A 57,671-nucleotide genomic window follows, 5' to 3' on the forward strand; every position below is an offset into this window, starting at 1 on the left:
CTGTATCAACAATCTCAATTATTGCATGATCATTATTAACTGATATTTCTACTTTAATTTCTCCCTCATTAGTATAAATCAGTGTACTCTCTAATAAAGATACAATTGCAGTACTCATTAGAGCCTGATCTATATTTACGTTAGCTTCCGGGATATTAATTTTAAATGTTAAGTTTAAATTCTTCTTTTGACATTTGGAATGAATTGTATTTACCTGAGATTTAACAAACGGAATTAAATCAACATCATTACTACTTAGCTGGGATTCACCTTTAAGCTGAAGATTAGAGATCTGTAAGGCTGCATAAGAATACTTCTCCAAATTATTTACAGAGGTTTCCAATAAAGCTAATATTTCGCTAACCTGAGTATCATGATCAAAGGAGTTCAGCAAATTTATCGATCCTACAATTCCATTTAAAGGAGTTCTTAATTCATGACTAATCGTATTAAGAAAATCATTTTTAGCCTTATCTAACATTTTAAGTTCTTCATAGGCTTTAATAAGGTTCTTATTGGCAACTATTAACTCTTCAGTCTTTTTTTGTACCTCAGATTGAAGCCAGCCATTTAAATCTAAAAGTTTTTCTCTTGATTCTTTGAGTTCAATATGAGTTTTTAATCTTACTAATAACTCTTGCTGATTAAATGGTTTAGTAATATAATCGACACCTCCTTTTGAAAAACCATCTGTAATACTCTCAATATCATGGCGCGCCGTTAAAAATATTATTGGAATATTTACACAAGCATTATTCTTTTTAATTAACTCACATGTTGTAAAACCATCCATTTCAGGCATCATAACGTCCAACAATATAGCATCAAATGGAGTATTTTCTAACCACTTCAGCGCAGTTTTTCCATTTAACGCAACCTCTACAACATAATTATTCTCAGTAAGTAAAGCAGCTACAACCTGCAAGTTTTTAGGATTATCGTCAACGACAAGAACTTTGTTACTCATATTTCTAAATTTCTTCTAGCTTGGATTAATGTGTTATTTAAGATCAAGATTTTGAATAAAAGTATTGAAATTACGAATTAACTTTTGAATTGTCTCAAAATCAAATGATTTTATTGATGCATCTAATTTTTTATTAAATGCATTTAAATCAGTCCATGATACTTTTTCCTGTAATTCCTGTAACTCCTCTACAAACAAATTTAACTTTTCAGACGAAAGCATTTCATTCAAATCCTGCCATATAGGAATAATCTTTTCCTGAAACTGACTTTTAACGATGAATAAATCTCCTTCTTTAAAATCATTTGTATCATTATATTCTTCGTAGTTTTCAATACCAATGCTAACCGGAGTAAAATACTTTGAAAGTTCTTCAACCAGATCTTTTTCTATAATGGGCTTTGATACATAACCTGAAAATCCTGCTTTTAATGCTTTTTCTTTAAAAACTTCTTTATTACGGGCAGATATTGCAATAACAGGTAAGGATAAAACAGATTTTCTGTCTCTAATTTCTTTTATAGTCTGGAATTGGTACTTTTCATTGATCTCAAGATCCAGAATTACCAAATCAACTTCTTCTGATAAAACATCTAAAACTTTATTTCCATCCGAAGCACAAATACATCTAAAGCCTAAGTTCTTACAAATTGCTCTTAATACCTCTCTATTAAATTCTATAGGATCTGCTATAAGAATTAGCTCATTGTTAAATAAATAATTCTGACTTTCTGTATATTCTAATTCAATTTCATCTTCATGAATCGCTGAAGATTTTATATCTGGAATAGAAACAGCAAAGCTACTTCCTTTTCCTAACTCACTAATCAAGGAAATGCTTCCACCCATTTTATGAACAATATTTTGCACTATTGATAAACCTAATCCTGTTCCCTGATACTTATTTTCATTTTGATTTTTTTCTTGAATAAAAGGTTCAAAAATCTTCTTCTTTTTCTCACTTGGCACGCCTATTCCAGTATCTGTAACTGCAAAAGACAAAATTCCGCTTCCACTACCTTCATGAATTGAAAAGTCGTATTGAATAGTAACACTACCTTCATTAGTAAATTTAAGGGCATTATTTACCAGATTTAAAAGAATCTGTCGGAGTTTCAACCCATCAATAAATATTGACTTTGGAAAATAATCAGCACCTTTTATTATTAATTCTACATCTTTCTCTCTTGCTAATACTAAAAACGTTTGTTTTATTTCATTTACCAACAGCCTAAAGTCAACATTTTCATTATGCATCACCATTTTACCAGCTTCAATCTTTTCAAAGTCCAATAAATCGTTAATCAAATCCAACAGAACTTTTCCACTGGATTTAATAGATTTCAGATATCCATCAAACGGAGGCTCAATCACATGTTTTCCAAGCAACTCAGTAAATCCAATTATTGCATTCATTGGAGTCCGAATTTCGTGTGACATATTAGCCAGGAATGTTGATTTTGCAGCACTAGCTCTTAAACTTCGGTTTCTTTCAAGCATTAAATCATATAGAAGATCTTTTGTTGCAGTTATGTCTTTAATGACTCCCGAAACTCTTACAGGTCTATTATTTGTATCAAACTCTAAGATTTGTCCAGAAAAACTAATCCAGATATATTCATTTTTAGCATTCAAAATCCTACATTCAAAATCAAGATGTTCTGCAGCTCCTGGTTGTAAAACATCTAATATATTCTTTTGATCATCCGGATGAAATCTTGAAATAACCCATTCTAAGTCAACCTTATTTCCGCTGAGATCATATCCTGTTAATTCTCTAACAACATTATTCGAGTTGACCTTTTGATTGACAATATCATATTGAAAGAAACCTATATTTGCGGCAGCCATTGCAAACTCCAAAGTATCCTTAAGCGCTAATATCTCATTTTCCTGTGAAACCCTGTCTGTTATATCAATTCTTATTTCTGCAACGTGCCAGGTATCAATATTCACTTCAAATGGGAAAGATGTTATTTGATAAGTCCGATCATCTATAGTTTCGACATAAGTTCTCTTTTCTCTAACTGCACTATTAATGGGGCAATGTGGACATATACTACTTCTTCCAGCAAAATACTCATAACAAGATTTACTAATTAAAGAACTATCCTCATGACTATGAAAAACGATAATACAGTTTTCATCAATAATACTTAAAGCTGTATTGGTGGCATTTAGTATATACTTTAACTGATTATTCAGAGCAGATAAATTAAGTTCACTTTGTTTGGTATGTGTAATATTCATCATTACTCCAAACAACTCAACTGGTTTATCATTTTTATCCTTTATAACTTTTACAATATTTTTCACCCAAATATGATCACCACCTTTTTGCGGAATTCGATATTCCAAAGTATGATCAATGCCTTTCAGACTCATATTATAGCAGTACTGAAGTACCTTTTCTCTGTCTTCTTCATGAATCGATTTACTCCATTCTCTAACAGAGGGCCAATCTTTAATATCATAACCAATAACATTTTTGGCCTGTGCTCCAATATGGATAAATCTTCGGGTTTCAAAATCAATACGCCATGGTATACCGCTTATAGATTTAAGAAAGAAATTTAAAGAGGAATTAGCTTGGGAATCTAAATTATCTCCTGTACAATGTTCTATACCATATAACTTAATGCTATCACTTATAGCTTGTGCAAAAACAACTACATCCTGGATTATTTCATAGGTATATGCTTCATCTTGATCACTTAATAATACAATAGCTCCCCATATATTATCTTTACCACTCTTGATTGCAATTGTTAACGACGATTTTAGATTAAACTTTAAGTCTCCTTCAAAGTTAGCCAGCGATCCCTCCTCTGCTATTTTCTGTAGGCCAAAATCTGTAGTTTTTATTAATCTATTTACATCATATTCGTAACCACTATGATCTGTTGATGCAACAATACTTGCCTCTGTATCCATTAGCTCCACCATAAATACAACTGAACTGGATGTAAGCTTCTTTATTTGCTGCATTTGGCGGGTCCATACAACCTGCATTTTTTCTTTCATAGTTTAAAGATAAAGGTTGGTACTACAACTCTACAATCTTATTTTTAATTGCATACATTACTAAACTTGCGCTATTTCTACAATTTGTTTTACTCAATAAGTTGCTTCTATGACCTTTTACAGTTTGTGCGCTAATAAATAGTTTTTCGGCAATTTCATCGTTAGTTAATCCGTTGCATATTTCAATCAAAACCTCTTTCTCTCTTCCACTTAAAAGACTATCTGCTTCAGTCTTTTTATCCGAAGGTTTTGCCAGGTTTGAAATTATTCTTCGCAGTAGTTCATTGGAAAAATATGAATCTCCTTCAATTACAGTTAATATAGCACGTTCAATTTCTTTAATCCCACTATCTTTTAAAAGAAATCCTTTAACACCAGCCTCAATCATTTTATAATAATAATCCTCATCTCCATTCATAGATAATGCCATCACTTTAAGTTCGGGATTCTTCTCTATGGCAAGTTTTGTAGCCTCAATACCATTCATAACAGGCATCGAAATATCCATTAATACCAGATCTACATCTATATGCTCAATTTTATCTATAAAATCCTTTCCATTATTAGATTCTCCAACAACCTCTCCAATACCCTCTATTTCAATTAGGTTTCTTAATCCTTCTCTAAAAATTTGATGATCATCAACAAGGTATAACTTCGATTTAGCCATAACTATAAAATAATATGTGTGAGTATTTAATTTGCACTTAATTTAATATGAACCTTTGTTCCTTTTCCAGGATGAGAATCGATTTTATATAACCCTCCAAGTGACTGTATTCGGGTACTTAAATTAATCAAACCAGCACCTTTATTCTCATTTATCTTTTCTGCCACATTAAAGCCCTTTCCATCGTCACTATATGAAATATCAATTTCATCATTCTCTTCAATTTTAATGTTAACACTCTGAGCTTCTGAATGTTTGATTGAGTTATTAATCAATTCACAAACTAACCTATAAATGGTTATTTCCACTTGTTCATTTAATCTCTTATTTAGTTTATTTATATAAATAAAATCAATGTCAGACACATTCCTAATCCTATTAATAAATGTTTTTAGTGCCGCACCTAATCCAAAACTATTCAGGGTGTTCGGACTAAGGTTATTTGATATTTCTCTGATACTTGCCACTGTTTCTTCTAAGGTTTCTTCCATCTTAGATATAATTATTCCCTTATCCATCTTGGATTCTGGCTTATTAAACCATTGCAAATACAGTTTTGTTGTACTTAGTAAAGGACCAATACCATCATGTAACTCCTGGGCAAACCGTTTCCTTTCTTTTTCTTCAGTTTGAATAATGGTTTGAATAACTTTTTTTTCCATTTCCTTTTTAACTGAAATATCCCTTAATGTTATCCTAATACAATCTTCGCCCTTGTAATTTAATACATACCCTTTTAATTCATAGTAATTTGTCTTTTTTTTATCTGGAAATTCTATATAAACCTCAGTGGTTGATGAAGTATTTTTATTGATTCCTGCCAAATAATTTTTTAGTCCAACCGGATTATCAGAACGAATTAAATCGAATATGCTAAGCGAACGACATGTTGAATGATATGTACGACAGATTTGTTTAGCACTTAAGTTTGATAGCAATACACTTCCATCATTTCTAATAATAAAACTTGCATCTGGACTAGAATTAAATATATTTCTAAATTTCTCTTCCTCATTTTTTAGCTCAATGAGTAACTCTTTTAACTCTATGTTTTTTGATTTTAAATTTACCAGTAAATCTTCATTACTCTTAGCTAAATTATATTGTTCAAGACCATTTTTAATAACAACAATGAGCTTTTTAGGATCAATTGGTTTTTGCAGATAATTAAAAATACGTCCTCTGTTAATTGCATCAGACAACTTTTGATTATCTATATAATCTGTAAGCAACATTCTTTTTACATGAGGATATAAACTTTCTACATATTCAAAAAAGTCAATTATATCCCCACCAATATTAATCAAATCTGAAATAATCAATTTTATCTCAAATCGATCTATCAATTTTTGAGCATCAGTGATTTTTTGGGCGTATAACACATGAAAGTCCTGATTCTTAAAAATAAACGAGAATAGTTTGGTATTATCTGGATCCTTCTCAATTATTAGAATTATGTCTTTGGTTGTATCTAGCATATAAAAATATCAGCGTATTGTAACAATATTAGTAAAGATAGCAACCTTACGAGCAAAATAAACATTTGTTTCTATCTCTAAAGTTCTAAACTTTAAAAAGGAGCTTTTTCCAAAGACACCAACCCTAAAGTAGTACTAAAAACCAACCCTTTATTCAACTACTCATTTTTACTTATCATTTTAAAAACCCCATAATTATTGATATTTATCTTATACTTCAGACATTCCATACAGCATAGAGTTATTGTACTAATAAAATGCACTTTTGAAATTACAGTAATTTTGTATCATATGCAACCCATCTTTATATATAAATAAACGGTCCTTATACATCTGTGTAGAAAAATATACAACATGTACTTTTGATTTCATTCACAATGAATTATCAAATATCGAATTATGGATACTAAATCAAAAGAATCATACTTACTATTTCGTCTTCATGATGAATTGTTTGCAGTAAGTGTTCACAAAGTTTTAGAGATTATTGAAACTGGAGAAGAACACAGCATAACTAACCTTCCCAAAGCACCTGAATCAATATCTGGTGTTGTTAATTTTAGAGGAAATGTGATTCCTGTTGTTAATACTCGCTTAAAGTTTGATTTAGAAGATTATAATGAAGGAGAAAAATTTGTTGTTATAGTCTTGAGTTTAAACATCAATAATCAAGAACAAATTATAGGTGCTCAATCTGATAAAGTGGTTGATGTAATCGAAATAGTAGATGAAGAGATTAAACCTGTACCGGATGTGAGCCAAAGTTATAATTCGGACTACATACAAGGGGTTATTCACAGAAACGGCAAATTCATTATGTTACTTAATCTGGAAGATGTAATGGCTACTCAGGAAATCATTGAATTAAAAAAATTATCCTCTGAAGTCAAAGAAAATATAGAAACAGAAACACAACCCTCCTAAAACAATATATTATGAAATGGAATGATTTAAAACTTAGTAAAAAGTTTGGAATTGCTTTTGGTGCCATAATTATAGTTATGATACTAACTGCTACATGGGGACTTTTAGGTATTAGCGAAATATTAACTGATGCAGAAGAAGTTATTGATGGAAACAAATTAAGAGCAGAACTCGAAACCAAATATGTGGATCATTTACTATGGGTTAATGATGTAAACAGATTATTAACAGATGAAAAAGTAACTGAACTAAATGTACAAACCGATCACCATAAATGTGCATTTGGTAAATGGTATTATGGAGAGGGAAGAAAAGAAGCTGAAAATCTAGCTCCAGCTCTAAAACCTCTATTCGAAAAAATTGCTGATCCACATGAAAAACTACATCAGTCAGCTATTAAAATAAACGATGTCTTTACTCAGATTGATTATAAGATAGCAGTAAAACTTAAACAAGCAGAATACGATCACAGTAAATGGTTAAGTGAAGTAAAAGATGCGGTATATATTTCATCTAAAAACTCGATAAATGTTATTAAAGATCCATCCTTATGCAACTTTGGGAAATGGTTAAAATCTGATGAAGTACTCAAACTAAAAGCTGATCACCCTGAGACAAATTCCTATTTTTCTGAAATTGAAAAAGCTCACGACGAATTACATCTTAGTGTTCATGATATAGAAAACTACCTGCAAAATGATAGCAGAGCTGCAGCTAAACGGTATTTTTCAAATAACCTTAGTATCAAAGCCCAGGCTATTCAAACTAAATTGGGAGCACTAACTCAATGGGTTGAAAATGAATATCAAGGCATGGCAAAAGCCAACCAAATTTTTCAGGGAGAAACAATGGTTCACTTACATGATGTAGGTAATCTTTTTGACGAAATCATCAAAACATCTGGAGATCATATCTTAACAGACGAAGTTATGATTGAAGAAGCGCAAAAAACTCGAGCTGGTGTTATCACCTTCATCATCATTGCAGCACTTTTAGCTATAGGTTTATCTGTATTTATTACCAGAAGCCTTTTAACTCCAATCAACAAATCGGTAAATTTTGCCAACCAGGTTGCAAAAGGAGATTTAACAACCAATCTTGAAGTAAACCAAAAAGATGAGATTGGTAATCTGGCTTTATCTCTGAAGCAAATGGTCAACAGATTAAAAGATATTATTGGTGATATTAAGAGTGGTGCTGATAATATAGCAGGAGCCAGTCAACAACTTAGTTCAGGAGCACAACAGATTTCATCAGGTGTTAGCGAACAAGCGGCAGCGGCGGAGGAAGTTTCTTCATCAATGGAAGAAATGGCTGCCAATATTCAGCAAAACACTGAAAATGCAATCAAAACCATGGATATTTCAGGAAAGTCTTCAAACTCTGCTGAACAGGTAGCTGTAGCTTCAGAAGATAGCATGCGTGCTGTTAGAGATATTTTTGCAAAAATTAATGTGGTAGTTGAGATAGCAGAAAAAACCGACCTATTAGCCATAAATGCTGCTGTAGAAGCGGCAAGAGCTGGTGACCAGGGACGAGGTTTTGCTGTTGTAGCTGCTGAAGTTAGAAAACTAGCTGAAAGAAGTCAGATTGCAGCAAGTGAAATTGTTGCTCTTGCAGAAACAGGACTTAAAATGACTGAAGAATCTAATCAGATGCTAAAATCAATTGTTCCAGATATTCAAGAAACTTCGAGATTGGTTGAAGAAATTGCCTCTGCTAGCAGAGAACAGGAATCCGGTGTCAATCAAGTAAACATGGCCATTCAACAATTAAGCCAGGTCACACAACAAAATGCATCATCATCAGAAGAAATGGCAAGTAGTTCAGAAGAAATGGCAGCTCAGGCTGCAGACCTTGAAAACATTACAAGGTTCTTCAACATAGATAACTCAAACCATAATTCTTGGAGAAAAAAGACAACAACATTCAACAAATCAATGGTACCAACAAATGGTAACCATAATGGTAATGGATCAAGCAAAGACCAAAGCAGTGTTATCCCTAATATTAGCTTTGAAAACTTTGAATCTGACCTTACAGGTTACGAAGCAATGTAATGATTATATAACTATTTTTTCCACAAACACTATTACTTAGTTTTCCTTTCAGAGAGATGTTTAACGAAGCATCTCTCTGTTAATACAACAATAAAGCTTAAAGAATCCAGGTATGAGCGTAAATGATATATCAAAATTTAAAACTCTTTTTATAGAAGAAGCTACAACTTTGCTAAACTCTATGGAAAGTATTATTCTTCAACTTGAAGAAAATCCTAAAAACATGGATTTAATTCAGGAGGTTTTCAGAGTAATGCACACCATTAAAGGTGTAAGTGGAATGTATGGTTATACAGCAATGAGTGAATTAACTCATAATGCAGAAAACATTTACGATCTTATCAGAAATGACTCTATTGAACTTACTCAGGAAATTTTAGATCAAACCTTAATTATAGTGGATCAACTGTTTGCCCTTATTAAAGATGAGCATTTTGAGAAAAAAGAAAACCAACAAAAACAAACTGAACTACATAATTGGTGTAATCAAATAATCATAAACAATAAAAACAGGACAAAAAAAGTTCAGCTAAAAAAATTAGTTCGTGAAGATAGTCTGGTTACTTACAATGTAATTTTTCATACCCACCAAAGTATTATAGACAGACGAATAAATGTATTTTACACGATAAAAGACCTTGCCGAAATTGGTGAAATTAAATCGATAAATGCGCTCCCTGTTGATGGTGAGGATGAAGAACGTTGGAGCATTTTTGTGGTTGGTAATTTTACTCAGTTGGACATTGAGGATGCCTTAATGTTTGTATTTGAATATTGTATTATTCGAAAAGTAGCAGACTTTGATGTGTTTAATACAGAGGAGATGGCCAAAATACAAAAAGAACTACTTCTGGAAGAAGAAACACATTTATCCACAACAAATAATGAAAAGTCAGATAGTAATAATAAACCCAAAGTTAAAACAGAAACAAAACTAAATAATACAGAATCAATGATTGCCTCAATCAGGCAAAATATGAACCGCATATCTGTTGATTCTGAAAAATTAGATTATTTAATGTATCTGGTTAGCGAATTCATAACCACCTCCTCACAACTAAATTTATCCAGCAAAGAAAAGGGATTTGAATCAATCAGGCCACAAATAGAAAAACTCGACCGTCTTTCTAAGCAATTCAGAAACAATGCATTGGAGATACGATTAATCCCAATTAGAGATATGGTTCCTAAATTTAACAGGTTGGTTAGAGATATTTCTAATAGCCTTGGAAAAGAAATTGAATTTGCTACTGAAGGCATGGAAACAGAACTTGATAAGAGCTCTATAGACCTAGTTGCTGAGCCATTGGTACATATGCTAAGGAATGCATTAGATCATGGAATAGAACTACCTGAAGACAGAATTGCAGCAGGAAAAGATGCCAAAGGAACAATTAAACTAAAAGCATACAATTCAGGAAACAATATTTTTATTGAAATATCTGATGATGGAAAAGGTTTAAATCGCGAATCAATTATTAAAAAGGCAATTTCAAAAGGCCTGATTAATAAAGGTGATAATTTATCCGATAAAGACATTTATAAATTAATATGTGAACCGGGTTTTTCTACTGCTTCAGAAGTTACAGCTATCTCAGGAAGAGGTGTTGGAATGGATGTAGTTAAACAAAAAATAGCCGAAATGCGCGGTGAACTTGAAATAACAAGTATAATAGGTAAAGGAACTACATTTACAATTAAACTTCAGCAATCTATTGCAATTTTAGATACCCTTTTGGTTCGTTCTGGTAAAATGAAATTCTTATTACCTTTATCAGATGTTGAAATTTGTGCTCAAATGCATTATGAAAACGTTGAAAAAAGGCTAAAACATGCCACAGTTGACTTCGAAGAAGAACTCATTCCTTTTGTCTCGTTAAGAAATTTATTTGATATAAATGGGGACCAAAATAAAATGGCAAAAATGATTATGATTAAGAAAAACAATAACAAGTTTGCCATATTTGCTGATGAAATTCTTGGCCAGCATCAGGCGGTTTTAAAACCAATGGGTGAATTGGTTAAAAGCCATGAAGAAATTTCTGCAGCAAGTGTGTTAGGTAACGGTGAAGTAGCCTTTTTATTAGATACGAATTCTATTAATCAAAATTTATACTCAAAAGCAATATAAAATACATAACATTTAAGTAACTTTTTGCGTATTAAAAGTAAAAAACGTTTCTTATGCAAGGATCCTTTGATTTTAACATGATTAATGAATCAAAAGAAACAGGTAGTTCTGTAGACTTCTTTATTTATAGAATCCCGGATGATTCTATTCAGCTTTCATTAAATATGAAGCAATTGTTGGGTTTAAGTTGTACCGAAACCTGCTACCTATCTAATATTAAGTCATTAATAATTGGAATAGATGTTCCTGTATTTATTAATCATTTTGAAAAGTGGTTAAGTGGTGATACATCTCAAATAATTCAAATAAAGCTGGTTGATTCAAAAAATCAGGTAAGAACGCTTCAAATGAAGGGGCATATCCGATATGATGAAAATCAAAACATTCAAACCATTTATGGTGCATTTTTTGATATTAGCTACCTCGGCAATTAACACAAACACTGATGTGCGTTCCACATGGAACGCATCATTTTAATTGCAACCACTTATTCAGATATTCTTACCTCGCTAAATACTATTTCTACATTAACCCCCTACAAGAAAATAGAATAGCAGAATGTTCCTATTGTAAAATAAATCAACATCCCCAATATATCATTCAAGGTAGTTACAAAGGGACCTGTAGCTACTGCAGGATCGATATTTATTCGCTTTAAGGCCAATGGAATAAACGTTCCAAATAATGAAGCAATTAATATTACGGAGAACATTGCTATAGAAACTGTATATGTTAATGCCTGATCAGAGCCTTTTATGAGATTATACCCAAATATAACCGATGATAAAACAGCTGCGTTCACAACGCCTACTGCCAATTCCTTTAATAACTTTCCTGAGGTTGAATCCAATCCACTATTTCCTGAAGCCAAAGATTGTACGATAATCGCAGAAGATTGCATCCCAGTATTTCCACCCATCGCAGCAATTAAACCCATAAAAAATGAAATTTGTGGATTTAACCCAATCAATCCTTCATACTGACTTACTACCATTGATGATAAAATACCTCCCATCAAACCAATAAAAAGCCATGGCATACGTGCTTTGGTATGACTCCATACATTATCTGAAGATTCAACATCATCGGTAATACCGGAAGCTAACTGATAATCCTTTTCTGCCTCTTCACGAATAACATCTACAACATCATCAATTGTAATTCGTCCAAGTAGTCTGCCAATACTATCTACAACCGGCAATGCTACAAGGTCATATCTTTCCATAATAGCACTAACCTCTTCTGCAGGTACATTAGCATTAACAGCGATCACATTCTCATTGTAAATATCTTTAACTGTACGTGTTGTGGGACTAAGAAGTAATCTTTTTAGAGATAAGGTACCTTTTAATATTCCATCATTATCAACAACATATACATAATAAACCTCATCAAGTTCCTCTCCCTGACGACGCATACTGCGTAAACAAATGGTTACATTCCAGGATTCTTTTACCTTAATGAGCTCTTTACCCATTAAACCACCCGCAGTATCTTCGTCATAATTAAGCAAATCAGCAATATCACCCGCCGATTTCACATCCTCCATGTGAGAAAGTACCTCTTGCTGACGATCTTCTTCCATTTCACCAAGAACATCAGCCGCATCATCCGATTCCATTTTATCAATGTATCGTTTCGCAATCACTTCACTAGGTAAGGCACTTAACAAACGTCTTCGCTCATCCTCATCTAATTCCGTAATAACATCAGCCGCAGTCTCATCATCAGCAATCAAGTACAAATACTTGGCTTCTTCAAGATCAAGTTCCCGGTATAAATCAGCAATATCAGCAGGATGCAGATCCTGAATATCTTCAAGTATCCGGATTTCATCCTTAATTTCAATTTTTTGCTTTATGTGGTCAACAAATTCACGCGTTAGTTTGAATTCTGCCATAATTGCTAATATTTTTTTAAGAATATGGTATTCTTATATTTTTTCTAAATGCTACAAATTACTTTCAATAAACTTCGTCAGTTCAACAAATTCACTCACAGAAAGTTGTTCCGGACGTTTAGAGAATAATGAACATTCACTTAATGTATCTCGATTAAAAGGAATTGCTTTAAGAGAATTACTTAGTGTTTTTCTTCTTTGATTAAAACCAGCTTTTACAACACGAAAAAACAACTTCTCATCGCAATCTAACTTTTCTACATCATTACGAATTAGCCTAATAACACCAGATTTTACTTTAGGCGGTGGATTAAAAACATGTTCAGGAACTGTAAATAAATATTCAACAGTATAATATGCTTGCAAAAACACACTCAAAATTCCGTATACTTTACTTCCCGGAGGTGAAGCTAATCTTTCTGCAACTTCTTTTTGAAGCATCCCCACAACCTGTGGAATTTTTTCTTTATAATCCAATACTTTAAAAAATATCTGACTTGAGATATTATATGGAAAATTGCCAATGATATTAAAACTACTATCACTGATAGTATTCAGATCCATCTTTAAAAAATCTCCTGAGATAATCTTCCCTTTCAACATAGGAAAATGTTCATTAAGATAATCTACAGATTCTGTATCCAACTCAACAAGCTCAACATCTAAACCTTCTTTTTCAACAAGATATTTTGTTAGTACTCCCATTCCTGGTCCTATTTCAAGTACCTTTGTTTTTAAGTCTGTAAGACTATCCACAATATTTTGAGCTATTTTTTCATCTGTTAGAAAGTGTTGGCCCAGGTGTTTTTTTGCTTTTACGTTTTTCATTGGCATAATTTTAGCAGTAGCCGACAATCAATATTTTAAACTGATATATTAAAATATATTTTAATTATTTTTAACATATCATTGTCGTGTTTTTGCACAAACAAATAATCTTTTATAAAATTGCACTCGCTAATCCTGCGGCAAAGGTAAAATATTATTACTAAAAATTCTTAGATTAAATTTTTAGGCGAATACAAATCAAAGGCAGTCCATTGAAAAAAAATATTATTAATGTCATAAAGTTTCTAATCTATCTTTCCATTGGTGGATTTTTGATGTGGTATGTGTATCGTAATTACGACATGCATCAAATACAAGAAACTCTAAAAACCGGCGTAAATTATTGGTGGATTCTTTTATCAATGGTTGCAGGACTTGCAAGCCACTTTAGCAGAACCCTAAGATGGCAAATGTTAATTGAACCCATTGAAAAAAAAACCAGATTATCGAACACATTTTTTGCTGTAATGGTAGGTTACTTTGCCAACTTATTAATTCCTAGAATGGGTGAAATTTCAAGATGTGGTGTTTTAAGTCGATATGAAAAGATTTCTGTTACCAGGCTCATTGGAACAGTTGTAGTAGAAAGACTTATAGATGTAATTATGTTGTTTTTGTGCTTACTCTTAGTATTAGCTATTCAGTTTAATATTGTGAGTGATTTCTTAGTTAAGAATACTGATTTAACAAAGTTTTCAAATATTTTTACTTCTGTTTGGACGTATGCATTTATCGCTTCATTAATACTTTTATTCAGAATATTCAAAAAACGTTTTGCCAGAACATCCCCTTACATGAAACTTAAAGGATTATGGAGCAAATTTGCTGAAGGTTTCTTTGCGGTCAGAAACCTTAAAAATAAAACGTTATTTATTTTCCATACGCTGTTCATATGGTGCATGTACTTTTTAATGATATACGTTTGTTTTTTTGGTTTTGAATTTACATCTCAACTTTCGCCATTGGCTGGTTTTGCTGCTTTTGTATTAGGAAGTTTAGGTATGGTTGCACCTGTACAGGGCGGAATGGGCCCCTGGCATTTTATGGTTATTGCTACATTACAAATGTATGGTGTATCTCAAAACGAAGGAGCAGCATTTGCATTGGTAGTTTGGAGTGCTTTAAATGCAATGATCGTTATTACAGGCATTATTTCTTTAATTTTTCTACCTATTATTAATCGTAAAATGGCCTGATGCGCTATTTAAAAATTAAGCAAAAAATTATAGGGATATTAATTCTGGTATCTTCGTATGCATATATTGTATACAGACTGTCAAATATTAATATCAATCTATCTTTAGTAAATATCAACGCAACAAAAGGTTTCTATATATTGATATTTATAATTCTGGCGTTTTTAAATATTCTCACGGAATCAGTAAAATGGAAGATACTTCTTTCCGGAATCATAAATGTAAAATTGCCTGATTGTATCCGTATGGTTTTTGCTGGCTTTTCTTCTGGTATTTTTACTCCTGCCAAAATTGGAGAACCCTATGGAAGAATTATCCCACTTCCCAGAAAGTTATGGAGTAAGGGTACTGCCTTAAATTATTTTGGAGGCTTCCTTCAAAATATAGTTATATTTCTCACCGGATCTATATTCACTTATTTCGCAGTTAATAACAACAATTTCCAATATGCTATATTATTAAAATACACCATAGTTTTATTAGTAGTATCCGTTACAATATTCTATTTATTATTTGTATTCAGGGTTAGGATAAGTACTTATATTTCACAATATAGAATTTTAAATAGTGTAACAAAATCCTTTGGAGAATTAAGATATATCAAACCTAAAAAGTATATTAATCTATTTGTGTTAAGCTTGACCAGATATTTTACTTATTGTACGCAACTCATCTTATTACTATACATTTGTTCAGATTCCCAATTTACCATAAGTACATTAATTATTGTACCAATATATTTTATGTGCATTACAGTTATCCCATCCTTTTTATTGGCTGACTTAGGAGTAAGAAATTCTGTTGCATTATTCCTATTCTCTATTAATTTTCCTAACGAAACTTCTATTATACTAGCTGTAAGTATGTTATGGATTACAAACCAGGTAATCCCTGCAATAATTGGATCCTATTTTATTATAAAAAAGGATCAATAACCCCTTATCTTCACTATCTTATTATCAAACTTTTAAACAATATTATTTCAAATCATTAAAAACTCATTATCTTTAGTACGCCTTTTTCCATTTTATTAACCTAAAACAGAACTCAAAAACAATGGAAAAATATATATCAGAACTCATTAAAGAAAATAACAGAGTAATTATTCCCAACTTTGGAGCTTTCATTATATCCAAAGAAAATGGGTTAAGTATCCTCTTTAATAACTTTTTAAGTTTTAACGATGGACTATTAGTTAACTATATTGCTGAGCAAAAGGGAATAGACACCATTGTTGCGACAGACCAGGTATTTAACTATGTGGACAACTTAAAAAAAGAATTAGATGAGAAGGGTATTTACTCCATTGATAAACTGGGGGTATTCAAAAAAGATGAAAATGGCATTTTAAGATTTCAGCAGGCTAGTGATTTTGCTGAAGAGCTTAATAGCGAAGAGTTAACAAAAAAAGAACCTTCAGAATTTGTTAACGAAGATACCGTTGAAGTCAAAAAGGAAACTGTATTACTGGATATAGACGACGACTCTGAAATTACTGATGCTCCTGAAGAAGAAAAAATCAAAGAAGATACTTCTGTGGAAAAAGTTGAAGAAAAGGAGCCTGTATTTACAATTGATAAAGAGGAGGAAAAGCTAATAAAAGAGGAAAAAGTTCCTGTAAGTGTAACTACACCTCCAATTCCAAAAGAGCAACCAAAAGTTAAACCTGCTACTCCAAAAGAAAAAGTAGTAAATAAATATGCTCAAAAAACCATAAAAGAGAAGAAACGTAAAGACATCATTACATTTGTTGTAATAGCTTTACTTGTAATTTTATGTATCGCTGTATACTTTGTATTTTTCAATAATTCAAAAAAGGTAAAGGTAAAAACAACACCTATAAAAGTTGAAAAACCAATAAAACAAGAGCCTGTAGTAATTGATTCAGCTAAAGTAGTTAAGGAAGAACCTGTAGAACAAATAGAAACACCAGTACAACCAGAGATATCAAAAAGTAAGGATTTCTATATTATTGTAGGTAGTTTTAAAAAGCAGGAAAATGCTGAAAACTACGTTAATAAATTAAAAGATTTAGGGTTCACAAACGCTGAAATCATCCCCAAAGGAAATATGTTTTTAGTCAGTGCGGATTCTGATGCATCATATAGAGTTATTGAAGCTCGTCAGCAAGAAATTCTTGAGAAGGATCGATTAGAAAGCTGGCTTTATAAAATTCAATAAAGATTTCTATAAATAATATATCATTATTAATAAGGGGATTACGTGATGTTATCCCCTTTACTTTGTTTATGCTTTTATGCTTGAATTAGTTCTAGTCCCTTTTATTCTTGTGGTTTTTACAATCTACTTATTCATAATAAACCAATTCCACAAAGGGTTTAAACAAATAAAGACTTTTAAAATTCAGAAAAATAGTCAATATGAAAGTATAAGTTGCATTATTCCATTTAGAAATGAGCAAGAAAATATTGCTAAACTGGTTAAAGGCTTAATACATCAAACACTTCCTTGTAATTTTTTTGAAATTATTTTTATTGACGATTACAGTACAGATAACTCATATCACGAGTTACAAAAGCTTATAGAAGACATTAGCAATTTTCGTGTTATTAAAAACATTCAACCAGGAAAAAAGAATGCGATTAAACTTGGTGTTGAATCAGCCCTAAACCCATATATCATAACTACTGATGCAGATTGTACTCATAATAAAAACTGGCTTACTACAATTAGTCAATTTATCCATGAAAACAAACCTGATCTTGTAATTGCTCCTGTAACATTACAACCCATCAAAAATTTCTTCGAACAATTCCAGGATATTGATTTTTTGAGTCTCATTACATCAGGAGCTGGAGCTACAGGAATTAATAAACCAATTATGTGCAATGGCGCTAACCTTATATTCAGCAAACAATTATATAAAAATGCCTCAGCTCAAATAATAAATAATTATGCTTCTGGTGATGATATCTTCTTACTTCAATATGCAAAATCCATTCATGCCAAAATTCAATTTTTAAAAAACAGAGAAGCTATTGTATATACAGAGCCTGTTCATACTATGAAATCTTTTTTATTTCAAAGAGTAAGGTGGGCATCGAAAAGCAAAGGTTATTCAGATAAATTTACACTTATTGTTGCATGGATCGTATTTGTAACAAACACACTAAGTGCATTTTTACCCATCTTATTATTATTATCAAAGGAGGTCTTTTTTGTTGGCTTTCTTTTCTTCTTATTAAAATCTACAATTGACTATAGAATATTAAAATCAGGGGCTAATTTTATGCAAAAACCTCTAAGAACTATCACCTTTATTATGTCACAGCTTATTTATCCTTTTTACATTGTATTTACTGTCTTTTATGCCGCCTTTGGTAATGTAAAATGGAAAGACAGAAATATTATCATTAATAAAAATTAATCCAGTATTAAAGTAGTCTTAATAATTACATGATATTAAAAATTTCATGAGCTGACATCACTATTATATTTTCACAACAAAACAAAAAATATAAAAAGTGAAATTTAGTAGTAAGCTAATTGTATGGTTTTCTGTATTATCAATATATGTAGCCAGTTTATCAACCTGGATTAACTGGAGTTATTTTTCATCAAAAGGTGAAGCTCAGCAGCTATCTGTTGATATTAACTCAACATATCTAAACATACTTAAACTTAAAAATATATCTAATAACTTCTTCACTCTGGAAACCCGGAGTAATAATTATTTTAAGACAACCCATAGCCCTTTTTTAATTGAATCTAATAATCAAAACATTTTATTGAATAACGAAATTGATAACCTTCTTGATCAATACAAAAGATCAGAACACATTAATACTCCTTTATTACAAATAAAACAAAACCTTTATAAGCGAGATTCTATTTTTAAAACCCTTACAACATTAGCTACAGAAAGAGGTTTTAAGGATTTTGGGTTAATTGGACAAATGAGATTTCATGCTCATCAACTAGAAAAGAATAGGCACATTAACAAGGAAGCCTTACTATCGCTCAGAAGAAGAGAGAAGGATTATTTTTTAAGACATGAAAAACAATACATATCAACTTTTGATAGCATATATAATACGCTTGCCAAAAATTTAACCACCAAAACCAATCAACTAACAAAAGATCATCTAGAGGGATATCAACAATGCTTTAATAAAATAGTAACGATTGATGATAAATTGGGATTATACGATAATTCCGGACTAAAAGAAAACCTGGATCAACTGGATGAGCTTCTTGAAGAAAGAGTAACCAGCTTGATTGAATTTGTAAAGATTAACAATACTAAAAAAATTATCCAGCTTCGTAAAACGTTGTTTTTCATTATTGCCTTTGCCATTTTAATATGCTTCTTTATATCAAACATTTTATCAAGTCAAATAACAAAGCCTCTTACTAAATTAACCTACTTTATTGAAAGTATCATTCTTAATGATTTCAAGTCATTACCTAAAATAAATCTTATTAAAGGAACCAGAGAAACTAATATTCTGTATCGCGAATTCAGCCAGATGATAGAAGATCTAAAAAGTCACGAAAAAGAAAGAGAAAACCTTATTACACAGCTAACCTATAGCGAGAAAAAATACAGGAATATGGCTCAAAAATTACCATTAAGTATTTTTGAAACAGATAAACGAGGCACCTTGGTTTATGTAAATAAGATGTGGGAAAACAGTTTTGGTTACTCAAAATCCGAAGCGGAGTACCAACTTAATATTTTCAAAATTACTGCAAAAAACAAGAATAAGAAAAATGAGGTTATTGCGCATAAAAAAGATGCTTCTTGGTTTCCGGGACTTCTTTATATGGATAAAGTACTGATTAATGGAGAACACAAAGGCTGGAGAGGTGTAATTGTTGATATATCAGAAAGATATGAGTATAACAAACTATTAAAAGAAGAAAGACGTAAAGCCAAAGAATCTGATCGGCTTAAAACAGCTTTTTTAGCAAACATATCCCATGAAATACGAACACCTTTAAATGCTATAATGGGATTTAGTACATTACTCAAAAACAAGAATTTTACAGAAGATGAAAAACAGCGATATTACGATGTTATTGTTAAAAGTAGTAAGGATTTATTAAGTTCATTTGACGATATTATTTCTGTATCAAGAATAGAAACTGATAACAATCCACCTCAATTACAAATAACCAATCTGAAAGAACTTGAGGAAAATATACTTAATACAGCTAAAAAACAGACCCAAAACTTAAATAAGAACCATCTTAAAATATATTACCACAAAGGGAATGAGAATTACATATCTGATATAATAATTGATAAAAACAAGGTTACTGAGATATTAACACGTCTTAGTGAAAATGCTATAAAATTTACTGAAACCGGGACAATTGAAATAGGGCACACTTTACTAAAAACCCGAATCATCTTTTTTGTAAAAGATAGTGGTATTGGAATCCCGGAAGAAAAACACCAAATCATATTTGATCCATTCAGACAAGTGGATGAAACAAACACAAAAACTACAGGAGGCACAGGTTTAGGCCTTTCAATTTGTAAAGGTTTGGTTGATAAGATGAACGGAACAATCTGGGTGGAATCTATGTCACAGAAGGGATCGGGATTTTTCTTTAGTATAAACTTCACGATTCCTCAATCTCAAAGTTCAGGAATCATGAATTTTAATAGATCACATAAGATGTCGAAACAAATATTCTCATAATATTTAATGCTATCCAAATTAATTGTCAAGATATTTATCTGAAATAGCCTTACTTGATTTGGCACCTAACTCCTTAATTTTTTCAGCTCTTGATATTAAATTCCCCTTGCCTGTCTGAAGTTTAGTTAAGGCATTGTCATAATTATTTTGTAGCTGATTTAAGCTACCTCCTATCTTTTCCACATCAGTTAAAAATCCAACAAACTTATCATACAAAGCTCCACTTTGTCTTGCAATTTCCAGTGCATTTTTATTTTGATTCTCTTGTCTCCAGATAGAACTTACTGTTTTTAATGTTGCTAATAATGTGGATGGACTAACAGGAACTACTTTCTTTTCCCAGGCAAAAGCAAACAATTCATCATCATTTTCAACTGCTGCCGCAAAAGACGCTTCAACAGGAATAAACATCAATACAAAATCAGGTGTATTTAAATTTTTCGCCGAGATATAATTCTTTTCAAAAAGGTCCTTTACATGTTGCCTAAGTCTTTCTTTATGATTTTTAAGAGCATCGGCTCTCACAGTTTCATCTGTAGAATTTACATACTCTTCATATGAATACAAAGACAACTTAGAGTCGATAATCAAATGTTTACCATCAGGCAAATCCACAATTACATCAGGACGAATTTGCTTACCATTTGCATTCTCATCCACAACTTCGCGTCGATACTCTCGTCCTTTAGTCAGGCCTGACTGTTCCAGAACTCTTTCAAGTATAACCTCTCCCCAGTTACCTAATTTTTTAACATCACCTTTTAGTGCACGGGTCAGATTACCTGCCTCTTCACTAATTTTATGATTCAAATCAAAAAGTCGTTTTACTTCAGCCTTTAAGCTTAACTTATCCCTCACTTCTTTATCATAAGCATCATCTACTTTCTTTTCGAACTGAGTAATTCGTTCTTTTAAAGGAGATAAAATATCAGCCAGTTTTTGATTATTGTGCTCACTAATTTCTTTAGATCTATTCACTAATATTCGGTTAGCAATAGACTCAAACTCCTTTGAAAGTGTTTGATGAAGGTTCTCTATTTCTTTTTGCTTTTCGTTATTTGTATTAATTAAATGTGCATTTTCTGTATCAATAGCTGCAATATGCATTTTTGCCTGCATTAACTCATTTTCTAGTTTACCTTGCTTTTCAGTTAACTTATGAATCTCTTCACTTAAGTTTTTATTGTCATTTTCAACAATAACACTCTGCTGTTTCAACTGGTTACTTTTAAGAGTAAACAACAAATAAACAATTACAGCAGAAACAATTAATCCTATAAAAAAAGCAACAGCCAATTCCATCATTTAATACATTTTTTGAACATGACAATATAACCTATTTTAGAACAAACATAAAAATGGGGATACTCATTATTTATGAACATCCCCGATTATATTGTTATGAAATTTATATCCTTTTTTAAGCCTTAAGGCATTTTGTACATATAAGCATTAATATTCATTCCAGCACCTACGGAGGTCATCATAACATAATCTCCACTTTCTAAAGAATGCCCCTCTAACTGATTTTTCACAACCAAATCAAAAAGAGTAGGAACAGTTGCCACAGAGCTATTACCTAATGTTTTTATAGTCATAGGCATTACACTATAATCCACATCACGAATTCCATATAATCTAAAAATTCGTTTTAAAATAGCCTCATCCATTTTTGCATTAGCCTGGTGAATTAAAACCTTCTTCACATCACCTAATGTAAGACCATTCACATCTAAACACTCTTTGGCTAACAATGGAACGTTAGTTAACGCATAGTTATATACTCTACGACCTAACATTTTCAGATACATGTGATCACTCTTTAAATCCGGATTAAAAGAATCACCCATTTGTAAAATATCCAAATGCTCCTCAGAGTCAGTTCTGGCTACATGCTTAAGTATTCCTACAGGTTCATCACTTTCAACTGCTTCTAAAACCGCAGCACCGGCTCCATCTGCAAAAATCATTGAGTCTCTATCGTGAGGATCCATTACCCTGCTTAAAGTATCTGCTCCAATTACCAAGGCACTTTTAGCATCTCCTGATTTAATATAATAACTTGCCTGAATCATTGCCTGAGTCCATCCAGGACAACCGAATGTGATATCGTAAGCTATGGTGCGTGGATTTTTAATATCAAGTTTTTGCTTTACTCTGGAAGATAATGTAGGCAGAATATCAGGATACAAGCTACCATGCTTTACATCTCCTAAATTATGTGCTACAATAATGTAATCTAATTTTTCCTTATCAAAATTTGCTGCATCAAGAGCACGCTGTCCAGCAATTGCAGCAATATCAGAAGTAACAAGATCTTCACCGGCACACCTTCTCTCTCTAATGTCTGTTATTTCTTCAAACTTTTGTACAATCTCCTCCGCCGGAGTTTCTATTTTACTGCCATCACTATTTAAAAATAGTCGATTGGCAAAATCAATGTTTTTTACCACTACTTCAGGCAAATAACAGCCCGTACCAGTGGCAACAGCATAAATTCCCATTGTATTCGATTTTGCTAACATTTGTGCTTCTTATACAGAAACACTCCAATCAATTTATGTAACTACTACTTTTTATAATACTTTAATTCAAACTTGTCACCATCCCAAACTCCATATGATCTGATTTTTACCCAATCTCCCAGATATATGAACTGGCTGTTTTGCCCTATTGGCTGATGTAAATCTATATGTCGATGACCAAAAATGAAATAATCATAATGTTCTTTCATTAAAACATCTTTGGCATAAAGCATTAAAAACTCTTTATCTTCTCCTAAATATTTGGCTCCTTCTGAACTCTCATTCTTTAATCTGCTATGACTCGACCATCTTTTTGCTAACTCTACTGCAAAGTTAGGATGCAAACGAGAAAAGAACCACTGTAAAATACGACTGGTAAATATTTTTTTTAAAACATTATAACCTTTATCATAAGGTCCTAAGCCGTCTCCATGAGCCAGAAAAAACTTTTTCCCATTTAATTCTACAGAAACAGGTTTTGTATAAACTTCAACTCCTATTTCTTTTGGGAGATAATCAAAAACCCAGATATCATGATTACCTGTAAAAAAATATACAGGAATCCCACTATCTGTAAATTCAGCTATTTTTCCTAAAAAGCGAGTAAATCCTCTGGGGACAACATGATGGTATTCATACCAAAAATCAAAAATATCGCCCATTAAATACAATGCTGCAGTTGTTGGTTTGATATAATCCAACCAATCCACAAAGTACTTTTCATGTGCTTTATGGTCTTTTATTGATGGTGCTCCCAGATGAACATCTGAAGCAAAATATATTTTTTTACCCGATTGCTGCAACTCCATTTTTGCTAATTAGCAAATGCTTAACTATTATTTTGAATGGACAAATATATCAGTTTTTTAACGTAAATAACAACATCGTATTTTATTTAAACTTTTTTATAATGATGTTCAGTTATTACTTTAAATAAAATGGAAATTACAAATAACTGATTAGCTACTGAATATGAATAGAATCACTATCTACACTATACCAATCTTCCTGACTTTTTAATTCTTTAAAATCTTCATATGCACCAAGAATAGATGACAGTAATTCATATTCTGGCATTTTATAATGAATAGAATAATTAGAATTCAGGAAAACCATAAAAGAATCGAGGCAAATGCCCTTATAACCTGTTAAATCAGCTAAATTTTCACGAGAGGTAATATGATTGAACTTGGCACTTTCAAGTTCTATTTTTTCTAATTTTTTGACTTCATCCTTTTGCTTATCTATTCTTGTTTTTCCACTTCCTAAAGAAATTCCGGCTCCAAAAGTCCCTTGATTAAACTTTTTATCAGCTTTACCCCATGCTATTGCCTCTTCAAAATTCCAGCTGCTAACCATCTCCTTAACTTCCTCATTCTCATCCTTAGGTAATTCTAAATCTTTAAAAGCCTGACGAAAATGAGCGTATGAGTAGAATCGAAGTACTTCAACTTCCGTAATTGCATAAACATTTGTAGAAACTTCCAAAGCTAATTGATCTTCCATAGTAGTCCAGATAGTTGGTACTACCCAGGTTGTATCTACATAACCCATACTATGAAACCTTAAGGTATCACCTACAGAGCCATCTATTTGAAAAGCACCTGTAATATCAGACAAAATCACCTCGCCTGTTGACATATTTTTAATAGCCCCAAATTCTATTGGCTTTTGTGTGTTGGCTTCTTTAACAACTCCATTAAAAGTATAAACTTCCTCATTTAAGGCTTGCGAAAATGCACTAACACATAAACTAAATAACAATATGGAAACTAGGAATCTCATTTCTTATTCTCCTTTTCAAATTTTTCAAGTAACTCAGCAATCTTCATTCTAATTAATACCGGATTACTATCTGGAGATAGTTTTATATTTATATTACAATAAATCATAAATTTATCTAACATATCCCCCTCATAACCTGATACTTCTTTAACAATATCGCGATTATAAAATTCATTGATTTTTTCCTGATTCTCATCCTGTACAAGTACGCGTCTCATATCTCTTTTTTCACGCTCTCTTTTACTTGTATAATAATTTACATAACTCAACGGATTAACTACAGCTGCCATAACCGGAGGCTTTTTATTATATGAATCTCCTTTTAGTCCAGCAGGCAAATCATCTTCTCCTCCTAAATTGATATCCTTAGGTAAATTTAAATGCAACTCTTTATCTGAAGCTACATCAACTGTTCCTATCATATAAAATTTTCGGCCTAAATGGATTACTCTTTGTTGAATTGAGTCATTAAATTCACTTACTCTAATAACCTGGGGGCTATATCCCAAACCAAATACTTTTAAGGAGTCTGTTTTACTGAAGGTGCTTCTAAATTCACCTTTTTCGTCTGTAGCATAAATGATCATAGATTCGTAACTAACTATTTGAGCATTTTCAATTAACTTATTGTCAACACTATCTTTTACAATTAGCTTAACCCACACCTGATCAGTAGCTGTATCTTGTGCAAAGGTATGTAAAGAACACACCAATAATATAAATATAATTCCTAGTAATCGCATACAATTATTAAAGCTGCAAAATATAAACTAATACTCACATAGAAACACTTTTTTTAACGATTAACCAAACTTTAACCTTTATTTTGTGTTACTGTATATGTTAAAAATGAAACTGATACTTGAACAAACCAGATTAGTTTCAAATTCATGTTTATATAACAAATGAATTTGCAATTAGGTTTGTTTCATTGTATTTTCGCAAAAAATAAAAATTAAATACTATCATGTTAGAGCAATACAAAGAAGTTGTTGAGCAAGCCTGGGAAAACAGGGATTTACTAAACAAACCGGAAACTCAAGATGTTATTCGCACTTTAATGGAAAAACTTGACAAAGGTGAAATTAGAGTTGCAGAGCCAAACGGAGATGATTGGAAAGTTAACGAATGGGTTAAGAAAGCAGTAATTCTTTATTTTCCAATTCAAAAAATGGAAACTATTGAGGCCGGCCCAATGGAATTTCATGATAAGATGGCTCTTAAAAGAAACTATGCTGAATTAGGTATTAGAGTTGTTCCTCATGCTGTTGCACGTTATGGTGCTTATATTTCAAGTGGTGTAGTATTAATGCCATCATATGTAAACATCGGAGCTTATGTTGAAAGTGGTACCATGGTTGACACTTGGGCTACTGTAGGTAGTTGTGCACAAATTGGTAAAAATGTTCACCTAAGTGGTGGTGTTGGTATTGGTGGAGTTCTTGAGCCAATTCAAGCTGCTCCGGTAATTATTGAAGACGATGCTTTTATTGGTTCTCGTTGTATTGTAGTGGAAGGATGTCGCGTGGGTAAAGAAGCTGTACTTGGTGCAAACGTAGTGTTAACAGGTTCTACTAAAATTATTGACGTAACAGGAGATGAGCCAATAGAATACAAAGGTTATGTTCCTCCTCGTTCAGTTGTTATTCCTGGTAGCTACACTAAAAAATTCCCAGCAGGAGATTTTCAGGTTCCAGCAGCACTAATCATTGGTAAACGTAAAGAGTCTACTGACAAGAAAACTTCATTAAACGATGCGTTAAGAGAAAATAACGTTGCTGTTTAATTATAGATAAAGCACAAAGACAAAAGTAATTAGATAAGACATTTCTATTTACTTTTGTCTTTTACTAAAAACAATATATGAACGAAGACATTGCAAAAGCCCTTGAAGTTCTTCACAATGGCGGTTTAATACTATATCCAACAGATACGATCTGGGGAATTGGATGTGACGCAACAAATCCTGAAGCTGTCAGCAGAATTTACAAACTCAAACAAAGAGAAGACAGTAAAAGCATGTTGGTTTTGTTGGATAATGAAGCAAAACTAAATTCATATATGAATCAGGTTCCGGATATGACATGGGATTTAATAGAATTTACAACCAAGCCATTAACCATCATCTATCCGGATGCCAAAAATTTGGCTCCTAACTTACTCGCCGAAGACAAAACAATAGGCATAAGAATTACTAAGGAAGAATTTAGCTCTAAACTGTGCCAAAGGTTTAAAAAACCCATTGTATCTACTTCTGCAAACATTAGTGGACAACCATCTCCTTCTTGTTTTGACGACATTTCTGATGAAGTTAAAAATGGTGTGGATTACATCGTAAATTATCGACAAGAAGAAACAGCAAACCCGGCTCCTTCAAGTATTATGAAACTGGGATTAGGAGGAGAAATTAATATTATTAGGGAATAAATTTCAAATAATGGAGCATCAGGAAATACAGTTTTTTTTCGAAACACCAATACAAATTCGATTTAACGATATTGATAGTCTTGGACATGTAAACAACACCATAATACAGGAGTACTTTGATTTAGGAAGAATGCATTATTTTAAATCTGTTTTTACTCCAAATATTGACTGGACTATATTTCCTGCAATTATAGCTTCAATTAAAACAGACTTTGTTTCTCCTGTTTTTATCAACAATAAGCTATTGGTTAAAACCAAAATCACAAAGATTGGTAATAAAAGTATGAATCTGATTCAACAAATTACTGATACCGATGGAGTAATAAAAGCAGTTAGTCATTCTGTTATGGTAGGTTTTGATCATACAACTCAAAGTTCTATTGAAATCACAAAAGAATGGCGGGAGAAAATCAACACTGCAGAAAAAGGATCTACTGAGATTTAATCCTTCATTATACCAACTATCTCATAATTTTTAATGCTCCAACATTTCATAAAATAGTTACTTTTGAACTGTTAGTTTAAACGAATTGTTCCGTAAAGGAATTAACTATTTAATATGGATATCACTACAAAATTAGAAGAGCGATTAAAGCAAATTGGAGATAGTTATCTCATGTTTTCCGGAGGGTTAGATAGCTGTGCAATATTAGGTACTGCTATTAAGGCAGGTATTCACATTACCCCGGTTTGGATTAATAATGGATTTGGACGAGCCTCTGAAGATGAAATTCGTAAACAGGCCCAAAACATGGGGGCACATCATTTAAAAGTAATAGATATAACCCCAACTAAAACAGTAGTTTCAAATCCAGATAACAGATGCTACTTCTGCAAAAATCAAATCATTGAAGCCATTAAACATCTTGAAAAAGATGCTGTAATAATGGATGGAACTACTGGAAGTGATAATGGTTACCGACCAGGTAGAAAGGCTTTAAACGAGCAAGGAGTGATTTCTCCTTTAGCAGAATTAAATATCTCTTCAACTCAAGCCAAGGATATTGCTCTAAGTCTGGGAGCAAACAAACAAATTGCTGATCTGGAAAGCTGCATAGCCACTCGCTTCAATTACCTGCAACCATTAACAGATGATCGACTCAAAGTACTTAAGGAAATTGAACATCTTATTATTGAAGAAACGGAAGATTTCAATGTACGCTGTCGTTTAGATGATAATGACCATATAAGAATTGAACTTTCGGATAGTAATAGCTTTCTTGCTTTTAACGATCCGGATTTTAGAAACGCTGTTATTGAGTTAGGTGAAAAGTTAGCATTATTTACTACTTTAGATCTTAAACCTTCGCGCCCCAACGCATACGACAACAGAATTACAAATGACATTTGAAGAAATATATGATAAAATTAAAGCTGGCGAGATTTCAAAAGAAGAAGCTCATAAACACTTTTCGCTTGAATGGATGGAAACTGCCAGCCGATACATACTCGATGTAAACCGGGGTATGCGCACAAATATTCCTGAGATAATTTATGGTGAATACAAAACCCTGGAACAAACTATTGAATTGGTGAAACATCTTTTAAAAGAACACCCCCGGGTAGTTGTTTCAAGGAGTAAATTTAATCACGAATTGTCACAAGAATTCAGTGCTGATCATCATTTACTAGCGGGAGAAAATGCTATAGTGATTGGAGATCTACCTGAAGCTAAAGGTGCGATTTTGGTAGTAAGCGCAGGTTCTGCCGATCATCCGGTTACTGAAGAGTGTGAGATTATTTTAAAATCTGTTGGTGTGCAACCAATTGTATTTGAAGATCGGGGAATTTCTCATCCTACCAGAGTAATAGAAGCAATTCAGCAAGGTATAACCCACAATGTAAAAGCCATTATTGTTGTTGCTGGTATGGAAGGTGCTTTGGCTCCTTTTGTTGCCTCTATGGTTTCTTTACCTGTTATTGGGGTTCCAACTTCTGTTGGGTATGGTTTTAGAGCCAGCGAAGCAGCCTTAACTTCCATGTTAGCCTCGTGTGCACCAAATCTTACAGTTGTAAATATTGATGGTGGACTAAGAGCTGCTGTTGTGGCTGCACTAATCTGTAAAAACAGCAACTAATCACTAATATTAAAATTTAATAAGTATTATCGATGAAATTAATTATAGATCCCAGGGGAGGTTTTGCAGGTGATATGTTTGCCGCAGCATTAATTTCTGCCGGAGCCAGTGAATCAGAAATGATTGACGCAATGACAATAGCAGCCAATAAGATTGGTAATTCTTCTATTTCTGCAGTTAAAACACATGATGATGCAACCAGATTAATCATGAATATCCATCATAATCATGGACATTTAGCTGCGTCAAAAGCAAGAAGAATCTTAAGCGAATTGCTGGATACATTAAATATTAAGGATGATTATGCGGAATTTGCACATCAAATACTTGAACATTTGATCAAAGCAGAAAAACAAGCTCATGCTGAAAATACCTTTTTAACAGATCACCATCATTCACATCACTATCATACTCACGAAGGGCACCATCACCACCACGATCATACACAAGACGAAGGGCACCATCATCACGATCACTCACATGAGGAGGCATGGTTACACGAAGCTCAGGATATTATCATTGACATCATTGGAGCAGCAAAAGGATTACAACTTTTAAATGCTCCGGTAAAAGCAGAACTAATAGCACCAGTTTCACTAGGAGGAGGTACCATTAAATTTTCGCATGGAGAAATGACTGCACCAGCTCCTGCAACTAAAATATTAATTGATAAAAAGAATATCCCTGCTCAAACAGGTCCAATCAGTGTGGAACTATGCACTCCCACCGGAACTGCTATTTTAGCTGCGCTAGAAGTTAAATTGATTTCTACTGAGATTAATATTGAAGGTGTAATCACAAAAGGATTTTCAAGAGGAAGCAAAGATCTTAACATCCCTCCTTTAGGAATATACCTAAAATAAACAAAAAAGGGCTACTTTAAAGTAGCCCGATCATATAATGTTTTATCAATCATTAAACATATACATTTCCTATTTTAATCAATTTAGGAATGTTTAATAGTTTTATTTTTCTTCCGTTTAATTCAATCAGCTTATCACTTTTAAATTCAGAAAGTAACCTGATTACAGATTCAGTAGCTGTACCAACCATATTAGCCAACTCCTCACGTGTTAACGAAATTTGTAAAGTATGATCCTGATCTAACTCAAAAGTATCCATCAATAATAACAATACTTCCGCTAATCTTTCACGTACAGTTTTCTGAGCAATATCTGTTAAAAACTTATTCGATTCACCTAATTCTTTACATGTTAACTTCATTAAAGTCATTGAAAAATTAGGATTCTCCTTTAAAAGACGCTCAAGTATATCTCCAGGCAAGTAACAAAGAACTGTTTCCTGAATCACTTTAGTGGTACTACAAGCTAACTCATCGCTGATAACAGATCTAAAACCAATTAAATCACCTGGCTTAGCAAATCTTATGATCTGTTCTTTACCATCAAAACCGGTTTTAAAAATTTTCAATATCCCCTCAACAACCAAATAAGTACCATTTATTCGGCTTCCCTCATGATATATTGTATTACCGCGTTTGTGTAACGTGCAATTAATAGATTGATTAACCATTTCAATCTCATCATCCGTTAATCCTTTAAAGATATCGAACGATCGCAGATCTATTGGTTCATTATAAGGAACACTTTGAATGTTCTTCATTCCCTTTATTTTTTTTAAAATCTTTATAAAATCAATGTTAACACACAGTAAAAATAATGTTTTCAATTATTCTTCACTGAATTATGAGAATAATTTACTCATTTTTTTACTAATATCCATATGTATCTGAAATGACAGGCCAAAGATATAAATAAAGATGTATATTTGTTATAAGTCGTCGAATCTAAATGTTTAAATATGAAGACAACAATTGATCTGAATTGGTTAGAAAATATGTCCTTTGAAGCTGATGTTAATGGTCATACCATCAGAGTTGATGCAGGAACAGAAAGCGGAGGAGATGATTCCGGGGCCAGGCCAAAACCCTTAATGTTAGTTGCATTAGCTGGTTGTACTGGGATGGATGTTGTATCTATTTTAAAAAAAATGCGTGTTGAATATGATAAACTGACTATTTCAGTTGAAGCAAATATGCGCGAAGAACATCCTAAATATTATGACGAAATGAAAATTATCTATCATTTTGTAGGTAAAGATTTACCCGTAAAAAAGATAGAAAGAGCTGTTGAGTTATCAGACGAACAATACTGCGGGGTTTCAGCGCTTTATAAAATGGCAATTCCTTTAACTTCTGAGATTATAATTACTGAAAAATAATATAAAAATACTCAGCACATAGATAACAAATAACATCTATGTGCTGATATATTTTAAGTTAAGCGATGAATTATATCCTTATGTGCAGGATAATTTTGAAGCAAAACTTCCTTGTCTGCTAATTCAAAATCTTCAAATTCAAATCCCGGACTAACCGCACAACTTACCAGGCAAAAACCACTACTTCCTTTTATTTCTGCACCAAACCAACTATTAGGTTCTACAGTATATTGCAAACATCCATTAACCGATTCCGACAATTCCACCTTTCGGTATTCACCATTAGGAGCAATGATGTGAATTAAAAGAGGCATACCTTTATGGAAATACCATACTTCAGGCGATTTGATTCTATGAAATTTTGATACATGATTATCACTCAACATATAATATATTGATGTAATTGCTGACCTATCATCATTAAACTCAGAAGGTAAACCTGTAGATAACAACTTAATCTCTGATCGGTAAACTTCTTTATACCATCCGCCTTCAGGATGTGGTTTAAGATCTAACTTTTTAATAATATCAGTAGCTACCCTACCAATATATTTTTCAGGAACACTTAATATATTTTCATTAATGAAAGTTTGTAAAATAGCTTGTGCTTCGGCCAATTTTTCTTCCCAATGCTGAATCGAGTTTTGTCCTATGATATCTGTTACACATTTTATAGCTACAAAAGGAATTTGATGAGCTTCACAAATTCGTGCCACCGCAAAAGATTCCATTTCAAAAACATCACCGGTACCATCAGCAGATGTAAGAAAAGTATCTCCTGAATTACAAACACTATCAAACGTCCAACCGTTAAAAAGGCCTGATCGTTTTACATCATCAGTAAAATCAACATAAAATGGCACTCCAAAGTTTTGAAGTTTTTCCATATCTCTATCTACGAACTTGCAACATAAATGAACTGATCCAATCGGATACTCCACAGATCCTGCCGTACCAATATTAAGCACCACATCCGGATGATGAATATCAATGGCTCTGCTAACTGCAATTGAAGCAGCTACCTTACCTACTCCTGTTTTACAAAAATGAAAATTACAGTTGGGCATATCCACCTGAACACGCTCCTCTTCTACTGCATATACAATAAGTACATTAAGCATATCTAATTATTTTAATAACTAAAGTACAACTTAAGCCATTACAAAAACAAATTATTTAATACTATATTTGAATGATAGTATCAGCAAATCGAAAATATTCTTTTATAATGTCCGTATTCCTGTATTTAAACCTGATCATTTTAAATATTGTTATCTGGCTGGTTCTTAGTTACTTTTGGAGCCAGTGGAATTTTAAAATATTTAAACCATTTAACTGGCTTGAAGCTAAGAAGCAGAAAGCTATTCCGGATAAAATATTAAAGTTAGAACGTACTTTTAAAGATCGCAATCGTTTTTATTCATTATGGTTTGAAATGAATAGAATTAGTACTCAACAAATTGAAGGTGATCTGGCCGAAGTGGGCGTATATAAAGGTGAAACTGCCAAAGTAATTCATCATCTGTTACCAGAAAGAAAACTGTTTCTTTTCGATAGTTTTTCGGGACTACCCAAACAAGTTATTCGCGAAGATTGCGACGGAACTGTTCGTCCACAAACCGTAAATTTTGGTTCTACAAGTAAAGAAGAGGTTGAAAAATATATTCAAGGAAATTATAACATCGAGATTAGAGAAGGTATTTTTCCGGAAACAGCAAATGACCTTAATAACACATTTGCCTTTGTTCATCTGGATGCGGATTTATATCAATCTACCATTGATGGCCTTAAATTTTTTTATCCCAAACTATCTCCGGGTGGATCTATATTAATTCATGATTACAACCACAACTGGGATGGTGTAAAAAAAGCAGTGGACGAATTTGAGAAAACAATTCCCGAACAATTCTCTCACATAATGGATATGTATGGTTCAGTTCTTTTAATTAAAAACAAACCTAACTAAATCAAAAATATAATGCACAAACTTCTTCTTTCAATCTTTATCTGTCTCATCATTTTTCCGGTATATCTATCCGCTCAGGATACGATTCCTAACAATAACTACCGACCTAAAATTGGACTCGTTTTGAGTGGTGGAGGTGCTAAAGGTATGGCTCATATTGGTGCACTTAAGGTTATTGAAGAACTTGGCATACACCCTGATTACATTACAGGCACAAGTATGGGAAGCATTATGGGAGGTTTGTATTCTATTGGTTATAAAGCCAATGAACTTGACTCTATTGTTAAAATTATTGACTGGGGTAAAATGCTAAGTGATCAAATTCCTCTTTCAAATGTAGTTCCTGAAGAAAAATATTATTATCGCAGATATCTTTTTGAATTTGATTTAACCAAGAGAGGACCTGTACTTCCTGCCGGAGTTGTTATTGGACAAGGAATTTCAGAAGAAATGAATTACCTCACCTGGCATATTGCTGGTGTAAATAAATTTGATGATTATCCCATACCTTTTAGATGTGTAGCCTCTGATTTAATTTCAGGAGAACCCTACATTTTTGATTCAGGCAATTTAGCAACGGCGATGCGTTCCAGCATGGCAATACCTTCTGCTTTTTCACCTGTGCTGCTTGATAGCATGCTACTGGTTGACGGAGGTGTTTTAAATAATATGCCCATTAAAGCATGTAAAGAAATGGGTGCAGACATTATTATTGCAGTAAATGTTGGTACAAAAGAACATCCCAAAGTTGAAGATTTCAGAACTATTGGAGATATTTTAATGGGATCGGCCATGATTCGATCTAATTTCGAAACGAAACAGTCTGCTGATTTAGTTGATATAATGATTGAACCTGCATTAGACAATTATAGTAGTGCCAGCTTTTTTAATGGTAATGAGATTATTGAATTAGGTGAAACTGCAGCAAGAGAAAAATACGTAGAACTTAGCAACTTAGCAGATTTTATAAACCAATTTCCTAAAAAAGAAACTATAAAAATACCGACAAACCTACAACAACTCTACATTGAAGATATTAAAGTTGAAGGTTTAAAACGATTAAACAAACAGTTTGTGTTAGGTAAATTTGGATTGGAAAAAAGACATACCTATACAAAAAAAGATATTGATGAAGGCCTCCATTTATTAATGGGAACCAGATATATCGATAATGTAAACTATGAACTGGCGCTTGGGAATCATGGATATATAATAACATTAAAACCTACAGAGGCTTTTCCCAGTAAATATAACTTCTCTATACATTATGATAACGTTTATAAAGCAAGCGCCATTTTTAATATTGCCATGCGAAACTATATCATTAGAGGTTCCAGTTTTAAATTCTCTGGTGAGGTTTCTGAATATCCACAAATAAACAGTGAATACATTGATTATATTGGGCACAAACAAAAAACGGGAGGCTACCTTAATGCGCACTGGGAACTAAGTCCAATACCCTACATTAAAGATAATGGTGAAGAAGTTGGAGATTTTAATCAACATACCACAATTTTTGAAGGTGGATTATTAATCTCGCCCAATGTTAAACGAATGATAAAATTTGGGGCTTTCTATAAAAGACTTACCAGTAATTCTTCGGGAGGTATTATTGATATTTTGATTGAAGATGTAGACAAAGTAGGTAATCAGTTTTGGGGCTTAAACCTTAAATACATCAAAAATTCTTTGGACAAACAATTCTTTCCCACAGTAGGTAACACTTTTAATGTTGACATTGAATATCCAATCGGATTCAGTTCTATTTACAAAGGATCTCAGGAATCAAAAGGGCTACTGGCCGATTATATTGCGTCTCCCAATGAAAGTTACCTTAAACTTTTAATATCATTTAAACATCATTTGCCAATTACATCTAAACTTAACTTTTCTTATTATGCTTCCATTGGTGGCGCTACAAAAGATATGAGCAGTACGCAATATTTTACTTTTGGAGGATTAGAATCAATCAAACGATATCAGGATACTCCTTTTATTGGATTAACAACCAAAGAAATATCAGCTCAGCAATTTATTATGGGAAGCTTAAACTTTAGATATGAAGTACTCAACAACCTTTATCTTAAAGCAAGTGGAAACATCATCGATTATAAAACTAACTACGATGATTTGAGCTTTGGAGCATTAAATACATTGGGTTCGGATGATGTTGTATTTGGGGGAGGAATCTCTGTTTCTTATCAATCCATAATTGGCCCTATTGAAGCAGGTTATGGAAGAAACTCTATTCACAATAAAAACAGATGGTACTTTACCGCTGGATTTCCTTTTTAAACTTTTTTCTTTCTGTTCTGTTTTGATTCAAAAGACAATAAATGAACAGAGACCTATCAAAAATAAGAAAGGATTTTATTAAAAAATCACTGTCTGAAAGTGACTTTACAAATAATCCTATCATTCATTTTAAAGAATGGCTCAATGAAGCCATTGAAGAAAATGAACCGGAACCAACAGCAATGACCCTTTCTACGGTTTCACCCGATGGCAGACCTTCGAGTAGAATTGTTTTGCTCAAGAACATTGATGATAACAATGGTTTTTACTTTTATACAAACTACTTAAGTAAAAAAGGTGTACATCTGAATAAAAACTCATTTGCTGCACTAAATTTCTTTTGGCCCGGACTCGAGCGTCAAATAAGAATAGAAGGATACATTAAAAAATTAAGTCCGGAAGAAAACAATGAATATTTTTATTCCCGTCCTATTGATAGTCAGATAAGTGCTGTTATATCGCCACAAAGTAAAGTAATATCTAAAAGGCAGGATTTAATAGACCGATATAACAAGCTTAAAAACTCACAAACAGAGATAGTTAGACCAGATCATTGGGGAGGATATGCTTTACAGCCAGATGAAATAGAGTTTTGGCAAGGCCGCGCTGGAAGACTTCACGACAGGATCAGGTTCAGACTCTCAGTTCAACAATGGGTTAAAGAACGTTTGGCACCATAAAAAAGAGGCTACCTAATAGATAGCCTCTCAAATATTATTGGGATATAAAACTTAATGTTTTATTATTTTACAAAGTGATAGTGAGAACCATAACGCTCAAATGCAGCCTTATCAAGAGTTTCCTGATGATCTGGGTGAGCAATAGAGATAATTAATTTAGCTCTCTCCTGTAATGTTTTGCCATATAAATTAACTGCTCCAAATTCAGTTACAAACCAGTGCATGTTTGAACGAGTTGTAACAACTCCTGATCCTGGTAATAAAATTGGAGAAATTTTTGATAATCCTTTAGCAGTTACAGAAGGCATTGCAATAATTGGCTTACCACCTTCTGAATAACCAGCTCCACGTATAAAGTCAATTTGACCACCTACACCAGAATAAAACTTAGTTCCAATAGAATCAGCACAAACCTGACCTGTAATATCAATAGATAATGCAGAGTTAATAGCTGTTACTTTATGGTTTTTACGGATAACCTCTACACTATTGGTATGTTTCACATCCATCATAGCTACCATTGGGTTATCATGAACGAATTCATATAATTTTTTAGATCCCATTAAGAAAGATGCTACCATCTTACCTTTATCAATTTGCTTACGTTTTCCGTTTACAACTCCTTTTTCAACCAAAGGAAGAATTCCGTCAGCAAACATTTCAGTATGAACACCTAAATCTTTGTGGTTTCCTAATTGAGCTAACACAGCATTTGGAATACCTCCAATACCCATTTGAAGACAAGCACCATCTTCAATTAACTCAGCAACATTTTTACCAATTTGAATATCTGTTTCAGTTAATTCTCCCATTTCGTGAGCATATAATGGGCTATCATCTTCAACAAAATAATCAATATCAGTCATTGGAATCATTGCATCACCCCATGCACGTGGTACGTTAGGGTTAACAGCAGCAATCACAACATCTGCACTTTCAATAGCAGCAAGTGTAGCATCAACTGAAGTACCTAAAGAAACAAAACCATGCTTATCTGGTGTTGAAACCATTACCATAGCCACATTTACTTTTAAGTAACCTTCACGAATTAACTTTTGAGTTTCACTTAAGAAAACAGGAATATAATCTGCATATCCAGCCTGAGTTTGCTTACGAAGGTTAGCACCTACGAAAAATTGCTCAGAAACAAAAGTTCCTTCAAACTCTGGATCTGCAAAATCAACTTTATTTTCAATATGAATATGTTGAACTTTTACATCGCTGAATTCTTTTCTGCGACCACGTTCAACCATTGCTTTAATTAGAATATGAGGAGTTACCGCAACACTACTTAAATGTACTCTGTCTCCTGATTTAATAACCTTAACTGCTTCTTCTGCACTTACGCTTTTATACTGCATGTTTTCTTATTTAGAGATATTTTTCTTTAATCTTAAAATGATGTGCAAAACTATAATATTTTGCTCAAAATAAGTAGCAGAAAAATGTATTCTACAACATATTAGTAATATTTATAAATATGAATATTTATAACTGATATACTGATAGTAACACATACATATTAAACTTGAGTATTTTTTAATTTATACGGTAACATTCTAAATATTACCTGACGCAATTTTAACAGATTTTGCACATCAATTAATAATTCGCATTTTTAGCACATCCTTAAAAAAAATCTTGATAGTATGAGTAATTTATACTTGATGGACAATTCTAAAACACAAAACAAATATTTAAACTCATGAAAAATTTATTTTTAACGACTCTATTAGTCTTTATAACACTTGCCTTAAATGCTCAAAAAACAGGATATCTCACAAAAACCAATATCAAATATTATAACGATTCTGTAAATAAAACTGACGACTACATCAATGAAAGATGTGTATTAGATATCTATTACCCCACGAATGTGAAGAAGTTTTCAACAGTAGTTTGGTTTCACGGCGGGGGATTACGTGGTGGTTCGAAAGAAATTCCTGAAGCGCTCAAAAAAAACAATATTGCTGTTGTTGGAGTTAACTACAGATTATACCCTAAAGTTGGAGCTCCAAAATATATTGAGGATGCAGCAGCAGCGGTTGCCTGGGTGTTTAATCATATTGAAGAATTTGGTGGAGACTCGTCTCTAATTTTTATTTCAGGTCATTCGGCAGGTGGATATCTTACCAGTATGGTTGGATTAGATAAAAAGTATTTAGCTAAATATCAAATTGATGCCAATAATATTGCCGGCTTAATTCCTTTTAGCGGACATACAATTACGCACTTCACTGTCCGTGAAGAAAGAGGCATTGAAGGTACTCAACCAATAGTTGATGATTTGGCTCCATTATTTCATGTAAGAGCGGACGCTCCTCCTATGTTATTAATTACAGGAGATAGAGAATTAGAAATGCTGGGAAGATATGAAGAAAATGCATACATGATGAGAATGATGAAAATTGTTGGACATAAAGACACTAGACTTTACGAACTTGATGGATATGGCCACGGAATGACAGAACCTGCTTTTCCTTTATTACTAAAAGAAGTAAAGCGTATCACCGATCTAAAAACATCAAACAAATAACTATTCTATTTTTAAATCAGTTCTGAATATTTTGCAGAACTGATTTAAAAATATTTACAACAAACATAGTTTTGTGGTTAATAACATAATTATCAGAAAACAAGACTAATTTATAACCTTAATTTTTCTAACTTCGCACCATATTCAATAGTATAATGGCAGAAAAAGAGTCTGTAAGGATTAATAAGTATTTAAGTGAAGTTGGGTATTGCTCCAGAAGAGAGGCAGACAAACTTATATTGGCAGGTAAAGTAACCATTAATGGCAAAACTCCAGAGATGGGTACTAAAGTCACACCAGGTGATGTTGTTAAAGTAAAGGGTAAGTTGATTTCTGAGCCCAAAGAAAAACCTGTATATATAGCATTTAATAAACCTGTTGGCATTGTTTGTACCACTGACACACGCGTAGAAAAAGATAACATCATCGATTACATTAATCATCCTAAACGTATCTTTCCTATTGGTCGACTGGATAAACCCAGCGAGGGACTAATATTTCTTACCAATGATGGAGATATTGTAAACAAAATACTTCGTGCCCGAAACAACCATGAAAAAGAATATATTGTTAGGGTTAACAAACCAATCACAAACGAATTTATTACAAAAATGGGTAATGGAGTTCCTATCCTGGATACCATAACCAGAAAATGTAAAGTTGTAAAAACCGGAAAGTATGAATTTAATATTATACTTACTCAGGGCTTAAACCGCCAAATAAGAAGAATGAGCGAATATTTAGGTTATGAAGTTAAACAACTAAAGCGCGTTCGAATCATGAATGTAAAACTTGATGTTCCTGTTGGCAAATGGCGAAATTTAACTAACAACGAATTAAAGGAAATAAATAGATTGGTTTCTGATTCTGCTAAAACTCATTTTGAATAAAAGAACAACCACAACCTTTATAAACATCTAAACCCAAGTATAATACAAGGGGTGTTGATAACATATTCTCTGTAATTTAATCAATACTATTAATATCTTAATTTTACTTGTATCTTTGTACTTGGTTACTGAAATAACACCTAATTATTTTTACATATAAAACTATTATATCAGGTTTAATTACAGATAATTACAACCATCAAAAAACTTAATAATAGTTTTTATGACGATTAAACGTAAATAAAAAGAAATGAAATTTACTTTTATTAAAACAACCAGGCACAGAACATTTCATCATACGCCAATTTATTATGATGAAGCAAAGGAAGAGCGTGAGGAGCGTGCCCGTAGAATTAAAGATGAATTAGGAATAGAGCAGGAAGAAGATACTCGTTCAACCGAAGATAGAATCAGAGGTAAAATGAAAAGAAAAATTGCTACTCATTTTGACGTTGCCAGAAAAGAAAAACGCAAATCAAACTTAAGACTTGTAGTGATACTTATTGGATTAATGATTGCATTTTATTATCTCTTTTCTTCAAGCAAAGAGTGGATTATGCACTTCATGTAATTCTAATTAGAACATTTATAATCTATTATCAAAAATTCTTATAAAAACATCTGGACACAGGTGTTTTCTTATTTATATCAAATTAGTTTATGTCTGATATTATACAATTATTACCTGATTCCGTAGCCAACCAAATAGCTGCAGGAGAAGTTATTCAACGACCAGCGTCCATGATTAAGGAATTAGTAGAAAACGCGATTGATGCAGGTAGTACCGATATAAAAGTAATTGTAAAAGATGCAGGAAGAACATTAGTTCAAGTCATTGACAATGGTTGTGGCATGTCGGCAACAGATGCTAGAATGGCATTTGAAAGACACGCAACTTCTAAAATTAGTAATGTTAACGACCTGTTTGCCATTCGTACAATGGGGTTTAGAGGTGAAGCTCTTGCCTCTATCGCTGCAGTAGCGCAAGTTGAGTTACGAACTAAAAAAACAGGTGATGAATTAGGAACTCAAATTGAAATTGCTGGTTCGAAAGTTGAAAAACAGGAAGTAATTTCTTGTGCTTCGGGAAGTAATTTTATGATTAAAAATCTGTTTTATAATGTACCTGCCCGACGTAAATTCTTAAAAAAAGACTCTACGGAACTTCGACACATTATCAATGAGTTTCAACGAATAGCATTAGCCAATCCGGACATTAGTTTTAGTTTGGATCACAATAATATGCCATTATTTCAGCTACCGGTATCCAGTTTACGCCAACGTATTGTAAATATGCTTGGCAAAAACATGAATCAACAATTGGTTCCGGTTGAAACAGAAACCACATTGGTTAAAATAACAGGTTTTATTGGTAAACCTGAGTCCGCACGTAAATCATCAGGCGACCAGTTCTTTTTTGTGAATCAAAGGTATATGCGTCATCCTTACTTGCATAAAGCCATTACTGAGGCATATTCAAATCTGATTTTACCCAATACAGTTCCTGCTTACTTTTTGTTTTTTGAAGTGGATCCAAAAATTATTGATATCAATATTCATCCAACAAAAACAGAAATTAAGTTTGAAGATGAAAGAACCATTTGGCATCTAACCAATGCATGTATCAGAGAAAGTCTTGGAAAGCATAATATGATTCCTACAATTGATTTTGATACAGCTGATATGGTAAACATTCCTGTTAGCAACAATAACAAAGAGAACGAAGCACCTGCAATTGAAGTTAATCCATTTTTCAATCCTTTTGAAACACAAACTCCTGATATATCAAGCTTTAGTGGTTCTGGAAATAGTTACGAATATGGAAACTCTGGTGGTTCCTATACACCTTCATCAACACCTAAAGACTGGGATCAATTATACAACGATTTTGAATCAGAAAAAGGCAGCATGCCATTTGAAACAGAATCTGAATATGATGATATCTACAATGATGTAGAACCTGAACAGGCTCCTGTTCAACAAACATTTATGTCTAAAGGAATGAGTGAGGAAACAAATCATAGCGCTTCGTGTTTTCAATTTAAAAACAGATATATTTTAACATCTGGAAAATCCGGCTTAATGATGGTAGACCAAAAAAGAGCACACGAAAGAATTCTTTTTGAACGACTGATGCAATCTATTTCTACCCTACAAAGTATGACTCAGCAAAATTTATTTCCTGAACAACTGGAATTTAATGCTGAAGACACTATTATTGTTCAAGAACTTTTAAACGATTTTCAAATATTTGGTTTAGACCTTTACCAAGCTGCAGAAAACATTTTTGAAGTACGCGGGATGCCTGTAAATATGGAAAAAATGGATCCTAAACAACTTATTGATGAAGTAATTGAGGCTTACAAAGCAGGTGAAGTGGATCTTGAAACCGACTTAAAAGAAAGAATTGCTCGTACCATGGCTCGTCAATCATCAATACGTCATGGACAGTATTTATCTACAGAAGAGATGGATGAATTAATTGGTCAGCTCTTTACTTGTCAGGTTCCAAATTATTCCCCGGATGGTAAACCAATTATATCTATTTTATCAAACGATGAAATTGAGAGCCGATTTAAGTGACAGATTGTCTGGATTATGTTTGGTCTGAATCTTGTTATCTTAGGCTCTATTAAACAAAAGCAAAAGAATTGAAATATGTATCAACAACGACAATCCTTTTTTAGCAACATACCTCCCATTGTAAAAAACTTATTGATCATCAATGGTCTGATGTTTTTTGCAACTTATCTATTGACTAAAGGAATAAGCATTCCAGGCATTGGATATACCAGAATTCATCTTGATGAATTACTAGGTTTATACACTCCGGGAAGTCATCAATTTTACTTTTTTCAATACATCACATACATGTTTATGCATGGTAGCCTTGAGCATATCTTTTTAAATATGTTTGCGCTATTTATGTTTGGTCGAATACTTGAAAAAATTTGGGGCCCTCAAAAGTTCTTATTCTATTATTTTGCAACTGGAATAGGTGCAGGTTTACTTTATGTTTTAGTTGCATTTATACGATCTAAAATGATAGCAACAGGCTTGCCTCCTGAGGCTGTTCAAAGAATCTACAATGAAGGTTTTTCCATTTTATCTGAAAATAAAAACTATGTAGATGCTACTGCGGCAACTTTAAACAGAATAGTGAATGTTCCAATGGTTGGAGCATCCGGAGCTATTTTTGGTTTGCTATTGGCTTTTGGTATGCTATTCCCTGAAGAACGTATCTATCTTTATATGGTGCTTCCTGTTAAGGCAAAATGGTTTGTTTTAGGTTATGGAGCAATTGAATTATTCTCAACAATTGCTAATAATCCTGGAGATAACGTTGCCCATTTAGCTCATTTAGGGGGTATGTTAGTGGGTTTTATTCTTATTCGTTTTTGGCAGAAAAAACATTTTTAAATAAATTTAGTTTTAAGTTTCAAACAGAACTATTATGCCTATAGCTGACGAATTAAAACAATCATTTAAAATGGGTGGAGTTGTTACCCGCCTAATTTACATTAATATTGGTGTATTCCTGGTAGTTCGAATATTATACGCAGTTTACACGCTAACATTTAATGATCCATATTTTCCTTTAACCCATTGGTTGTCGGTTCCGGCTAGTCCTGAAAATTTGATTTTTCAGCCCTGGAGTTTAATAACCTACATGTTCCTGCACTTTGAGTTTATGCATATCCTTTTTAATATGCTTACGCTGTTTTGGTTTGGAAGGATTTTTCTTCAGTATTTTAATCCCCGTCAATTACTTGGAGTTTACTTTATGGGGGGAATTTCAGGTGCATTATTATATATTTTATCCTATAATTTGTTTCCTGCACTTCAAAATTTTGCACCAAGTGCTATCATGATGGGCGCTTCGGCTTCGGTAATGGCTATTATTTTTGCATCTGCTAAATATTCACCTAATTTTAAAGTTCATTTATTATTAATAGGTCCTGTAAAACTAATACATCTTGCTATTGCATTACTAATTATGGATGTTATAGGTGTTGGTGCAATGAATAACACCGGAGGTCACCTGGCTCATATTGGTGGTGCTTTGTTTGGTTTATTCTTTGCTTCGAGAGTTATAAAAGGAAAAGATATTACCATGAAATTTAATCGATTTATGGACAATTTTGTAAGTATCTTTTCCCGAAAACCTAAAATGAAGGTTACACATACTACTAATAAAAGACCAATGAGTGATATGGAATATAACGCTCAAAAAAGGAAGAAGCAAAGTAATATTGACCATATATTAGAGAAAATAAAAGCAAGTGGTTACGATAGCTTAACCAAGCAAGAAAAAGAAGACCTTTTTAATGCAAGTAATAATTAAAAAAATTAAGTTTTGAACAGAATCAGCAGGTCTATCATACTTTTTTTTAATCTTTCTTTAGCATTCCTTCTAATGCTGGCATCATTAGGTGCCTACATTAGTCCTGTTCATATTAATTTTTTATCGTTTCTGGGTTTTATTTTCCCATTTTTATGGATTTCGAATGTAGCCTTTGCTGTTTTTTGGATGTTTAAAAAGAGGAAACGCCTGATTATTTCACTTTCGCTGGTCATATTAACATGGTCGCAATGGAATGCTGTATTTCAATTCAGCAATAAAGAACTTCCCTCCACAATTGATAAGGAACAAACCATTACCATAATGTCTTACAACGTAAGAATGTTTGACAAATATGTATGGACAAAAGATAAAGAAACACCGCAAAAAATCTATCAGTTTATTAAAGATCAAAACCCTGACATACTTTGCATTCAGGAGTTTTATGTTAACAATAAGAAGAATCAGTATTCGGAAAACAACATATTATCAAAATTTAAGCAGTACAAATACAAACATCTTGAATATAATATCAAAACAAAATCCGGAAGAAAATACGGGCTGGCAACATTTTCAAAATTCCCTATAACAAATTCTAAACCTCTTCCCTTTGAAAACACAACGAATTTTAGTACTCAAACAGATATCGACATCAATGGTAAACATGTTCGTATCTTCAACAACCATTTAGAGTCAATCCGCTTACAAAAAGAAAATTACAATTTTATTGATAGTCTGGAATTTAAAAATGACCAGGAGCGAAGAAAAGGTATATACGATATCTTTAGCAAATTAAAACATGCTTTTTCAAACCGCTCTTATCAAGCTCAAACCATTGGCAGACATATTAAAAATTCACCTTTCCCGGCAATAGTTTGTGGAGATTTTAATGATACCCCAATTTCATATGTATACAGAACTGTGAAAGGAGATTTAAAAGATTCATTTATTGAATCAGGAAGTGGTTTTGGTGGCACATATAATGGTAATTTACCATCCTTCAGAATCGATTTTATTTTTCACGATAAATCATTTGAGTCCTTCAACCACCAAAGAATTAAAGTTAACTACAGCGACCATTACCCGATCAAAACCACGCTAAAATTACCTTTATAAAATAATACAATAGCTTATCATTATTATTTCAATAGAGTGCTATATTTTTCTATTTTTGTGAATCATTTAATTATTTGAATAAAAACCTATGCATCAATATCTTGAATTGTGCCAACGTGTGTTGGATGAAGGCGTTTTAAAAGAAGACAGAACAGGAACCGGAACAATTAGTGTATTTGGTCATCAAATGCGCTTTAATTTACAAGAAGGATTTCCTTTAGTGACCACAAAGAAACTTCATTTAAAATCAATCATTCATGAACTTATTTGGTTTTTAAAAGGAAGTACTAATGTAAAGTATCTTCAGGATAATGGTGTTAGGATTTGGAATGAATGGGCCAAAGAAGATGGAGAACTTGGTCCTATTTATGGATACCAATGGCGTTCATGGCCAACAGCTAATGGCGAATACATCGATCAGGTAAAACAGGTTATTGATGCAATAAAAAACAACCCTGATTCACGCAGACATATAGTAAGTGCATGGAATGTTGGACAACTAGAAGAGATGCAACTTCCTCCTTGTCATATCTTATTTCAGTTTTATGTTGCAGATGGAAAACTATCTTGCCAATTATACCAAAGAAGTGCCGACTTATTTTTAGGTGTACCATTTAATATTGCTTCATATGCATTATTAACTATGATGGTAGCACAAGTTACAGGTTTAGAGTTAGGTGATTTTGTACACACTTTAGGTGATGTTCATATATACAAAAATCATATCGATCAGGTAAAATTACAATTAACCAGAACACCTTATTCTTTATCAACAATGAACATTAATCCGAATGTTAAAGAAATTGATGACTTTAAATTTGAAGATTTTACATTAAGTAATTACGAATCTCACCCACACATCAAGGGTGCCATTTCGGTTTAAACGGTTCATTAATATTCAACCAATCAACAATTAATATAATTATGTCAGAATTTTCGATTATTGTGGCCATTGCAAAAATGAATGCTATTGGTCAAAATAACAACCTGCTTGCGCATATATCAAAAGATTTAAAAAGATTCAAAGCATTAACAAGCAGACATACAATCATCATGGGAAGAAAAACCTTTGAATCGCTTCCCAATGGTGCCCTACCAAACAGAAGAAATATTGTAATTACACGTAATACCGATCTTAAATTTGAAGGTGTAGAAATTGTGAACTCACCTGAAGAAGCCATAGAACTATGTAAAGAAGATGGTGAAGTTTTTGTAATTGGGGGTGCTACAATATACGAGGCATTCATGCCTTATACAAACAGACTCTATCTTACCCTTATTGATCAGTTTTTTAACGAAGCAGATACTTTTTTCCCTGAAATAAATTACGATCAATGGGATGAAAGCTACAGAGAAGAAGTTGTAGATGATGAGCAAAATGATTTTAACTATACTTTTCTTGATCTAAAAAGAAAAAATCAAGCTTAAACATTTAGCTTTTCACCACAAAATTTACAATACTCAGCGTCTCTGTCATGCCCCTCTTGCAAACATGCCGGACATACCTGAGTAGTTGTATCTTTTGAAACCTTAGTAAGTTCAGAAGTAACAATACCTGTAGGAACAGCAATAATTGCATAACCTAAAATCATAACCAAACCAGCCAAGAACTGACCTAATGCTGTAACAGGAGCAATATCACCATATCCAACAGTAGTTAAAGTAACAACCGCCCAATAAATACTTATCGGAATACTGGTAAAGCCACTGGCTTCGTTTGACTCAACAATATACATTAAGGTTCCTAAAATTGTAACCAGTATTAAAACTGTAAATAAAAACACACTGATTTTATTCCTACTGGCAATTAGGGCTTTCCATAAATGAGAGGCTTCATTAATATATCTGGTTAATTTTAATACTCTAAACACCCTTAATAACCTTAAAGAGCGGAAAACAACCAACATATGGGTACCGGTAAATATTAACCCAAGAAAGGAAGGTATTATAGCTAACAAATCAATGATACCGAAAAAACTTAATGCATATTGCAAGGACCGTCTAACTACCCAAAGCCGAACCAAATACTCTAACAAGAAAGCATAAGTAACCACCCATTCCATAAAATACAGGCTCGAATAAAATACTTCGGACCGACCGGGTAGGCTTTCTAACATTACTATTGTGATACTAAAAACAATCAGAATAATAAGGGCTATATCAAATATTTTTCCTGCTTTTGTATCTGCTTCAAATATGATATCATATAATTTCTTTTGGATTCGAAATCTATCCTTCATAAATTGTATTATAATTCAATTAAAAATTTCTAGTTAATAAATCGCATCGTATCTTTACTCAAAATTAGAAACAATTATGAGTATTAGTACTATTAAGAATAATTTCCTTGAAGCTCAAAGAGTTTTAAACGATTTTATTACTAATGATAACAATTTTGCATTATTAAAAGAGGCTGGAGATATTATGGTTTCAGCTCTTAAAAACGGAGGAAAGATTATTTCGTGCGGAAACGGTGGATCAATGAGTGATGCAATGCATTTTGCTGAAGAACTTACCGGACGTTTTAGAGATGAAAGAAAAGGTTTGGCAGCAATTTCAATTTCTGATCCTTCACATATTACATGTGTTGGAAATGATTATGGTTTTGATTATATTTTTTCAAGATATGTTGAAGCAGTTGGTAATACAGGTGATGTTCTTTTGGCAATTAGTACAAGTGGAAATTCCGCTAATGTTTTAAAGGCTGCTGAAGTTGCAAAAGAAAGAGGCATTAAAATAATTGCTCTTACAGGTAAAAGTGGTGGAAAATTAAAAGAAATTAGTGATGTAGAATTAAGGATATCACATAATGAATACTCTGACAGAATTCAGGAAATACATATACAAATTATCCATTCTCTTATACATTATATTGAATTAAAATACTTTAAAGAATAGTAATATGGATTAAAACAGATGTGGTTACATATTAAAAAATATTGTATCATACTATGTACTTTATTCTTTTTAACCTCTTGTTTTAAAGAAGATTTAAGTAAAATCTCTGATAATTATACATGGGAACCAGATGTTTCTGTTCCCATTTTTGAAAACACCTACTATTTAACAGATTCAAACCTTCCTGTTCCGTTTACCTCTTTTTATCCCAATTTAAATAGGGACATCACATTTTCTAAAGATTTTGATTTAAGTTTCACGAATTTATTTGAAGATACAGAGTATATCCGTAAATTAAGTTTTAATCTTGGTGCAGAAAATTTTTTTCCGGCAGAACTACACATTTTCATAGATTTTATGCAAAATCCTAATGTGTATATTAAAACCTTAGAAATTGATCCTGAAATAAATATTCCTGCAGCGTCTATAAATAATCAGGGTGAAATAACAATTAGCCAACCTTTTGTTCAACTTATTCCTGTTAATATTGATGATGAAGACATCATTCAGAATACTGATTTTATAAGAGTATTGATAAGAATTACAAATAGAGAAATATCTGATGAAATTATTGCAAACTTAGAAAATTATTACTGTGACTGCTCCATAGGTATTAAGGCAGAACTTCAAGTTCCAATAAACTAATAATTTATAAATGCATAAAATTATTGTTCTAATACTACTATTATTAGCCCTTACTACAGCTAAGGCGCAACAGAACAATACTTTATTTTTAATGCATGAACTTCCCCAAGCAAATATTGTTAATCCATCTGTACCCATTAACTGTAAATGGCTTATTGGAAAGCCTATGCTTGGCTCCACTCATATAAATGGTTATTCCACAGGTTTTTCTTTTAATGATGTTTTTGAAAATTTCGATGGAGATTCATTAAGGTTTAACCCAGATAAAACACTGCATAAATTCAACAAACTTGAACTTCTTGCTACAGAATTTCACTTATCTCTAATATCATTAGGTTATAAATACAAGCAAAATTATTTTACCTTTTATATTAACGAAAAGATTAATACCTACCATACACTATCGAAAAACGCTTTTATCTTGGCAAACGAAGGAAATACACAATTTGAGGGTCAAAATACTCAAATGGATGGCACAAGAATTAATGCAGTACACTATAGGGAATATGCTATTGGGTGGGCGAGGGAAGTCAATGATGATTTAGATATAGGTATTAGGGCAAAACTACTATTTGGTAAAGCAAATATTTACACAAAATATTCTAACATGAGGTTATATACCAATCCCGTAAGTTATGCTTTAAACCTTGTTGCTTCCGGAGAATTATATAGTTCTTTTCCTTTAGAAGTGACTCCCAATGAGGAAGGTTATGTTGACGACATTGAAGATATTGAAACGAAAGACATAAACACTACAGATTATCTGTTAAATAGGCAAAACAAAGGCTTTGGTATAGATCTAGGCTTAACGTATAGATTAGATGAATTAACCACACTTTCTGCAAGTATATTAGATATTGGCTTCATAAAATGGAATTCTGAGGTCAATCAATTTCATTCCTCAGGCCAAATGGATATTACAGGTGAAACATATAGCCAAGGTTTAGATGATTATGAAACAATTAAAGACACCCTTTATAATGCATTTAATCCTTATCTATACAACTCTGCTTATACTTCGCCACTTGTTCCAACTTTCTATGCTGGAATTGAAAGAATAATACCAAATACACTGGATATAGGAGCTGTTTTTCATAGTGAATTTTACAAAAAAAGATGGCACCCTTCATTATCCATATCTGCAAATAAACAATTTGGAAAGATATTATCTACTGGTATTTCTTATACCTTACAAAATAAGCAAATAAATAATCTTGGAATTGGATTAGGTGTTAAATTAGGTCCTGTTCATTTACATGCCTTAAGTGATAATATTCCGGCCTTTTTTAATCTTGCCAATACACGCAATGTAAATTTAAGATTTGGAATTAGCTTTTTAGGTGGATGCAAAGAAACTCAGATTCGTAATAAAGGTAAAGGAGCTCTACCATGTTTCGGAGATCCATACAACGCGGTAAAAAGCACAAAAAGAAAATAAAAAAAAGGATGTCCTACATAGAACACCCTTCTATAGTAATTTAATAAATAGGTCTATTTAGAAAGAGCCTCAGCACCACCAACAATTTCAAGAATTTCGTTTGTAATTGCAGTCTGACGAGCTTTATTATAACTCAACTCTAGGTCTCCAATTAATTCTGTGGCATTGTCCGTAGCTTTATGCATAGAAGTCATCCTGGCACCATGTTCAGAAGCAATGGAATCCAAAAGTGTTCTAAAAAACATTGTTTTTAAACTTAATGGAATCATTTCATTGATAATTTCCTCCTGTTCAGGTTCATAGATATAATTTGAAGAGTAAGAATGTTCTATTTCAGGAAACTCAAGTGGTAAAAACTGAGAAACACTAACATTTTGCACAGCAGCATTAATAAACTCATTATAAACCAATATAACTCTGTCATATTTATGCTCCAGAAAGCTAGAAATGAATTCTTCTGAAATTTTCTCAACAGAATTAAAGTGTACATTATTATAAATTTCATTAAAATCTTTAACACACTTTATTCCTGATGATTTTAGTAGTTTTTCACCCTGTTTACCTATAGCAACCACATCAATAAACCCATTCTTAAAATGAGATGAATATTCATGTCTTACTATTCTATTTACTTCTTTTACAATACTTGAATTAAAAGCTCCACACAATCCCCTGTTTGAAGTAACCATTACAATCAAAATGCGATCAGCCTCACGCTTCTCTGCTAAAGGAATAAACTCACCGCTTTCTCTTGCATTATAGAGATCAAACATGATATCATTCATTTTTTCAGCATAAGGTCTAATCTGAACAATGTCATCCTGTGCTTTTTTTAATTTAGCAGCAGAAACCATTTTCATAGCACTGGTTACCTGTCGAGTTGTTTTAACAGAATCAATGCGGGTTTTTATGTCTTTTAAACTTGGCATTGTACTTATTAATTTTCGTCATCAACCACTGCAAATCTACGAGCTACATCACCAGCCACTTCTTTTAAGATTGCAGTTTCTTTATCAGAAATATTTCCTTTACCTAGAGTATCAAAAATATCCTTATATCTCATCTCCAAATCATCAATAAAACTCTTCTCAAATTCTTTAATTTTATTTACAGGAACTTCAGATAGTAGTCCTTGAGTTCCACAATAAATTAAAGCAACCTGATGAGCAACGTTTACAGGAGAATATTGAGGTTGCTTAAGCAATTCCACATTCTTTCTTCCTTTATCTAAAACTGCCTTTGTAGCAGGATCCAGATCAGAACCAAATTTAGAAAAAGCTTCAAGTTCTCTATATTGAGCCTGGTCTAATTTTAAAGTACCAGACACCTTTTTCATTGATTTAATCTGAGCACTACCCCCTACTCTAGATACAGAAATACCAACATTGATTGCTGGCCTAATACCTGCGTTAAACAAATTACCTTCAAGGAAAATCTGTCCATCCGTAATAGATATCACATTAGTAGGAATGTATGCAGAAACGTCACCAGCCTGAGTTTCAATGATTGGTAAAGCAGTAAGTGAACCTCCTCCTTTAACCTTTCCTTTGATTGATTCAGGTAGATCATTCATTGTTGCTGCAATCTCATCAGAATCAATTACTTTAGCTGCTCTCTCCAATAAACGTGAGTGAAGATAAAATACATCTCCAGGATAAGCCTCCCTACCTGGTGGACGACGTAATAAAAGTGAAACTTCACGATAAGAAACAGCCTGTTTTGATAAATCATCATAAACAATTAGAGCAGCACGACCGGTATCTCTAAAATATTCCCCCAGAGCTGTACCTGTAAATGGTGCATAAAATTGCATCGCAGCAGGATCTGCAGCTGTAGAAGATACAACTGTTGTATATTTCATGGCTCCATGTTTCTCAAGTGTATTTACAATTTGAGCAACAGTAGAACCCTTTTGACCTATAGCCACATAGATACAATATACAGGATTACCTTTTTCGTAATTTTCTTTTTGATTGATTATGGTATCAATGGCAATTGCAGTTTTCCCAGTCTGACGGTCCCCAATAATAAGTTCCCTTTGTCCTCTACCAATAGGAATCATTGAGTCCACAGCTTTTAAACCTGTTTGCATAGGTTCTTTTACCGGTTGGCGAAATATTACTCCCGGAGCTTTTCTTTCCAGAGGAAACTCATATAATTCACCTTCAATACTTCCTTTACCATCAATAGGTTCACCATTTGTATTGATAACCCTACCAAGCATTCCTTCACCAACATTAACAGAAGCAATACGACCTGTTCTCTTAACTACGTCGCCTTCTTTAATATTGTGAGAAGCACCTAGTAAAACTATTCCAACATTATCCTGTTCAAGGTTAAGTACTACTCCTTTGCAAGATCCAAAATCAACAAGCTCATTTGCTCTTACATTATTTAATCCATAAACACGAGCAATACCATCACCAACCTGAAGAACAGTACCTACTTCTTCTAAGTTTGTATTGCTGGTAAAACCTTCAATCTGTTTTTTTAATAATTCCGAAACTTCGGCAGGTTTTATATTTTCCATTGGTACAATTTTAACCAGTAGTAATTAACTTAATAGTTTACTTTTCAACTTCTTAAGTTTATTGAATATACTTGCATCCATCATTTTACCATCTACCATTAAAATAAATCCTCCAATGAGATGTTCGCGAATACTTACATTCAATTCAATTTTTGTTTTAAGTTCTTTTTCCAGCAATTCTTTAACTTTAACAATATAATCTTCTGTTAAAGGAAATGCTGTATAAAGAGTAGCTGTTTTTAATCCTATTTGCTCTTTATAAAAATCAATATAATTACGACCAATATCTTCTAACAATTCTTCTCTTTTATTATCAATAATTACATGAAGAAATTGTAAAGTAATTTGATGAATATATTTTTCAAATATAGAATTAAAAGCTTTTTTCTTTTCAAAAGGAGTAACCACAGGACTCTTTAACAACTCATTAAATGACTCGGTTTTTGAACATTGATCCATTAGAATTTGTATATCAGTATATACTTTTTCCACAATGCCCTTTTCTTGACTTAATGAAAATAATGCTTTCGCATATCTTACAGAGATTAAACTATGATCCATCCTTACTTCTGTAATTAATTAAAATTTACCTTATCTAAATACTTATCGATAATCTCTTTTTGCTTTTTCTCAGATTTCAATTCAGATTCTAATATAAGACCTGCAATATCAATTGAAATTTCAGCAACCTGAGTTTTTAACTCTTTAATAGCAGCATTTTTTTCTGCTTCAATTTGTGTACGAGCTGATTCGATAAGTTTATTAGCTTCGTTTTGCGCACTAGAACGAGCGTCATTGATAATTTTCTCTTTTAAGGCACGAGTTTCTTTTATAATTTCATCACGCTCATTCCTTGTTGAGTTCATCATTTCCTGACGCACCTTAACTAGGTCTTCCACCTCAGCTTTGGCCCTCTCTGCAGCTTTTAGTGAAGCTTCAATGGTTTCTTCTCTAACTTTAAGTGCATGCAGAATTGGTCCCCATGCATATTTTCTTAGAAGAAAAACGAGTATACCAAACGAGATTGTAGTCCAAAAGACTAATCCTGGATCTGGTTGTAATAAAAAATCCATTTTTTAAACTTTAATTACTCGTAATGATTAACCGTTAATCATTGCAATTACAATAGCAAATAAAGCTACACCTTCTATCAAAGCCGCAGCAATAAGCATCGCAGTTTGAAGTTTAGAAAGAACTTCTGGTTGACGAGCCATTGCTTCCATTGCGCCTTTACCTAAAAGACCAATTCCTAATCCAGCTCCAATTACTATAAGTCCTAAACCTAAAGCAGTAGTTGTCATAATATTTTATTTTTTAATTAAACTAGTATTTTATTAATGTTCTTCACTTTGTACAGCCATACCTATAAACAAGGCAGATAATAAGGTAAAAATATAAGCCTGTAGAAGGGCCACAAACAATTCAAGGATTGACATGACCACTGACAATGCAATTGATGCCGGAGAAACCCAAACATTTTGCAAAATAAAGATAAGAGATACCAAACTAATAATAATGATATGTCCGGCTGTAATATTTGCCATTAAACGAATCATTAAAGCAAAAGGTTTAGTAAATAATCCAATTATTTCAACAGGTATTAATATAATTTTTACAACAGAAGGAATTCCCGGAGCTAATAAAGTATGCTTCCAATAACTTTTACTACCATTAATATTTGTTACTAAAAATGTTATTATGGCTAATACCATTGTAACAGAAATATTACCTGTAAAGTTGCTTCCTCCTGGAAAAAATGGAACCAAACCTATCATATTATTTATCCAAATAAAGAAAAATAACGTTAATAGATATGGTACAAATTTATATGCTTTTTCTTTTCCAATTTGATCTACAATAATATCATCTTTAATAAATAAGATGATAGGCTCAAAAAAGGATTGTACCCCATGTGGCCGCTTAGGTGAACCATTATACTTTTTAGCTATAGAAATAAATAACCATAAAAGGATGACAATAGATAACCACATAGACCAAACATTTTTAGTCAGGGAAAAATCCCAGGGTTTTGTATTAATTAGATGACCATTTTCATCCTCAGTAATAGTTCCTTTAGCATCAGTATTATAAATAGTTCCATGATGGTATAGGAAATAACTACCATTATCTTCGGCTATTTGCGTATGATGATCAAAACGTGAATATAAAAAGAAATGAAATTTCCCTTCATTAATTAATATAATTGGCAAAGGTATTTCAATATCAACTTTATCCTCTCCTTCACCCCAAGATACAACATGCCATACGTGAGCGTTTGAGATATGATGCTCAATAACTACTGTTGGATCAAACTTTTCTGTATTATTTTCTTCTCCACCTTTAGCTTCTGAGTGCTCAGATGCAGCCACAGGTAATAAGGAAATTAAAGAAAATAAAATAATTCCTAATACACGTTTCATAAATGTAAAATCAACTTCATTTTTGAATATAACTAACTATTTTTTTTGTAGAGTAAATCAAATGCATAAAATAGTTAGTCATAAAAACGATTATTACGTGATGCTCATGGTCATCAGAATAATCTACTAAAAGAAGAATAAATAATGCTGCAACAACCATTTTTATTCCAATAAATCCCATGATTATAAAAACTACATAATCAGGGATTAGTTCTACTAGGTATTTGGAGATAAAAATTATTCCGCCGAACAGAAGTACACAAAAAATTTGAATAATATTAACTTCTTCAAATAAATTTTCATGAAAATATTTAGCCAATAGAAAATTAAATAAATATACTATAAGCGCAAAAGTTATAAACTTTCTTATTTCAAGAAATAATTTTTTATTAATCACTTATTATTTTTTTGGACTTGTTGTTGGTTGGGAATTTTCACCCTTTCCTCCCATCTCACATTTCCCGGTAAATATAGCTCCTGGTTCTATTGTAAGTTTAGCTGTTATAATATCTCCGATTAGTTTTGAAGTAGATTTAAGAGATAAAAGTTCACTTACTAAAATCTTACCTTCAATACCTCCAGATACTTCAGAGTTTGCGCAATTTATTTCACCTTTAACTCTTCCGTTTGGTCCAATAACAACTTTTCCTTTAGAAAGTATGTTACCTTCTATTTCACCATCGATTCTGATATCTCCATTAGTTTCAATGTTTCCAGAGATCTTTGTTCCTGAACCAATCATGTTTGGTAACTTATTTTCCGGTTCGTATGATTTAGCCATCTTTTAAAATATTTATCTATTACGATTATTATTAATTGAGGTTTCAAAGAAAACAAAAAAATAAACAAATCTAATTTAGGTTAATTCATTTATAAAAGCAAAGTTTGAAAAACTCATACCAGAAATTCTTTTATTTTCTTTAACTGAATTTCCTTGTTTACTTGCCTTAAATTTTTGGCTGTATTGGTATAATAAACATGTTTAGATATAAAATCATATTGCTTTTTATTCCATTCCCTCTGAGTCATTTTTCCATTAAAATAACACACTTCTTCCCATAATTTTTCTGATAAGGGTATAAAATCAGCCCTGCCTAGGTAATCCAAGTCAGCATCTTTTATAATTTTTTCCATTAATAACTTTGGTTCAACATTCATTTCAGTTGCCATTATTAACTGGTTTATTGCTTCAATCTCGCTACCACTATAGTTAAATTTAGGCAATATTTCACGTGCAATTCGTGCACTTTGAATTTCATGTTTGTCCGGATTTACCATATATCCAGTATCATGAAATAACGCCGCAGTTTTTACAAGAAGTAATTCCTTACTATTTAAACCCTCAGCTCTTCCTATTACCTCCACCTGGGTACAAACATCAATAGTATGTTTTACATTATGATACTTTAACGAAGATGGCAATTCCTGACGCAATTGAGTTAACACCAATTCTTCCAGGTCATTATACCTTATCCATTGTAACTTAGTTTTAAAAGCATCGTTTGGTATTAGCCCTTCCTCATCTACTGATAGGTGAGGAACTATTCCTGTAACAAAGTACATATCCGTCTCCCCCTTATATTTTATAGGCATTTTACCTCTGTACTCACATGTAAAAAAGTCTTTGATCAGTTGATAAGTAATTCCTGAGACATTAATTTTACCTGCAACACCTGAAGATTCCATTCGGCTTGCAATATTAACAGTATCTCCCCAAATATCAAAGGAAAGTTTTTTTCTTCCAATTACGCCTGATATTACCGGGCCTGTGTGTATACCTATTCGCAGCTGCCAAAATTCATCAGAATGTACGTTAGAGGAATGTTTGGATTTTTGCATATATCGCTGCATTTCAAGGGCAGCCAATACTACTTCAACTGGATTAGTACTATTTTTTTCAGGCAAACCTCCGGCGCACATATAAGCATCTCCAATTGTTTTAATTTTTTCTATTTGATGTTTTTCTGCTACTTCATCAAAGTATACAAAAAAACGATCCAGTTCATCAA

General features: G+C 32.6%; 55 protein-coding genes (2 of these 55 only partly in view). 31 read left to right on the plus strand and 24 right to left on the minus strand.

Annotated elements, in window-relative coordinates; translation table 11 throughout:
- The 4 genes in view from OM075_RS01215 to OM075_RS01230 are tightly spaced (at most 33 nt apart) and all read right to left on the minus strand, a layout consistent with a single transcriptional unit that may run on beyond the window.
- A protein-coding gene (locus tag OM075_RS01215; RefSeq protein ID WP_301188632.1) for a hybrid sensor histidine kinase/response regulator crosses the window boundary here: on the minus strand, positions 1 to 967 show its 5' portion. It extends 200 nt beyond the left edge of the window; only the first 967 of its 1,167 coding nucleotides appear in the window; it begins with the start codon at positions 965 to 967; its stop codon lies off the left edge, out of view.
- A 33-nt stretch (positions 968 to 1,000) separates the two neighbouring features.
- A complete protein-coding gene (locus OM075_RS01220) occupies positions 1,001 to 3,991 on the minus strand; it encodes a hybrid sensor histidine kinase/response regulator (protein WP_301188633.1) in 2,991 nt (996 codons plus the stop codon).
- Between the two features lie 22 nt (positions 3,992 to 4,013).
- On the minus strand, positions 4,014 to 4,661 hold the full coding sequence (locus OM075_RS01225) for a response regulator transcription factor (protein WP_301188634.1): 648 nt from the start codon (positions 4,659 to 4,661) through the stop codon (positions 4,014 to 4,016).
- Positions 4,662 to 4,687: 26 nt separating this feature from the next.
- On the minus strand, positions 4,688 to 6,139 hold the full coding sequence (locus OM075_RS01230; RefSeq protein ID WP_301188635.1) for an ATP-binding protein: 1,452 nt from the start codon (positions 6,137 to 6,139) through the stop codon (positions 4,688 to 4,690).
- Between the two features lie 399 nt (positions 6,140 to 6,538).
- On the opposite strand from OM075_RS01230, the gene OM075_RS01235 reads away from it, so the two are divergent.
- The 4 genes from OM075_RS01235 (at position 6,539) to OM075_RS01250 (ending at position 11,688) form a co-directional block, all read left to right on the plus strand.
- Positions 6,539 to 7,063 (plus strand): chemotaxis protein CheW, encoded by a 525-nt coding sequence (locus tag OM075_RS01235; RefSeq protein WP_301188636.1) that lies wholly within the window; start codon positions 6,539 to 6,541, stop codon positions 7,061 to 7,063.
- An 11-nt stretch (positions 7,064 to 7,074) separates the two neighbouring features.
- Complete coding sequence (locus OM075_RS01240; protein ID WP_301188637.1) at positions 7,075 to 9,123, plus strand: methyl-accepting chemotaxis protein; 2,049 nt, start codon at positions 7,075 to 7,077, stop codon at positions 9,121 to 9,123.
- Positions 9,124 to 9,235: 112 nt separating this feature from the next.
- Positions 9,236 to 11,254: a chemotaxis protein CheA gene (locus OM075_RS01245; protein WP_301188638.1), complete on the plus strand. Its 2,019-nt coding sequence runs from the start codon at positions 9,236 to 9,238 to the stop codon at positions 11,252 to 11,254.
- A 53-nt stretch (positions 11,255 to 11,307) separates the two neighbouring features.
- Positions 11,308 to 11,688, plus strand: a complete 381-nt coding sequence (locus tag OM075_RS01250) for a hypothetical protein (protein ID WP_301188639.1) — start codon at positions 11,308 to 11,310, stop codon at positions 11,686 to 11,688.
- Between the two features lie 101 nt (positions 11,689 to 11,789).
- On the opposite strand, the gene mgtE is transcribed toward OM075_RS01250, so the two are convergent.
- Positions 11,790 to 13,154, minus strand: coding sequence for a magnesium transporter (gene mgtE / locus OM075_RS01255; RefSeq protein WP_301188640.1), 1,365 nt, complete (start codon positions 13,152 to 13,154; stop codon positions 11,790 to 11,792).
- Positions 13,155 to 13,205: 51 nt separating this feature from the next.
- On the minus strand, positions 13,206 to 13,982 hold the full coding sequence (rsmA, locus tag OM075_RS01260; RefSeq protein WP_301188641.1) for a 16S rRNA (adenine(1518)-N(6)/adenine(1519)-N(6))-dimethyltransferase RsmA: 777 nt from the start codon (positions 13,980 to 13,982) through the stop codon (positions 13,206 to 13,208).
- A gap of 212 nt (positions 13,983 to 14,194) precedes the next feature.
- Here rsmA and OM075_RS01265 point away from each other — a divergent pair, with 212 nt between their 5' ends.
- The 5 genes from OM075_RS01265 to OM075_RS01285 all read left to right on the plus strand — a co-directional run bounded on the left by OM075_RS01265 (position 14,195) and on the right by OM075_RS01285 (position 20,850).
- Positions 14,195 to 15,178: a lysylphosphatidylglycerol synthase transmembrane domain-containing protein gene (locus tag OM075_RS01265; RefSeq protein ID WP_301188642.1), complete on the plus strand. Its 984-nt coding sequence runs from the start codon at positions 14,195 to 14,197 to the stop codon at positions 15,176 to 15,178.
- Positions 15,178 to 16,113 (plus strand): lysylphosphatidylglycerol synthase domain-containing protein, encoded by a 936-nt coding sequence (locus tag OM075_RS01270; RefSeq protein WP_301188643.1) that lies wholly within the window; start codon positions 15,178 to 15,180, stop codon positions 16,111 to 16,113. Before OM075_RS01265 ends, OM075_RS01270 begins: the two co-directional genes overlap by 1 nt.
- A gap of 121 nt (positions 16,114 to 16,234) precedes the next feature.
- On the plus strand, positions 16,235 to 17,359 hold the full coding sequence (locus tag OM075_RS01275; RefSeq protein ID WP_301188644.1) for an SPOR domain-containing protein: 1,125 nt from the start codon (positions 16,235 to 16,237) through the stop codon (positions 17,357 to 17,359).
- A 76-nt stretch (positions 17,360 to 17,435) separates the two neighbouring features.
- On the plus strand, positions 17,436 to 18,566 hold the full coding sequence (locus OM075_RS01280; RefSeq protein ID WP_301188645.1) for a glycosyltransferase: 1,131 nt from the start codon (positions 17,436 to 17,438) through the stop codon (positions 18,564 to 18,566).
- A 97-nt stretch (positions 18,567 to 18,663) separates the two neighbouring features.
- A complete protein-coding gene (locus OM075_RS01285; protein WP_301188646.1) occupies positions 18,664 to 20,850 on the plus strand; it encodes an ATP-binding protein in 2,187 nt (728 codons plus the stop codon).
- 18 nt (positions 20,851 to 20,868) lie between these two features.
- On the opposite strand, the gene OM075_RS01290 is transcribed toward OM075_RS01285, so the two are convergent.
- The 5 genes from OM075_RS01290 to OM075_RS01310 all read right to left on the minus strand — a co-directional run bounded on the left by OM075_RS01290 (position 20,869) and on the right by OM075_RS01310 (position 25,903).
- Positions 20,869 to 22,155: a DNA recombination protein RmuC gene (locus OM075_RS01290; protein WP_301188647.1), complete on the minus strand. Its 1,287-nt coding sequence runs from the start codon at positions 22,153 to 22,155 to the stop codon at positions 20,869 to 20,871.
- Positions 22,156 to 22,277: 122 nt separating this feature from the next.
- Entirely contained in the window at positions 22,278 to 23,375 is a 1,098-nt protein-coding gene (locus tag OM075_RS01295) for a 3-oxoacyl-ACP synthase III family protein (protein ID WP_301188648.1), read from the minus strand.
- A 44-nt stretch (positions 23,376 to 23,419) separates the two neighbouring features.
- A complete protein-coding gene (locus OM075_RS01300; RefSeq protein ID WP_301188649.1) occupies positions 23,420 to 24,184 on the minus strand; it encodes a UDP-2,3-diacylglucosamine diphosphatase in 765 nt (254 codons plus the stop codon).
- A gap of 154 nt (positions 24,185 to 24,338) precedes the next feature.
- Entirely contained in the window at positions 24,339 to 25,160 is an 822-nt protein-coding gene (locus OM075_RS01305; protein WP_301188650.1) for a hypothetical protein, read from the minus strand.
- Positions 25,157 to 25,903 carry a hypothetical protein gene (locus OM075_RS01310; protein WP_301188651.1) on the minus strand — a complete coding sequence of 249 codons (747 nt, stop codon included), beginning with the start codon at positions 25,901 to 25,903 and terminating at the stop codon, positions 25,157 to 25,159. Before OM075_RS01310 ends, OM075_RS01305 begins: the two co-directional genes overlap by 4 nt.
- A 224-nt stretch (positions 25,904 to 26,127) precedes the next feature.
- Between OM075_RS01310 and OM075_RS01315 the strand changes: the two genes are divergently transcribed.
- The 6 genes from OM075_RS01315 (at position 26,128) to larC (ending at position 30,528) form a co-directional block, all read left to right on the plus strand.
- Complete coding sequence (locus OM075_RS01315; RefSeq protein WP_301188652.1) at positions 26,128 to 26,946, plus strand: 2,3,4,5-tetrahydropyridine-2,6-dicarboxylate N-succinyltransferase; 819 nt, start codon at positions 26,128 to 26,130, stop codon at positions 26,944 to 26,946.
- A 77-nt stretch (positions 26,947 to 27,023) separates the two neighbouring features.
- The gene (locus tag OM075_RS01320; protein ID WP_301188653.1) at positions 27,024 to 27,587 is read left to right on the plus strand and encodes an L-threonylcarbamoyladenylate synthase; all 564 of its coding nucleotides are present in this window, start codon (positions 27,024 to 27,026) and stop codon (positions 27,585 to 27,587) included.
- 10 nt (positions 27,588 to 27,597) lie between these two features.
- Entirely contained in the window at positions 27,598 to 28,032 is a 435-nt protein-coding gene (locus tag OM075_RS01325) for an acyl-CoA thioesterase (protein WP_301188654.1), read from the plus strand.
- 114 nt (positions 28,033 to 28,146) lie between these two features.
- Positions 28,147 to 28,938, plus strand: a complete 792-nt coding sequence (locus OM075_RS01330; protein WP_301188655.1) for an adenine nucleotide alpha-hydrolase family protein — start codon at positions 28,147 to 28,149, stop codon at positions 28,936 to 28,938.
- Positions 28,928 to 29,665: a nickel pincer cofactor biosynthesis protein LarB gene (gene larB / locus OM075_RS01335; RefSeq protein WP_301188656.1), complete on the plus strand. Its 738-nt coding sequence runs from the start codon at positions 28,928 to 28,930 to the stop codon at positions 29,663 to 29,665. The genes OM075_RS01330 and larB overlap by 11 nt, the downstream gene beginning before the upstream one ends.
- Positions 29,666 to 29,697: 32 nt before the next feature.
- Positions 29,698 to 30,528, plus strand: coding sequence for a nickel insertion protein (larC, locus tag OM075_RS01340; RefSeq protein WP_301188657.1), 831 nt, complete (start codon positions 29,698 to 29,700; stop codon positions 30,526 to 30,528).
- A 52-nt stretch (positions 30,529 to 30,580) separates the two neighbouring features.
- Here the strand turns inward: larC and OM075_RS01345 are convergent, their stop codons facing one another.
- Entirely contained in the window at positions 30,581 to 31,288 is a 708-nt protein-coding gene (locus OM075_RS01345) for a Crp/Fnr family transcriptional regulator (RefSeq protein WP_301188658.1), read from the minus strand.
- Between the two features lie 198 nt (positions 31,289 to 31,486).
- On the opposite strand from OM075_RS01345, the gene OM075_RS01350 reads away from it, so the two are divergent.
- Entirely contained in the window at positions 31,487 to 31,906 is a 420-nt protein-coding gene (locus tag OM075_RS01350) for an OsmC family protein (protein ID WP_301188659.1), read from the plus strand.
- Between the two features lie 53 nt (positions 31,907 to 31,959).
- Here the strand turns inward: OM075_RS01350 and OM075_RS01355 are convergent, their stop codons facing one another.
- Positions 31,960 to 33,027: a cupin domain-containing protein gene (locus OM075_RS01355; protein WP_301188660.1), complete on the minus strand. Its 1,068-nt coding sequence runs from the start codon at positions 33,025 to 33,027 to the stop codon at positions 31,960 to 31,962.
- Positions 33,028 to 33,098: 71 nt separating this feature from the next.
- Between OM075_RS01355 and OM075_RS01360 the strand changes: the two genes are divergently transcribed.
- The 3 genes from OM075_RS01360 to pdxH are packed head-to-tail and all read left to right on the plus strand — an operon-like array spanning position 33,099 to position 36,847.
- Positions 33,099 to 33,872 (plus strand): TylF/MycF/NovP-related O-methyltransferase, encoded by a 774-nt coding sequence (locus tag OM075_RS01360; RefSeq protein ID WP_301188661.1) that lies wholly within the window; start codon positions 33,099 to 33,101, stop codon positions 33,870 to 33,872.
- Positions 33,873 to 33,884: 12 nt separating this feature from the next.
- Positions 33,885 to 36,167 carry a patatin-like phospholipase family protein gene (locus tag OM075_RS01365; RefSeq protein WP_301188662.1) on the plus strand — a complete coding sequence of 761 codons (2,283 nt, stop codon included), beginning with the start codon at positions 33,885 to 33,887 and terminating at the stop codon, positions 36,165 to 36,167.
- Between the two features lie 41 nt (positions 36,168 to 36,208).
- The gene (gene pdxH, locus OM075_RS01370) at positions 36,209 to 36,847 is read left to right on the plus strand and encodes a pyridoxamine 5'-phosphate oxidase (protein WP_301188663.1); all 639 of its coding nucleotides are present in this window, start codon (positions 36,209 to 36,211) and stop codon (positions 36,845 to 36,847) included.
- 62 nt (positions 36,848 to 36,909) lie between these two features.
- Here the strand turns inward: pdxH and OM075_RS01375 are convergent, their stop codons facing one another.
- On the minus strand, positions 36,910 to 38,208 hold the full coding sequence (locus OM075_RS01375) for an acetyl-CoA hydrolase/transferase family protein (protein WP_301188664.1): 1,299 nt from the start codon (positions 38,206 to 38,208) through the stop codon (positions 36,910 to 36,912).
- Between the two features lie 344 nt (positions 38,209 to 38,552).
- Here OM075_RS01375 and OM075_RS01380 point away from each other — a divergent pair, with 344 nt between their 5' ends.
- The 9 genes from OM075_RS01380 to OM075_RS01420 all read left to right on the plus strand — a co-directional run bounded on the left by OM075_RS01380 (position 38,553) and on the right by OM075_RS01420 (position 47,159).
- Positions 38,553 to 39,383: an alpha/beta hydrolase gene (locus OM075_RS01380; protein ID WP_301188665.1), complete on the plus strand. Its 831-nt coding sequence runs from the start codon at positions 38,553 to 38,555 to the stop codon at positions 39,381 to 39,383.
- Between the two features lie 155 nt (positions 39,384 to 39,538).
- The gene (rluF, locus tag OM075_RS01385; RefSeq protein WP_301188666.1) at positions 39,539 to 40,273 is read left to right on the plus strand and encodes a 23S rRNA pseudouridine(2604) synthase RluF; all 735 of its coding nucleotides are present in this window, start codon (positions 39,539 to 39,541) and stop codon (positions 40,271 to 40,273) included.
- A 250-nt stretch (positions 40,274 to 40,523) separates the two neighbouring features.
- The gene (locus tag OM075_RS01390; protein WP_301188667.1) at positions 40,524 to 40,844 is read left to right on the plus strand and encodes a hypothetical protein; all 321 of its coding nucleotides are present in this window, start codon (positions 40,524 to 40,526) and stop codon (positions 40,842 to 40,844) included.
- Between the two features lie 89 nt (positions 40,845 to 40,933).
- Entirely contained in the window at positions 40,934 to 42,856 is a 1,923-nt protein-coding gene (mutL, locus tag OM075_RS01395; protein WP_301188668.1) for a DNA mismatch repair endonuclease MutL, read from the plus strand.
- A gap of 75 nt (positions 42,857 to 42,931) precedes the next feature.
- Entirely contained in the window at positions 42,932 to 43,693 is a 762-nt protein-coding gene (locus OM075_RS01400; RefSeq protein WP_301188669.1) for a rhomboid family intramembrane serine protease, read from the plus strand.
- A gap of 34 nt (positions 43,694 to 43,727) precedes the next feature.
- Complete coding sequence (locus OM075_RS01405) at positions 43,728 to 44,618, plus strand: rhomboid family protein (RefSeq protein WP_301188670.1); 891 nt, start codon at positions 43,728 to 43,730, stop codon at positions 44,616 to 44,618.
- Between the two features lie 12 nt (positions 44,619 to 44,630).
- Entirely contained in the window at positions 44,631 to 45,731 is a 1,101-nt protein-coding gene (locus tag OM075_RS01410) for an endonuclease/exonuclease/phosphatase family protein (protein ID WP_494515752.1), read from the plus strand.
- An 88-nt stretch (positions 45,732 to 45,819) separates the two neighbouring features.
- Entirely contained in the window at positions 45,820 to 46,614 is a 795-nt protein-coding gene (locus tag OM075_RS01415) for a thymidylate synthase (RefSeq protein ID WP_301188672.1), read from the plus strand.
- A gap of 41 nt (positions 46,615 to 46,655) precedes the next feature.
- A complete protein-coding gene (locus OM075_RS01420; protein ID WP_301188673.1) occupies positions 46,656 to 47,159 on the plus strand; it encodes a dihydrofolate reductase in 504 nt (167 codons plus the stop codon).
- Here OM075_RS01420 and OM075_RS01425 read toward each other — a convergent pair.
- A complete protein-coding gene (locus tag OM075_RS01425; protein ID WP_301188674.1) occupies positions 47,156 to 47,971 on the minus strand; it encodes an ion transporter in 816 nt (271 codons plus the stop codon). The genes OM075_RS01420 and OM075_RS01425 overlap by 4 nt on opposite strands.
- 76 nt (positions 47,972 to 48,047) lie before the next feature.
- Between OM075_RS01425 and lpcA the strand changes: the two genes are divergently transcribed.
- From lpcA to OM075_RS01440, 3 genes are read left to right on the plus strand one after another with little or no spacing between them, the layout of a single operon-like run.
- Positions 48,048 to 48,629 carry a D-sedoheptulose 7-phosphate isomerase gene (lpcA, locus tag OM075_RS01430; RefSeq protein WP_301188675.1) on the plus strand — a complete coding sequence of 194 codons (582 nt, stop codon included), beginning with the start codon at positions 48,048 to 48,050 and terminating at the stop codon, positions 48,627 to 48,629.
- A gap of 18 nt (positions 48,630 to 48,647) precedes the next feature.
- A complete protein-coding gene (locus OM075_RS01435) occupies positions 48,648 to 49,274 on the plus strand; it encodes a hypothetical protein (RefSeq protein ID WP_301188676.1) in 627 nt (208 codons plus the stop codon).
- 10 nt (positions 49,275 to 49,284) lie between these two features.
- Positions 49,285 to 50,712 carry a DUF5723 family protein gene (locus OM075_RS01440; RefSeq protein WP_301188677.1) on the plus strand — a complete coding sequence of 476 codons (1,428 nt, stop codon included), beginning with the start codon at positions 49,285 to 49,287 and terminating at the stop codon, positions 50,710 to 50,712.
- 53 nt (positions 50,713 to 50,765) lie between these two features.
- Here OM075_RS01440 and atpG read toward each other — a convergent pair whose 3' ends face one another.
- The 9 genes from atpG to OM075_RS01485 all read right to left on the minus strand — a co-directional run.
- A complete protein-coding gene (atpG, locus tag OM075_RS01445; RefSeq protein WP_301188678.1) occupies positions 50,766 to 51,641 on the minus strand; it encodes an ATP synthase F1 subunit gamma in 876 nt (291 codons plus the stop codon).
- 8 nt (positions 51,642 to 51,649) lie between these two features.
- Positions 51,650 to 53,242 (minus strand): F0F1 ATP synthase subunit alpha, encoded by a 1,593-nt coding sequence (atpA, locus tag OM075_RS01450; RefSeq protein WP_301188679.1) that lies wholly within the window; start codon positions 53,240 to 53,242, stop codon positions 51,650 to 51,652.
- A 24-nt stretch (positions 53,243 to 53,266) separates the two neighbouring features.
- Complete coding sequence (atpH, locus tag OM075_RS01455) at positions 53,267 to 53,803, minus strand: ATP synthase F1 subunit delta (protein ID WP_301188680.1); 537 nt, start codon at positions 53,801 to 53,803, stop codon at positions 53,267 to 53,269.
- Positions 53,804 to 53,817: 14 nt separating this feature from the next.
- A complete protein-coding gene (gene atpF, locus OM075_RS01460) occupies positions 53,818 to 54,315 on the minus strand; it encodes a F0F1 ATP synthase subunit B (RefSeq protein WP_301188681.1) in 498 nt (165 codons plus the stop codon).
- 27 nt (positions 54,316 to 54,342) lie between these two features.
- Entirely contained in the window at positions 54,343 to 54,543 is a 201-nt protein-coding gene (gene atpE, locus OM075_RS01465) for an ATP synthase F0 subunit C (RefSeq protein WP_301188682.1), read from the minus strand.
- 33 nt (positions 54,544 to 54,576) lie between these two features.
- Complete coding sequence (gene atpB, locus OM075_RS01470; RefSeq protein WP_301188683.1) at positions 54,577 to 55,662, minus strand: F0F1 ATP synthase subunit A; 1,086 nt, start codon at positions 55,660 to 55,662, stop codon at positions 54,577 to 54,579.
- Between the two features lie 16 nt (positions 55,663 to 55,678).
- Positions 55,679 to 56,059 carry a hypothetical protein gene (locus OM075_RS01475; protein WP_301188684.1) on the minus strand — a complete coding sequence of 127 codons (381 nt, stop codon included), beginning with the start codon at positions 56,057 to 56,059 and terminating at the stop codon, positions 55,679 to 55,681.
- Between the two features lie 3 nt (positions 56,060 to 56,062).
- Positions 56,063 to 56,443, minus strand: coding sequence for a bactofilin family protein (locus tag OM075_RS01480; protein ID WP_301188685.1), 381 nt, complete (start codon positions 56,441 to 56,443; stop codon positions 56,063 to 56,065).
- 113 nt (positions 56,444 to 56,556) lie between these two features.
- Positions 56,557 to 57,671, minus strand: partial view of an adenylate/guanylate cyclase domain-containing protein gene (locus tag OM075_RS01485; RefSeq protein ID WP_301188686.1) — the 3' portion only. The gene runs 697 nt beyond the window's last position; the window shows 1,115 of its 1,812 coding nt (coding positions 698-1,812); its start codon lies beyond the right edge, outside the window — the gene reads right to left on this strand; its stop codon occupies positions 56,557 to 56,559.

This window comes from Plebeiibacterium sediminum (assembly GCF_026013605.1).
GTDB lineage: Bacteria > Bacteroidota > Bacteroidia > Bacteroidales > Marinilabiliaceae > Saccharicrinis > Saccharicrinis sediminus.

Coding starts and splice junctions, on each gene's coding strand:
- OM075_RS01270 (WP_301188643.1), top strand. CDS start 15,178: ATGCGCTATTTAAAAATTAAGCAAAAAATTATAGGGATATTAATTCTG.
- OM075_RS01405 (WP_301188670.1), top strand. CDS start 43,728: ATGCCTATAGCTGACGAATTAAAACAATCATTTAAAATGGGTGGAGTT.
- OM075_RS01415 (WP_301188672.1), top strand. CDS start 45,820: ATGCATCAATATCTTGAATTGTGCCAACGTGTGTTGGATGAAGGCGTT.
- OM075_RS01330 (WP_301188655.1), top strand. CDS start 28,147: ATGGATATCACTACAAAATTAGAAGAGCGATTAAAGCAAATTGGAGAT.
- OM075_RS01245 (WP_301188638.1), top strand. CDS start 9,236: ATGAGCGTAAATGATATATCAAAATTTAAAACTCTTTTTATAGAAGAA.
- OM075_RS01360 (WP_301188661.1), top strand. CDS start 33,099: ATGATAGTATCAGCAAATCGAAAATATTCTTTTATAATGTCCGTATTC.
- OM075_RS01375 (WP_301188664.1), bottom strand. CDS start 38,208: ATGCAGTATAAAAGCGTAAGTGCAGAAGAAGCAGTTAAGGTTATTAAA.
- OM075_RS01480 (WP_301188685.1), bottom strand. CDS start 56,443: ATGGCTAAATCATACGAACCGGAAAATAAGTTACCAAACATGATTGGT.
- OM075_RS01435 (WP_301188676.1), top strand. CDS start 48,648: ATGTGGTTACATATTAAAAAATATTGTATCATACTATGTACTTTATTC.
- OM075_RS01400 (WP_301188669.1), top strand. CDS start 42,932: ATGTATCAACAACGACAATCCTTTTTTAGCAACATACCTCCCATTGTA.
- mgtE (WP_301188640.1), bottom strand. CDS start 13,154: ATGGCAGAATTCAAACTAACGCGTGAATTTGTTGACCACATAAAGCAA.
- OM075_RS01220 (WP_301188633.1), bottom strand. CDS start 3,991: ATGAAAGAAAAAATGCAGGTTGTATGGACCCGCCAAATGCAGCAAATA.
- OM075_RS01325 (WP_301188654.1), top strand. CDS start 27,598: ATGGAGCATCAGGAAATACAGTTTTTTTTCGAAACACCAATACAAATT.
- OM075_RS01420 (WP_301188673.1), top strand. CDS start 46,656: ATGTCAGAATTTTCGATTATTGTGGCCATTGCAAAAATGAATGCTATT.
- OM075_RS01225 (WP_301188634.1), bottom strand. CDS start 4,661: ATGGCTAAATCGAAGTTATACCTTGTTGATGATCATCAAATTTTTAGA.
- rluF (WP_301188666.1), top strand. CDS start 39,539: ATGGCAGAAAAAGAGTCTGTAAGGATTAATAAGTATTTAAGTGAAGTT.
- OM075_RS01440 (WP_301188677.1), top strand. CDS start 49,285: ATGCATAAAATTATTGTTCTAATACTACTATTATTAGCCCTTACTACA.
- OM075_RS01365 (WP_301188662.1), top strand. CDS start 33,885: ATGCACAAACTTCTTCTTTCAATCTTTATCTGTCTCATCATTTTTCCG.
- atpH (WP_301188680.1), bottom strand. CDS start 53,803: ATGGATCATAGTTTAATCTCTGTAAGATATGCGAAAGCATTATTTTCA.
- OM075_RS01315 (WP_301188652.1), top strand. CDS start 26,128: ATGTTAGAGCAATACAAAGAAGTTGTTGAGCAAGCCTGGGAAAACAGG.
- OM075_RS01355 (WP_301188660.1), bottom strand. CDS start 33,027: ATGCTTAATGTACTTATTGTATATGCAGTAGAAGAGGAGCGTGTTCAG.
- OM075_RS01320 (WP_301188653.1), top strand. CDS start 27,024: ATGAACGAAGACATTGCAAAAGCCCTTGAAGTTCTTCACAATGGCGGT.
- lpcA (WP_301188675.1), top strand. CDS start 48,048: ATGAGTATTAGTACTATTAAGAATAATTTCCTTGAAGCTCAAAGAGTT.
- atpB (WP_301188683.1), bottom strand. CDS start 55,662: ATGAAACGTGTATTAGGAATTATTTTATTTTCTTTAATTTCCTTATTA.
- OM075_RS01235 (WP_301188636.1), top strand. CDS start 6,539: ATGGATACTAAATCAAAAGAATCATACTTACTATTTCGTCTTCATGAT.
- OM075_RS01230 (WP_301188635.1), bottom strand. CDS start 6,139: ATGCTAGATACAACCAAAGACATAATTCTAATAATTGAGAAGGATCCA.
- larC (WP_301188657.1), top strand. CDS start 29,698: ATGAAATTAATTATAGATCCCAGGGGAGGTTTTGCAGGTGATATGTTT.
- atpG (WP_301188678.1), bottom strand. CDS start 51,641: ATGCCAAGTTTAAAAGACATAAAAACCCGCATTGATTCTGTTAAAACA.
- OM075_RS01380 (WP_301188665.1), top strand. CDS start 38,553: ATGAAAAATTTATTTTTAACGACTCTATTAGTCTTTATAACACTTGCC.
- OM075_RS01345 (WP_301188658.1), bottom strand. CDS start 31,288: ATGAAGAACATTCAAAGTGTTCCTTATAATGAACCAATAGATCTGCGA.
- OM075_RS01300 (WP_301188649.1), bottom strand. CDS start 24,184: ATGGAGTTGCAGCAATCGGGTAAAAAAATATATTTTGCTTCAGATGTT.
- pdxH (WP_301188663.1), top strand. CDS start 36,209: ATGAACAGAGACCTATCAAAAATAAGAAAGGATTTTATTAAAAAATCA.
- OM075_RS01390 (WP_301188667.1), top strand. CDS start 40,524: ATGAAATTTACTTTTATTAAAACAACCAGGCACAGAACATTTCATCAT.
- mutL (WP_301188668.1), top strand. CDS start 40,934: ATGTCTGATATTATACAATTATTACCTGATTCCGTAGCCAACCAAATA.
- OM075_RS01240 (WP_301188637.1), top strand. CDS start 7,075: ATGAAATGGAATGATTTAAAACTTAGTAAAAAGTTTGGAATTGCTTTT.
- atpA (WP_301188679.1), bottom strand. CDS start 53,242: ATGGAAAATATAAAACCTGCCGAAGTTTCGGAATTATTAAAAAAACAG.
- atpF (WP_301188681.1), bottom strand. CDS start 54,315: ATGGATTTTTTATTACAACCAGATCCAGGATTAGTCTTTTGGACTACA.
- OM075_RS01280 (WP_301188645.1), top strand. CDS start 17,436: ATGCTTGAATTAGTTCTAGTCCCTTTTATTCTTGTGGTTTTTACAATC.
- OM075_RS01250 (WP_301188639.1), top strand. CDS start 11,308: ATGCAAGGATCCTTTGATTTTAACATGATTAATGAATCAAAAGAAACA.
- OM075_RS01310 (WP_301188651.1), bottom strand. CDS start 25,903: ATGCGATTACTAGGAATTATATTTATATTATTGGTGTGTTCTTTACAT.
- OM075_RS01350 (WP_301188659.1), top strand. CDS start 31,487: ATGAAGACAACAATTGATCTGAATTGGTTAGAAAATATGTCCTTTGAA.
- larB (WP_301188656.1), top strand. CDS start 28,928: ATGACATTTGAAGAAATATATGATAAAATTAAAGCTGGCGAGATTTCA.
- OM075_RS01295 (WP_301188648.1), bottom strand. CDS start 23,375: ATGTTAGCAAAATCGAATACAATGGGAATTTATGCTGTTGCCACTGGT.
- atpE (WP_301188682.1), bottom strand. CDS start 54,543: ATGACAACTACTGCTTTAGGTTTAGGACTTATAGTAATTGGAGCTGGA.
- OM075_RS01425 (WP_301188674.1), bottom strand. CDS start 47,971: ATGAAGGATAGATTTCGAATCCAAAAGAAATTATATGATATCATATTT.
- OM075_RS01290 (WP_301188647.1), bottom strand. CDS start 22,155: ATGATGGAATTGGCTGTTGCTTTTTTTATAGGATTAATTGTTTCTGCT.
- OM075_RS01275 (WP_301188644.1), top strand. CDS start 16,235: ATGGAAAAATATATATCAGAACTCATTAAAGAAAATAACAGAGTAATT.
- OM075_RS01305 (WP_301188650.1), bottom strand. CDS start 25,160: ATGAGATTCCTAGTTTCCATATTGTTATTTAGTTTATGTGTTAGTGCA.
- rsmA (WP_301188641.1), bottom strand. CDS start 13,982: ATGAAAAACGTAAAAGCAAAAAAACACCTGGGCCAACACTTTCTAACA.